Raw genomic sequence first — 56021 nt, forward strand, 5'->3', positions numbered from 1 at the left:
TGGGCCACGGCATGGGGCTGGTCGCAGGCGATGGCGTGGCGCTGCGGCATGCTGCGCAGCCAGGTGATCTGGCGCTTGGCCAGCTGGCGCGTGGCGGCAATGCCGCGCTCGCGCAGGAAGGCGGTGTTCAATGGCGTGCCTGCGGGGCGGCTGGCCTGGAAGTCGAGTTCTTCCCACACCTGCCGGTAGCCCACGCAGCGCATGGAGGGCAGGTCGGGATGCAGGTCGCCGCGTGCGCGCAGGGCCGTTACCTCGTCAATGAAGCCACCGGCCAGCATGGCGTCAAAGCGCTGGGCAATGCGCTCGTGCAACCAGGCCCGGTTGTCGGGTTCCAGGGAAAAGAGTGCGCTGGCGCCGGTGTTGTTTGTGTTGTTTGCTACCTTTTTGATAGTGTGAAAGCTCGACAGCGGCTGGCCTGAGACATGCCACACCTCCAGCGCGCGCTGGATGCGCTGGCTGTCGCCGGGGGCCAGGCGTGCGGCCGTTACCGGGTCTACACGCGCCAGCTCGGCGTGCAGGGCGGGCCAGCCTTGCTCGGCCGCCTGGGCTTCGATCTTGGCGCGCACCTCGGGGTCGGCGGCAGGCATGTCGTCGATGCCATCAAACAGCGCCTTGAAGTACAGCATGGTGCCGCCCACCAGCAGCGGCAGTGCGCCGCGCGCGCGGATCTCGGCGATGAGCCGGGTGGCGTCTTGCACAAACTCGGCGGCGCTGTAGGCCTGCAGCGGGTCGCGGATGTCGATGAGGTGGTGGGGCACGGCGGCGCGCTCGTCGGGCGTGGGTTTGGCGGTGCCGATGTCCATGCCCCGGTACACCAGGGCCGAGTCCACGCTGATGATCTCGACCGGCCGGCCCTGCTTGCCCAGCACGGCAGCCAGCGCCAGCGCACCGGCCGTCTTGCCCGATGCAGTGGGGCCCGCCAGGGCGATGGTGGGGAGGGTGTCAGGCGTGCTCACGGGGCGCTCCAAACTTCTGCACCAGGGTCCACGAGATCACGGCCAGTGCCACCGACCAGAACCAGATGCCATTGACCAGCGGCCACACCGTGCCATCGAGCCGCATCCCCAGCCAGCCGCCAATGGCAAACGCCGCCAGCATCATCATGAAACCGTTCAGTGCCGATGCCACGCCAGCCGCCTTGGGGAAGGGCCCCACCGCGCCGCTTTGCCCGCAGGGCTGGTGGATGCCATGCCCCACCATGAACAGGTAAAACGGCAGCGTCAGCGCCCAGGGCTGGTGCCAACCCATCCAGGCCACCAGCGCCATCAGCGTGCCGCCCCCGGCGCTCAACGCCCCGGCAATGGCGACCGTGCGCTGCAAGCCAAAGCGCGCCAGCAGCGCGCGGCACACAAAGGTGCCCCCAAAGTAGGCCACGCACGCAGAGGCCATGACCCAGCCGTACATGGTGCGCGTGAGGCCGAGCACATCGATGTAAACGAACGAGGACGACGCCAGAAACGTGAACAGGCCGCCGTAGGTGGCCGTGGTCTGCAGCGAAAACGCCCAGAAGGTGGGGTTGCGCAGCACATGCAGCCAGGTGCCCACCAGTGCGCGGGGCTGCAGGGCCTGCGGGTTGCGGTGGGCCAGGGTCTCGGGCAAGCGCAAGGCCACCAGCGCCAGTGTGACCACGGCGTACACCGTTAGCGCCAGCAACGCAGCGCGCCAGCCCAGCCATTCGCTCAGCAGGCCTCCCATGGGGGCGCAGATGCAGGCCACGATGCCCAGCCCCGTGAGCGCTTTTGACATGGCGCGCGCGCCCTCCAGCGGGGTGTACAGGTCGCGCACGATGGCGCGCGCGCACATCACCACGGCACCCATGGCTGCCCCCTGAGCGATGCGCCACAGAATCAGCAGACCCATGGTGGGCGCAAAGGCGCTGCCCAGCGAGGCCACGGTGTAGATGGTCAGGCCCGCCAGCAGGATAGGGCGGCGGCCGAAGCGGTCAGACAGCGGGCCCCACACCATTTGCGAGCAACCGAACGCCAGCAACAGCCCGCTGAGCGTGAGCTGCGCGGCCGCCATGGGGGCGCCCAGGCTGCGGGTGAGCGCGGGCAGGGCGGGCAGATACAGGTCGGTGGTGACGGGCTGGATGGAAAGCAGCAGGGCCAGCACCAGAATGGCCAGGCCGGGATGGATCGAGACAGGGGCGGCCGCAGACGCTGCGGTGGCGGAGGGGGCAGACATATCTGTCTGAGCGTACCAGAAGGGGTGGGCGCGCCACTGGCAGGTTGATTGTCGTGGGCCCGTGAGAACTTGCGCAGATTTGTGTATGACAAAGGTCGCACCGGTGACATCCTGGCGAGTGCGGGGCGAAGCACCATGGCGGCGCGGTGGCTGGCGGACCGACTGGCCCTGGACTCTGTTCTGAGGGGTGCCGCGCCAAGATGCCGCACAAACCAACATAACGAGGAGACAAGACATGCACAAGATCCAAAGCGCCTCCTTGGCGTACCCCCATTCCTCCATGCGTTCTGCGTCGCCCCGGCGTTCTGGCACAGCCGCTGCAACGCTGTGGCAAACCGCCTGCGCCGTGGCGGTGTTGGGTGTGGCCTTGTCGGCCCCAGCCCAGGCGCAGGCCCCGGCATTGCCTGCGCCCGAGACCGTGACGCTGGACAAGCTGGGCTACATGAGCACCTTCCCGCCTGAGGGGGCGCAGCGGGTGGACCTGAGCAACTCGTACAAATACCCGCAACTGCGCTGGGCCGTGCAGCACCTGCGCGAGCTGCAGCCCACGCGCAACATCCGCCGGGGCAGTGCTGCGCCCTCGGCCCTGCTGGCCGACCCGCGACCACTGGGCGCTGTGGCATTCGATGACGACAAGGGCCAGCCCATCACGGTGGACCAATGGTTCACCCGCACCTACACCGATGCCCTGGTGGTGATGCACAAGGGCCGCGTGGTGTACGAGCGCTACGACAACCAGATGAAGCCCTACACGCCGCATCTGCTGTTCTCGGTCACCAAGTCGTTCACCGGGCTCATGGCGGCGCAGCTGGCGCACGAGGGCAAGATCGACCCCGAGGCGCTGGTGACCAAATACGTGCCGGAACTGGCCGAATCGGCCTGGGGCGACATGAAGGTGCGCGATGTGATGGACATGACGGGCGCCGTGCGCTTCCGCGAGGTCTACACCGACCCGACGACCGAGATCTTTGGCTACAGCTGGTCCAGCGGTCTGCTGCCCCGTCCGCCGGGCTACCAGGGGCCAACCAATGTGTACGACTTCCTCAAGACGCTCAAGAAGGAAGGCGAACATGGCGCCGGTTTTGTGTACCGCACCGTGCATTCGGAGGTGCTGGGCTGGATCGTGTCGCGCGCCACGGGCAAACACTGGGCGGAGCTGATGAGCGACAACATCTGGCAAAAGCTGGGCACTGAAGAGGACGCCCATGTGATGGTGGACAGCGTGGGCACGCCGCTGCAGGGCGCAGGCCTCAACGCCACGGCGCGCGATCTGGCGCGGTTTGGCGAGATGCTGCGTCTGGGCGGCAGCTTCAACGGCCAGAAGATTTTTGACAAGGCCGTGATCGACGACACCGCCAAGGGCGGCGACCGCGAGAAGTTCAAGATGGGTGGCATGGCCTTTCGGCCCGGCTACAGCTACCGCAACCAGTGGTGGGTGCTGCACAACGCCGATGGTGCCTACGAGGCTGCGGGCATCCACGGCCAGTTCATCCATGTGAACCCTGCCGCCGAGATGGTGGTGGTCAAGCTGTCGTCCCACCCCGTGGCTGGGGCCGGCTTTACCCACCCGCTCACCCTTAAGGCCTGGGCGGCGCTGGCGCAGGCGGTGCGCCGTTGACGATACGCCTACTTCAGGTGGAACAGCGAGGCCACGGCCTCGCGGTACTGCCGTTGTCCCACAGAGTTGGTGTTGTGGTGTGAGCCGCCTTCCACCAGCACAAACTGCTTGGGCTCCCGTGCTGCCTCGTACAGCTGGCGGCCCAGTGCGGGGCGGATCAGGCTGTCGTCGCTGCCATGCACCACCAGCAGCGGCGAGCCGATGTCGGCCACCTTGCGGATGGACTCAAACCGCTGGGTGATGAGGGGCGACACGGGCAGCCAGCCCCACTTGAAGGTGCTGACCACGTCGGGGATGCTGGTGAAAGTGCCTTCGACGATGGTGCCCTTTTCATCCGGCACCTGGCGTGCCAGGTCGATGGCGATGGCGCCGCCCAGCGAGTGGCCGAAGATGTAGCGTGGCTTGTCCGGGTGCTGCTCGGCCAGCCAGTTCCAGGCGGCGCGGGCGTCCTCGGCGGCAGTGGCTTCGGACGGCAGGCCTGCGCTGCTGCGCCCAAAGCCCCGGTAGTCGATGGCCAGCACCGAAAAGCCCAGCTCCTGCATGCGCCGGATGCGGCCCGACGAACCTGCCACGTTCCAGCGCGCGCCGTGCAGATACAGCAGCACGGGTGCGCTGGCCTTCGTGTGGGGCAACCACAGCCCGTGCAGGCGCTCGGCCTTGCCGCTGGCGTCGGAGGTGAATTCGATCCACACGTCCTGCATGCCTTCGGTGGACGGCGCGCCGCCCCAGCTGCGGTCGCTGGGCTGGAAGATCCATTCGCGCTGTTTGGCGTCGAGGGTGGCGCAACCCACGCTCACGGCCACTGCCAGCGCCAGGGATGCAAGGAGAGGGATTCGTTTCATCGTCCGACAGATTCTGGTTCCGATGCAAAAGTTCGGTGAGGACGAATGGTATTGGGAAGCGCCTGTGACTCAGGAGCAGGCTCCGCGCACGCTGCGCTGGTCGGTCACGCCCTCCAGCACCTTGAGCAACCCGTACTGCAGCAGCCGCAGCATGCCCTGCGCGGTGGCGGCCTCAAACAGCTGGTCCACTGGCGCACGGGTCTGGATCAGCTTCTTGATGCCCGGCGAGGCGGCCATGAGTTCGTAGATGCCCACACGGCCTTTGTAGCCCGTGTGGTCGCAATGGCTGCACCCTTGGGCACGGTACAGCACCCAATCCGATGCCCCTGCGGGGACAAAGCGGCTGCGCCAGGGCGCCAGCAGGCTCTCGGGCGCCAGGCCGGTGCCAGCCGCGTAGTCCGTGGCGATCTGCCGCAGCTCGTCGGCGTCCGGGTTGTAGGGCTGCTTGCAGTCGGGACACAGGCGGCGCGCCAGGCGCTGGCTCAGCACCCCCACCAGCGCGTCGGCAAAGTTGAAGGGATCCAGCCCCATGTCCAGCATGCGGATCACGCTCTCGGGCGCGCTGTTGGTGTGCAGGGTGGACATCACCATGTGGCCGGTCAGCGAGGCCTCGATGCGATGTGGGCGGTTTCGCTGTCGCGCATTTCGCCCACCATGATCACGTCCGGGTCGGCCCGCAAAAAGGCGCGCATGGCGGTGGCAAACGTGAGCCCGATGCGCGGGTGCATCTGGATCTGGCGCAGGCCATGGTGCGTGATCTCGATGGGGTCTTCGGCCGTCCAGATCTTGGTGTCAGGGTGGTTCACCTCGGCCAGCAGCGAGTGCAGGGTGGTGGTCTTGCCCGACCCCGTGGGCCCACACACCAGGATCAGGCCGTAGCTGCGGTGCACCATCTGCTGCAGTTGTTCGACCAGGGCGCCATCCATGCCCAGCTTGGCCAGCGGGATGGGTTTGGACGATGCCAGGAGCCGCATCACGATGTCTTCGAGCCCGTTGGTGGTTGGCAGCACGGCCACGCGCAGCTCCAGCTTGGTGTGGCCAAAGCGCGAGAAGTCGATCTTTCCGTCCTGCGGCAGCCGGTGCTCGGAGATGTCCAGGTTGGCCATGATCTTGATGCGCGACAGCAGCGCCGCGCGCAGCACGAACGGGATGCGCATGTATTCGGTCAAATCGCCGTCCACGCGCAGCCGGATCAGCGTGGGCTGCTCCTCGGGGTAGGCCTCGATGTGGATGTCCGACGCGCCCCGTGCCTGGGCGTCCAGGATGGTCTTGTTGACCAGCCGCACCACCAGGCTGTCGTTGTCGGACACCTGCCGCTGCAGGTCTGGGTGGCCCGGCGATGTGTCGCTGGCCGTGAGCCGCTGGGACAGTTGCCGCAGCTCTTCTTCAATCGACAGATCGGTGCGGTCCATGCCCACCTTGGAGTATTCCACCGTGATGCGCGCCGCCAGTTCGTCCGGGTTGGCAATGACGGGCACCACCTGCTTCTGGGCCGAGAACCGCAGCTCGTCCAGGTAGTCGGCATCCACCGGGCTTTCCACCGCCACCACCAGGCTCTTGTCGCTGACCAGCAGGGGCAGCACCTGGTGCTCTACCGCGTATTCCTTGGGCACCAGGCGCAGCACCTCGGGCTGCACCACAAAGCCGTCCAGCGCCACCATCGGAATGCTGAACTGCTGCGCCACCACCTCGGTCAGCTGGGCCCGGCTCAGCGCGCCCATCTCCACCAGGATGTTGCCCAGCAGGTGCTTGTTGCCCCGCTGCATCAGCGTCAGGGCATCCCGCATCTGGTCGTTGCTGACCAGTCCCTGGTTGATGAGGAGGTCGCCCAGCCGCACGGGCACAAAACTGCCGATCTGGGTGATCTGGCCGGCCAGCTGCGCCGGGCTGCGGATGGGTTCGCCGTTGGCCGAGGGGCCTTGCCGCCGCCGCTCCTGCTCGGTCAGGGCCAGTTGCACCGTGTCGGCGCTGACCAGGTTCGACTGGATCAGGTGCTGGCCCAGCAGGCCGCCCACCTGGTAGCTGCGCAGTGCCGTGGTGGGGATGAATATCCGCACGCAGTGCACCGCATCGGTGGTCAGATAGAAGAACAGGCCCTGGCGGGTTTTGACAAAGCCCTTGGTCTCGCCGCGCAGGTTTTCATCGTCGATGAATTGCACGGTGAAGGGGCGCGATGTGGTGTTGACTTCGTATCCCCCGGCGGCTTGGTAACGCGCCGTCAGGTCGGTATCGGCCGCCAGCGGAATGGGTGGCATCAGCTGGATGCTCTTGATGGCCGCAAACGGCAGTGTCACCGCCGCCGTGCCCTCTGGCGGCATCAGCACGGCGCGTTGTGCCTGCGGGTCAAACTGCTCCAGCACGCCGTGGCGGGTGTCCCCGCCCGTTGTGAAGACGATGGCGTCTGCCGGTGTGACGACATCTGCCGGCCGCGCGTCGCGAAAGAACGGCGGAAACGGCCAATGCTGCATGCGCGCGCTGCCTGTCACGACAGCCGCGAGGCCGACTGCATGGGCGAGGAGGTGTCGATGGAAAGGTCCCCCGCATCCTGCGTGGTCACGCCCGCCGCCAGGCGCACGCGCAGCGCCAGGTCGGTGCGCGAGTCGGCGTTGTGTAGCGCCTCGTCCAGCGAGATGCGGCCGTCGGTGTAGAGCTGGTACAGCGCCTGGTCAAAGGTGCACATGCCGATCTCGGTGCTGTGGCCCATGGCCTCCTTGATGCCGGAGAACTCGCCCTTGGCGATCAGGTCCGCGATGTAGGGCGAGTTGAGCATCACCTCCACCGCAGGCACCAGCTTTTCGTGCAGGCCGGGGATCAGGCGCTGCGAGATCACGCCAGCCAGGTTCAGGCTCAGGTCCATCAGCAGCTGGTGGTGCGCATCCTCGGGGAAGAAGTTGATGACCCGCTCCATGGCCTGGTTGGCATTGTTGGCGTGCAGCGTGGACAGGCACAGGTGGCCCGTCTCGGCATAGGCAATGGCCTGCTTCATGGTGTTGCGGTCGCGGATCTCGCCGATCATGATCACGTCGGGTGCCTCGCGCAGCGCGTTCTTCAGGGCTTCTTCGTACGACTGCGTGTCGATGCCCACCTCGCGCTGGTCCACCACCGAGCGCTTGTGCGCGTGCAAGAACTCCAGCGGGTCTTCGATGGTGAGGATGTGGCCCGTGACGTTCTCGTTGCGGTAGTTGATCATCGACGCCAGCGTGGTCGATTTGCCCGAGCCGGTGGCGCCGGTCACCAGCACCAGGCCACGCTTGCGCAGCACCAGCTTTTCCAGCACCGGGGGCAGGCCCAGTGCGGCCAGTGGCGGGATCTTGTTCTTGATGTAGCGCACCACCATGCCGGTTTCGCCGCGCTGCACAAAAACGTTTACCCGGAAGCGCCCCAGGTTCTCGGCCGAGATCGACAGGTTCATCTCCTGCTTGGCCTCGAACTCGCCGATCTGCTTTTCGTTCATGACCGAGTAGGCCAGTTGCTTGACCTGGCCGGGCAGCAAGGCGGGCATCTTCAACGGGTGGGTGACCCCTTCGATCTTGAGATTGACCGGCGCGCCGACACTGAAAAAGAGGTCCGAGCCTCCCTTTTCGACCATGACGTTCAAGAAGCTGAAGATTTCCATGCCGGACTCCCCAAAGTGTGCGTATTTGTTTCCAGGTGCAGCATAGCCTGCACTGCGCCGCGCGCCAAAAACAAAGGGGCCGAAGCCCCAGTGATTTGCTTTGCGAACAGGCTCTAAGGCCCTGCTGGGGCCTACACCACGCCTTGCGCCAGCATGGCGTCGGCCACCTTCACAAAGCCGGCGATGTTGGCACCGTCGATGTAGCTCACGCTGCCGTCGGCACGCTTGCCATATTGCAGGCAGGCCGCGTGGATGCCCTGCATGATCTGCAGCAGGCGGGCGTCCACCTCTTCGCGCGGCCAGGATAGGCGGGCCGAGTTCTGGCTCATCTCCAGGCCCGATGTGGCTACGCCACCCGCATTGCTGGCCTTGCCGGGGGCGTAGAGCACGCCAGCGGCCTCAAACGCCTTGGCGGCTTCGATGGTCGAGGGCATGTTGGCGCCCTCGGCCACGCAGACCACACCGTTCTGGATGAGCGTTTTCGCGTCGTTCTCGTCCAGCTCGTTTTGCGTGGCGCATGGCAGGGCCACGTCCACCTTCACGTGCCAGGGGCGGACACCGGCCTCGAACTTCACGCCCGTGCGTGCGGCGTAATCGCTCACGCGGCCGTACAGGTGGTTCTTGACGTCCATGAGGATGGCGAGCTTTTCAGGCGTAAAGCCCTCTTCATCAACGATGGTGCCGCTGGAGTCCGACACCGTGATGACCTTGGCACCCAGTTGCATGGCCTTCTCAACGGCGTATTGCGCTACGTTGCCCGAGCCCGACACCGACACGCGCAGGCCGTCGAACGAGCGGCCCCGGGTCTTGAGCATCTCTTGCGCGAAGTACACGGTGCCATAGCCCGTGGCTTCAGGGCGGATCAGCGAGCCGCCGAACGACAGGCCCTTGCCGGTGAACACGCTGGCCGCGTTGTTGGCCAGCTTTTTGTACATGCCCGCCATGAAACCCACCTCACGGCCGCCCACGCCGATGTCGCCGGCGGGCACATCGGTGTCCGGACCCACGTGGCGGTACAGCTCGGTCACAAAGGCCTGGCAAAAGCGCATGACTTCGGCAGGGCTCTTGCCCTTGGGGTCGAAGTCGGAGCCGCCCTTGCCGCCGCCCATGGGCAGCGTCGTCAGTGCGTTCTTGAAAGTCTGCTCAAAAGCCAGGAACTTGAGCACCGACAGGTTGACGGACGGGTGAAAGCGCAGCCCGCCCTTGTAGGGGCCGATGGCCATGCTGTGCTGGATGCGGTAGCCGCGGTTGACCTGCACGGCGCCATGGTCGTCCACCCAGGACACGCGGAACATCACGACGCGCTCGGGCTCCACCAGCCGCTCCAGCAGGCCGTGCTCGGCATAGCGGGGGTGCTGCGCGATGAACGGCCACAGGCTTTCCATCACTTCGGTGACAGCTTGCAGGAATTCCGGCTGGCCGGGATTGCGGAGCGCCACGTGGGAAAGGAAGCTCTCGGCGGTCGCGTGTTTCATGGTTCAAAGGGCTTTCAGCAGTAAAGGGTCAACAAATCGAAGGCAGTCATGCACCGGTTTGGCGCACCGCAGCATCGAATTATGTCCAAAAGTTATACGTTCATGCCGATGTCTATGCACAATGGTGGGGAATGTGGCCGGGATATTTGCCACATATTGGTGCGTTTGGCGGGTGGTTCGGCCGTCATCCGTTGGTCAAGCCAACGTCATGGCCTTGTCACATGCCGACGCCACAGTTCGGCGGTTCTACCAACAACATAGCGAGGAGAAGAGCATGCACATCCCTGGTGTGAAATGGGGCGCGCTGGCCATGGTGGCCACGCTGGCAGCCTGCGGCGGCAGCGACAACTATCCGTACCCCACCCTGAACGGCGACAAGCCCCTGGTCATCGGCCACCGGGGCACGGCGGGCTACCGGCCCGACCACACGCTGGAAGGCTACAAGCTGGCCATCGACATGGGCGCCGACTTCATCGAGCCCGATCTGGTGGCCACCAAGGATGGTGTGCTGGTCGCCCGCCACGAGCCCAACATCACCGGCACCACCGATGTCTCCACCCGCCCCGAATTCGCCAGCCGCAAGACCAAGAAAGTGGTGGACGGCGTAGAGGAAGAAGGCTGGTTTGTCACCGACTTCACCCTGGCCGAACTCAAGACCCTGCGCGCCATCCAGCCCCTGTCCGACCGCGACCAGTCGTACAACGGCAAGTTCCAGATCCCCACCTTTGAGGAAGTGCTGGACCTGGCCAAGACCGAAGGCGCCAAGGCGGGTCGCACCGTGGGCGTGTACCCCGAGACCAAGCACCCCACCTACCACGTCAAGCAAGGCCTGCCGTTGGAAGACCGCCTGCTGGCCATCCTGGCCAAGTACGGCTACACCTCCAAGAGCTCACCCGTCATCATCCAGTCGTTCGAAGTCTCCAACCTCAAGTACCTGCGCACCAAGACCCAGGTGCGCCTGGTGCAGCTGGTGGACGCAGACGATGTGAACCCCGATGGCACCATGTCGCTGGTGGCCCCGTACGACAAGCCCTATGACTTTGCCGTGGCCGGTGACTCGCGTACCTTCGCCAGCCTGCTAACCCCCGCGGGCCTCAAGGAAGTCAAGACCTATGCCGACGGCATTGGCCCCTGGAAGCCCTACCTGATCCCCTCCAAGCAAGTGGATGCCAACAAGGACGGCAAGCCCGACGACCTGAATGGCGACGGCAAGATCGACGAACGCGACCGCGTGATGATTGCGCCCACCGACGTGGTGAAGAACGCACACGCTGAAGGCCTGTTCGTGCACGCCTACACCTTCCGCAACGAAGCCAAGCGCCTGGCCTCGGACTTCAAGGGCGACCCCAAGGCCGAATACAAGCTGTTCTACAACCTGGGTGTGGACGGCGTGTTCAGCGACTTTGCCGACACGGCCAAGGCAGCGCGGGACAACTGAAAGAGGCCACTGCACGCTACTGAGTAGCGTTCTGCGCACCCGTCAAAAAGCCCGCTTCGGCGGGCTTTTTTCATGCGGCGGTGTGGTGCGGGGTCAGAACCCCAGCGCAAACCCCACGCTGAGCACGGTGCGCCCCTGCTGGCGGCCAATGGTGGCGTCGAGCTGCCTGCCGGGCGCCCACTCCCACCGGGCGCCGGTCTGAAACGTGGGGGCGCTGTGCTGGGTGCCAAAGGCTTCCAGGTGCGGCGTGATGGCGCCCCAGGTGCGCTCCACCGAGGCGCCCCAGGTGGCGCGCCAGGACTGGCCGCGCTCGCGCTGGCTGCCCAGGTTGGCATTGACCACGCCCCAGGTCGCGGCGCAGGTGCCGATGAGATTGAGTGCGACCACGCTGCCTGCGCTCTGCCCGGCACCTTGGCGCCGGTGCACGACGCCGGCGCTGCTGCCTGCATTGCAGCCTTGTTCTTGCGCGGGGCTCCACAGCCACTTGGCCTGCACGCCTTGCAGGGTATGGCGCTCGTTGCGGTCACGTGCCAACACGGCGCCCAGCTCTAGTCCAGCAATGGGGGTGAACGCAGGGGCCATGGACACCGTGCCGGGCTGGCCGCGCTGGCCCTCCCACCACACTTCGACGTGGCCCTGGCCCACCTCGTCCACGCCCGCATCGTCCACGGACAGGGGGCGCCCGGCGTGGGCGGGCCAGGCCAGGCACAGGGCAGTGGTGGCCGCCAGCAGGTTGAGGGCGGGTGTAGGGGCGGGGCTGCAACGATAGGTCATGGAGGGCGATGGCAATGGCTGGAGGAGGGGGCTCTGGCTATGTCGCGGGCGGGGCGGTGCCCGCCGCTACCGTCCACGCAGGAACAGTGCATCCAGCTCCTTCATGCTCAGCTGCCGCCATGTGGGGCGGCCATGGTTGCACTGGTCGGAGCGGTCGGTGGTTTCCATCTGGCGCAGCAAGGCGTTCATCTCGTCGATGGTGAGTTTGCGGTTGGCCCGCACGGCACCGTGGCAGGCCATGGTGCCCAGGATTTCATTGCGGGCGCGCTGCACCACGGTGGTGGCGTCGTGTGCGGCCAGCTCGGCCAGCACGCTGCGGGCCAACTCCACCGGGTCGCCCTGCGCCAACGTGGTGGGCACGGCGCGCACGGCCAGGGTCTTGGGGGAGAAGGGCACCACCTCCAGTCCCAGCGTGGCCAGCACCTCGGCCGACTCTTCGGCCGTGGCGACTTCCTGTGGCGTGGCGGCGAAGGTGGCAGGGATCAGCAAGGGCTGGCTCGCAATGCGCGCGCCGCTGTCCACCTGGGCCTTCAGGCGCTCGTAGACGATGCGCTCGTGGGCGGCATGCATGTCCACCACCACCATGCCCTGGGCGTTTTCGGCCAGGATGTACACACCGTGCAACTGTGCCACGGCCTTGCCCAGGGGCCAGGCGGTTTCCTGGCCATCGCGGCCCACTGGCCAGGCCGTGGACGGGTTGCTGGCGAGGGGCGCGGTCGTGGATGCTGCAGAGGGTGCAGCTACCTCTGCAGGCTGCGCGCCGTCCCACCCCGTGGCAGGAGCGCCGGATTCACCGGGCATTGCGGGCGCTGTGGACGTTGCGTTCGCACCGGCCTGGGCCGAAGGTGCCCACAGCCCACCCACCGCAGCGCCAACTGCCGGGTCTGCCATAGGACCCGCGGAGGGCGCACCGCGCGGCGCCCACAGGGCCGCCAGGTCTTCCACACGGTGGCCCCGTTCTTCAAATTTGATAGCAGCCTGGGCATTCCACACTAGCGCTTGGGGCGTCTGGGGCTTGAAATGCTCCGCATCACCGGCTGGAGTGGGGCTGGGCGCCGCCGCAGCCGCTGCCAAAGCGGCGGCCCGGGGCGCAGCCAGCGCGTTTTCCACCGCGTGGCGCACGGCCTGGTGCACCTCGCGGCTGTCGCGAAAGCGCACCTCGATCTTGGTGGGGTGCACGTTCACGTCCACACGCGCCGGGTCGATCTCCACATACAGCGCGTAGATGGGCTGCTTGTGGCCGTGCAGCACGTCTTCGTAGGCGCTGCGGGCGGCGTGGGTGAGCACCTTGTCGCGCACAAAGCGGCCGTTGACGTAGCAATACTGGTGGTCAGGCCGCGAGCGGGCCGCGTCGGGCAGGCCTGCGCGGCCGGTGACGGTGACAGGCCCCACGCGGTGCTGCACAGCAACCGACTGGGTGACGAAGTCCTCGCCCAGCACATCCGACAGGCGGCGGGCCAGCGCGTCATGGGCGTCCTGTACATCGCTCTGGCCGGGCACGAAGGTGGCGCGCCACTGCTCCACCAACTTGCCCTCGTGCCAGATGGCAAAGCCCACATCGGGCCGCGCCAGCGCGTGGCGGCGCACCGATTCAATGCAGTGCGCCAGCTCGGTGGCGTCGGTCTTCAAGAACTTGCGGCGCGCGGGGGTGGAGAAGAACAGCTCCTTCACCTCCACCGTGGTGCCGGTGCTGCGCGCGGCGGGGCGCAGTTCGCCGCTGCGGGCGTCGAGCAAGAAGGCGCTGGCCTGGTGGGCGGGGCGCGAGAGCAGTGACATCTCGGACACCGAGGCAATGGCGGCCAGCGCCTCGCCCCGAAAGCCCATGGTGGCCACGGTTTCCAGATCGTTCAGGTTGGTGATCTTGCTGGTGGCGTGGCGGCGCAGGGCCACGGGCAGCTCTTCTTGCGGGATGCCGCCGCCGTCGTCTTCCACCGTGATCAGCCGCACCCCACCTGCCGACAGCCGCACAGTGATTTGCGTGGCACCCGCGTCCAGTGCGTTGTCCACCAGTTCCCGCACCACCGAGGCCGGGCGCTCCACCACCTCGCCAGCTGCAATCTGGCTGATCAGCTCATCGGGCAGGTCGCGGATGGGGCGGCGCGCGGGGGGCGTGGGGCTGGAGGCGGGCTGCGCCGCTGCAAGGGAGGAGGTGGTGTCGTTCACCCGGGGGATTTTAGGGCGGGGGCTGCGCAGGGGTATCGGCCTGGGGCGGGGCGTGATGGGGATAATGCGCCCACCTTTTTTCCGCGCCGCGCTGGGCCTGCCTCTTCATGGAACTTGTCACTTTTCTCATCGACTTCATCCTGCACGTGGACAAGTACCTGGAGGCGTTTGTGCAGGCCTATGGCATGTGGGTGTATGCGCTGCTGTTCGCCATCGTGTTCGTCGAAACGGGGCTGGTGGTAATGCCGTTCCTGCCGGGCGACTCGCTGCTGTTCATCGTGGGCGCGCTGTGCGGTGCGGGCCTGATGAACTTTCCGCTGGCGTGCGCGGTGCTGCTGGCGGCGGCCATTTTGGGCGACCAGTGCAACTATTCGATTGGCCGCTACTTTGGGCCCAAGGTGTTCCAGTGGGAGGATTCGCGCTGGTTCAACCGCCGGGCGTTCAACCAGGCGCATGAGTTTTACGAGCGCTACGGCGGCATCACCATCGTGATTGCGCGCTTCATGCCCTTCATCCGCACGTTTGCACCCTTCGTGGCGGGCGTGGCCGAAATGAACCGTGCCAAGTTCACCGCGTACAACGTGGGTGGTGCGCTGCTGTGGGTGCTGGGCATTGCCACGGCGGGGTACTTCTTCGGCAACTTTGCGTGGGTCAAGGAGAACCTGGACAAGATCATCTGGGCGATGATTTTTGTGCCGGGCCTGATCGCCATTTTTGGTGCTTGGCGCGCAGGTCGTCAGGCGCGTACGGCCTGAATATCGACCCATCTGCTACCAAAACAAGAGCGGCAGGCGCATGTGAATCATGCGCCTGCCGCTTTTTTGTGCCCAAACGGGTGCTGGGCGCTCAGCGCCCCGCAAATTTAACGGCGGTAGGGGCGACGCTGGTCGCGGTCTTCACCCACTTCATGGCCGATGAGGGCGCCCGCTGCGGCCCCGCCGATGGTGCCCACGGGGCCGCCGAAGATGGCATTACCGGCAACGCCGCCGACCACGGCTCCCACGCCAGTGCCCACTTGGGCGTTGGTGGGGTTGGATGCACAACCACCCAGTGCCAGGGCCGCGGTGCAAGTGGTCGCGAGAAGAATGTGACGGATTTTCATGGCGAGATTCCTTGATGGTTGTGGAGTCAGGCCGTGGTCCCCATCCGCAGTGGCGGCTGAAGCTCGACCTGTGCCTCTACTGTGGCTCGTGATGCTTTTTGTCGGTGTAGGCAGGCAAGGGCGGTGGCTGTAGGACAGGCTCCTAGAGCGCGTGGACGGATCCCCGGCCAAACCCTCAGTAGGCTCTAAGGGTTTCCCTGCGCCCGGCGCTGTTGCCAACCGCGTTGCGCAGGCAGATCATTTCCTGGGCGTACAAAACTTACACAAGGACACGCGATGACCCAGCACATCCAGCACGCCGGCCGGGGGGCCGTGGGCGCTCAGTTGACGGTGGCGCAGCAGATCAGCTTGATCGTGGGGGTGGCGGTGCTGGCGCTGGTGGTGGTGCTGGTGCTCAGCCTTGTGCGCGTGCAGCATCTGGGGGCCACGGTGGACCATCTCGCGTCCGAGCAGGTGGAGCGGCTGCAACTGGCGCTGCGCTGGCGCAGCAACATCGCCGTCAATTCCACGCGCGTGTTCTCCATCGCCCAGACCGAGGGCGATGACCTGCAAAACTACTTCAAGGACACGATGGCGGCCACCACGGCCGACACCAGCAAGGTGCAAAAGCGCTACACCGAGCTGGAAAACAGCCCCGAGGGCCTGCGCATCCAGGAAGAGCTGGCCACCATCCGCAAGTCGTACCTGGAGACGCGCGACAAATCGCTGGAGCTGAAAAAGGCGGGTGACATGGCCCAGGCGCGCGCCTATGCGCTGGGCACGTTTGCTCCAGTGCTGGACAAGTACAACGCCATTGCCGACAAGATGGTCGATTACCAGGTGCGCCGCTCGGCCGAGCAGGCGGCCGAGGCGGCTGAACTCATCCAGTCCTACCGCATGACGGTGCTGGTGGCCGGCGTGGCGGGGCTCGCGCTGCTGGTGGTGCTGTCCTGGGTGGTGGTGCAGCGCATTCGCCGCTCGCTGGGGGCGGTGGGCGCGGTGGCGCAGCGCATTGGCGAGGGCGACCTGTCTCAGCCCATCGAGGTGCATGGGCGGGGCGAGGTGGCCGAGATGATGCGGGCCATGCAGGGCATGCAGACCTCGCTGGTGCGCATCGTGGGCGATGTGCGGCACAGCAGCGACAGCATTGCCACGGGCTCCAGCGAGATCGCCATGGGCAATGCCGACCTGAGCCAGCGCACGGAAGAGCAGGCCAGCAACCTGGAGGAAACGGCCGCCTCCATGGAGCAGATCACCAGCACCGTGAAGAACAACGCCGACACCGCGCGCAAGGCCGCGACGCTGGCCGGCTCGGCATCGCAGGCGGCGGTCAAGGGCGGCGAGGTGGTGGGACAGGTGGTGACGACCATGCAGGACATCTCGGCCGCGTCCCGAAAGATCACCGACATCATCAGCGTGATCGACGGCATCGCATTCCAGACCAACATCCTCGCGCTGAACGCGGCGGTGGAGGCCGCACGCGCCGGTGAACAGGGCCGTGGCTTTGCCGTGGTGGCCAGCGAGGTGCGCAGTCTGGCCCAGCGTAGCGCCGAAGCCGCCAAGGAGATCAAGGCCCTGATCGGCGCGAGTGTGGAGAAGGTGGAAAACGGCACGCAGCTGGCGAGCAACGCCGGGCAGAGCATGGAAGACATCGTTGCCCAAGTGCAGCGGGTGAGCGACCTGATTGGCGAAATTTCCAGCGCCACGGGCGAGCAGACCATCGGCATCAGTCAGGTGGGCGAGGCGGTGATGCAGCTCGACCAGGTCACCCAGCAGAACGCTGCGCTGGTGGAGCAGAGCGCGGCGGCGGCCGACAGCCTCAAGCACCAGGCGGCGCGGCTGTCAGAGATCGTGAGCGTGTTCCGGCTGGGGCGCTGATTGCCCTGACCGCCTTGGCGGGCAGCGGCTCAAGCCGTTGGGGCCGGCTTGAGGCACATCGTGACCAGCAGGGACGCAGGCTCCACCGCCTTCAGCGAATGCAGCGCGCGCGGTGCCAGGTGCACAAAGTCGCCGGGGTGCAACTGCTGCACGCCCTGGTCGCTGGCAAACTCCACCACGCCCTCGATGCACTGAACGGTCGCCTCGCCGGGCGTCTGGTGCTCTTTCATGGATTTGCCCACCGGCAGGACCACCCGCATGACTTCGAGCTGGCCGGCTTTGAGGATGGCGGTGGTGACGGTGTCGGCCAGACGCGCCCCCAGAGGGCGCACGCTGACGATCTGGCCAGATTGGGCGTGGGGCAGGGCCATGGCAGTTCTCCTTGCTGGCCTGGGCGCGGTGCGCGCCCGGCCGATGCAGCCTACTGTGCCTGCAGTTGGCAGTGCGCGCAAGGTGGTCTGGCTGCCCCGCGCGCCCGGCCCTTGACCTGCCTACACCGACCGGCTGCGCGCCAGCGGCGGGTTCTTGGCGAAGTAGCGGGTAATACCGCGCATCAGCGCATCGGCCAGCTGCTCCTGGTAGGCGCTGCTGCGCAGGCGCTTTTCTTCTTCGGGGTTGCTGATGAACGCGGTTTCGACCAGCACGCTGGGGATGTCGGGCGCCTTGAGCACGGCAAAGCCTGCCTGCTCCACGCGCGGCTTGTGCAGCTTGCCCACATTGCCGATCTCGCCCAGCAGCACGGTGCCGAGCTTGAGGCTGTCGTTGATCTGCGCGGTGGTGCTCATGTCCAGCAGCGCGCGCTGTACATGCTGGTCCTTGGACTGCACGTTGATGCCGCCCACCAGGTCGGCCTGGTTTTCCTTGTTGGCCAGCCAGCGGGCGGCGGTGCTGGAGGCGCCGCCCTGGCTCAGCGCAAACACGCTGGCGCCGCGTGCGGCAGGGGTGGTGAACGCGTCGGCGTGGATGCTCACAAACAGGTCGGCCTGCACCCGCCGGGCCTTTTGCACGCGGGTGCCCAGGGGCACAAAGTAGTCGCCGTCGCGTGTGAGGTAGGCGCGCATGGGGTTGCCGCCGATGGTGGTGGCATTGATGCGGTCACGCAGCAGGTGGGCCACGCGCAGCACCACGTCTTTTTCACGCGTGCCGGAGGGGCCGATGGCGCCGGGGTCTTCGCCACCGTGACCGGGGTCGAGTGCCACGATGATGATGCGGTCGGTCTCGGTGGCTGTGGCGCGGTTGCCGGGGCGCGATGGCGCTGCGGGGGCTGCCCCGGGTGCAGGCGCCGCCGCCACTGCTGGTGGCGGGGCGGGCGGCTGTGCACCTGTGCTGCCGGTGGTGGGGCCATTTGCGCGCTGCGCGATCAGGTCGCCCAGCGGGTCGTGCTCGGCAGCCGGTGCGGGCGCGCGGGCGGTGGCAGGGGCGCTGGCAGGCGAGGGGGCAGACGCAGCAGCGGGGCCGTTGGCATCGCGCAGGCGCTCGGCAATCAGGGCCTCCAGCGGGTCCACGGGCGCTGCGGGGTACAGGTCAAACACCAGCCGGTGGCGGTAGGCGGCCACAGGCGGCAGGGTGAACACCTGCGGCATGGCGGGCTGCTTGAGGTCCACCACCAGGCGCACCACGCCGGGTGCGTTCTGGCCCACGCGGATGCCCGCGATGTTGGGATCGTCGGGCTTGACCTTGGCCACCAGTTCACGCAACTCGGGGCTCAGGTCGATGCCTTCAATGTCCACCGCCAGGCGCGGCGGCGAGGTCACGAAAAACTGCTTGGCCACCAGCGCGCCATCGGACTCGATGGTGACGCGCGAATACTCAGGGGCAGGCCACACGCGCACGGCCACGATGGTGGCGCCGCGTGCAATCTGCTGTGCGCCCAGCAGCAGTACCAGGCTGCTGGCGCGCAGCACGGCGCGGCGCGATGGCTGGGGGGCTTGGCGGGCAGGCAAGGTGGGTTCGTTCACGGCGTCTCAGAGAGCTTGCAGCAGGCTGCGCCCGGTGGCGGTGGGGGCATGCAGCGTGACCTTCCTTTCGGTGTCATCCGTTGCTTCAATGTGAATAGCAAGGTCTGCAAGCGGAGTAAGCGCTGCAGCCTTTTCCGGCCATTCTGCCACCTTGAGACCGGGGTTGGCAAAAATGTCCCTGAAACCGGCGTCTTCCCACTCGCGCGGATCGTCAAAACGGTAGAAGTCGAAGTGCCAGATTGACAGACCCGGGGCCTCGTGGGGCTCCACCACGGCATAGGTGGGGCTCTTGATACGGCCTTGCACACCCAGGGCGCGCAGCAGGTGGCGCACCAGGGTGGTCTTGCCCGCACCCAGGTCGCCGTGCAGGGTCACGAAGGCGTTGGCCAGCAGGGGTTGTGCGGCCAGGCGCTGGGCAAAGGCGGCGGTGTCTTCCTCGCCATGCCAGATGAATTGGCGCGTGGGTTCGGCAGAAGTGTCGCCGGGGGGGGCGCCAGGGGCATCGCTGCCGCTTTCTACAATCTGGCCGGTATGTGGTGCAACAGTCAACTCGTTCCTCAAATGCAGGAGTGGGCCCGCGAGCTGGGATTTTCCCAAATCGGCGTGGCGGGGGTGGACTTGTCTGCGGCCGAGCCGGGTCTAGCGGCCTGGCTGGAGCAGGGCTTCCATGGTGACATGCATTACATGGCATCCCACGGCATGAAGCGCGCGCGGCCGGCCGAACTGGTGCCCGGCACCGTGAGCGTGATCACGGCGCGCATGGATTATTTGCCGCGCGACACGGCCAGGGATGCGCCGGGAGGCTGGCAGGCGGTCGAACTCTCCCGCCTGCAGCGCCCGCACGAGGGCATCGTCTCCGTCTATGCCCGGGGGCGCGACTACCACAAGGTGCTGCGTGTGCGGTTGCAAAAGCTCAGCGACCGCATTGCCGAGGCCATCGGCCCGTTTGGCCACCGCGTGTTCACCGACTCCGCCCCGGTGCTGGAGGCCGAGCTGGCTGCGCGCAGCGGCCAGGGCTGGCGCGGCAAGCACACGCTGGTGCTCAACCGCGAGGCCGGGTCCATGTTCTTTTTGGGCGAGATTTATGTGGACATGGCGCTGCCACCGAGCGAGCCCGTCACCGCGCACTGCGGCAGCTGCAGTGCGTGCATTGACATCTGCCCCACGCAGGCGATCATCGCGCCGCACCGCATCGACGCGCGGCGCTGCATCTCGTACCTCACCATCGAACACGCCGGGGCCATCCCCGTGGAGCTGCGCCCTCTGCTGGGCAACCGCATCTATGGCTGCGATGACTGCCAGCTCATTTGCCCCTGGAACAAGTTTGCCCAGGTCAGCCGCCTGCCCGACTTTGATGAGCGCAAAGGCCTCTCAGGCCAGCAACTGGTGCACCTGTTTGCGTGGGACGAAGCTACCTTCTTGCGCATGACCGAGGGCGGCCCCATTCGCCGCATAGGCCATGAACGCTGGCTGCGCAACGTGGCGGTGGCGTTGGGCAATGCGCTGCGCGCCACCGGCGACGAGGCCTTGCGCACGGCGCTGCAGTCACGCGCTGACGACGCCAGTGCGCTGGTGCGCGAGCATGTGGCCTGGGCGCTGGAGGCGTGTTGAGGGCGTTTTTGAAAGAAATCGCCTGGTAGCGCCAGTGCAACATGCCTGAGCGGCTATCGAAATAGGAGTGATAGCCGTTGTGCCGGGGCCTTACTGCGCCAGCAACCCCGTCTGCCGCAAGGTGCCCACCAGCCCCTGGGCAAACTCCGCATACCCCGCAGCATTGGCGTGGATCTGGTCCGACCGCAGTCGCTCTTGCGCCAGCACGCTCGACCAGCCCTTTGCGTGCAGCGGGATCTTCAGCTCCTCGGCAATCTCTTCGTACATCGGGTGGTCGCTCAGACGGCCGGCGGCGGCCATCAGCGACAGCTCGGGCACAGCCACCAGCAACACCTGCGCGCCGCTGCCCTTGGCCTCGCTGCAAATGCGCAGGATGTTGGCGCGTGTGGTGGCCGCGCTCTGGCGCCGCAAAAAGTCGTTGCCGCCGATGCCCACGATGACCAGCGCGGGCTGGTGCTGTTGCAGCAGGCCCGGCAGGCGCGCCAGCGCCTGGGCCGAGGTGTCGCCCGACACGCCCCCGTTCACCACCTTCCAGCCCGTCAGGCGCGCCAGCTCGGCCGGGTAGGCGGTGTCGGCCGAGGCCCCCACGCCCGATGTGAGCGAGTCGCCCAGCGCCAGCACCGTGGCGCCCGGCGGCACCGCCTGGGCACGCGGCGGTTTGCGGCCACACGCGACCATGCTCAAGGTAGCGACCAGACTGGCGCCCAGCAGCCGCCTGCGGTTCAGGCCCCCATTCATCGCAGCACCCCCAGCGCAAACGGCAGGCTCACGATGCCCAGCAAGGTGGACAGCGTGACCAGCCCCGCCACATACGGCCCGTTGTAGCCCATGCGCGCTGCCAGCACATAGCAGGTGGATGCCGTAGGCAAGGCTGCAAAAGCCAGGAGCACCGTCGTCTGCACGGCGTCGAGACCAAATATGCGGGCCATGCCAAACGCCACCAGCGGTTGCACTAGGTGGCGGATGGCCAGCACCGACACGCTCAGCGTCTTGCCCCGCGTGAGCAGGCCAAACTGCAGCCCCGCCCCGGCCGCCATCAAGCCCAGCGCGAGCGACGCAGCGCTGATGCGGCTGACCGTGGGCACTGCCCATTCGGGGATCTGAAAGCCCAGCAGATTGGCCACCAGCCCCGAGGCGGTGGCAATGATCAGCGGGTTGCGCAACAGCTCGCGCGCAAAGCTGTGCTGCCCGTGCCGGGCCATGGGCCACACCGCAGCCACATTGAACAGCGGCACACACACGCCGATCAGCACCGCAATCATCAGCAGGCCCTGGGTGCCTGCCAGCCGCTCGGCAATCGCCAGGCCAATGAAGGAGTTGAAGCGGAACGCCACCTGCGCGCTGGCCGCATGGTCGCGCACATCAATGTGCTTGCCCACCCAGGGCCAGTGCGGCAGGCTGTAGGCCAGAGCGATGCCGATCACGCCCGACAGCATGCCCGCGCCGATCAGCCCCGACGCTGCGCCAATATCCATCGGGCTTTTGACGATGGACTGGAACAGCAGCACCGGGAACAGCAGGTAATACACCAGGCTCTCGACCGGCTGCCAGACCGAGCGGTTCAGGGCGGTGTATCGGCAGATCAGGTAGCCCAGGAAGATGAGTGAAAAATCGGGGAGCAGGAGTTGGGCGTAGTTCACGCACCGAGAATACTTGATGCATGGCAAGCCGGTCGGGGGTTCCCTGCAGGTTGAATGGGGCTGAGAGGTTGCCCACCCGCGCCCATTTTTAGGGTTAGCCCTTATGTGGAATCCGCAGGGCGGTTTGGCGGGTGTTGCGCATACCATCGGCGCTGTTTGTTGTTACCCCGCACGAAGGAGATTTCCATGCATCGTCGTCAATGGCTTGCGCTGACCGTACTGGCTGCCGCAGCTGGATCGGCTGCCGCACAAGGCTACCCCAACAAGGTGATCCGACTGGTTGTGCCCTTTGCACCCGGTGGCACCACCGACATCATTGCGCGCGTGATCGCCGAGCCCCTGGGCCGCGTGCTCGGCCAGAGCGTGATTGTGGACAACAAGGCCGGTGGTGGCGGCATCGTGGGTGCGGCCGAACTCGCCCGCGCCACGGCCGACGGCTACACGCTGGGCGTGGCCACGGTGTCCACCACCGCAGCCAACCCTGCCATCAACCCCAAGACGCCGTACAACCCGCTGACGGACTTCTCGCCCATCATCAACATTGCGGCCACACCCAACATCATTGCGGTGAACCCGAGCTTCCCGGCCAAGGACTACAAGTCGTTCGTGGCGGAACTGAAGAAGTCGCCCGGCAAGTATTCGTACTCGTCGTCCGGCACGGGCGGCATCGGCCACCTGCAGATGGAGCTGTACAAGAACCTCTCGGGCACCTTTGTGACCCACATCCCCTACCGCGGTGCGGGCCCGGCCCTGAACGACACCGTGGCGGGCCAGGTGCCCATGATTTTTGACAACCTGCCCTCGGCGCTGCCCTTCATCAAGGAAAACCGCCTGGTGCCCATCGTGGTCGCGGCGCCCCAGCGCGTGGCGGCCCTGCCCAATGTGCCCACTTTCAAGGAACTGGGCCTGGAGCCGGTGAACCGCATGGCCTACTACGGCATCGTGGGGCCCAAGGGCCTGCCCAAGGATGTGGTGGACAAGATCAACGCCGGTGTGCGCAAGGCCCTGGAAGACCCGGCTGTGAAGAAGCGCATCGAAGACACGGGCTCGCTCGTGATCGGCAACACGCCCGAGCAGTTTGCCGAGCAGATCAAGGCCGAGTTCGCGGTCTACAAGGATGTGGTCGTCAAGCAGAAGCTGACGCTGGAATAAAAGCCACCGCTTCTGTCCCCAGCCGCCTTCGGGCGGCTTTTTTGTGCCTGTGTAGCTGAATGCACGCGATGCATGCTATGGTTTTTGGATGCTTGCTCCCAGTCTGAATGCCATCGACACCTTTGTGGACGCCCTGTGGCTGGAGGACGGCCTGTCGCGCAACACGCTGGCCGCCTACCGGCGCGACCTGACGCTGTACGCGCAATGGCTGGCCGACCAGCAGCCCGCGCTGGCGCTGGACGACACAGCCGAACACCACCTGCAGGCCTACTTTGCCGCCCGCCACGCGCAGACGCGCGCCACCTCGGCCAACCGGCGCCTTACGGTGTTGCGCCGTTACTTTCACTGGGCGCTGCGCGAGCGGCGCATCACCACCGACCCCACCGTGCGGCTGCAGGCCGCACGCCAGCCGCTGCGCGTGCCCAAGACCTTGTCGCAGGCGCAGGTGGAGGCGCTGCTCAACGCGCCCGATCTGGGCAACCCCCTGGGCCTGCGCGACCGCACCATGCTGGAGCTGATGTACGCCAGCGGCCTGCGCGTGACGGAGCTGGTCACGCTCAAGACCTTTCAGGTCGGCCTGAACGAAGGCGTGCTACGCGTGATGGGCAAGGGCAGCAAGGAGCGCCTGGTGCCGTTTGGCGAAGAGGCGCGGGCGTGGCTGCTGCGTTACCTGAACGAGGCCCGTGGTGCCATCCTGGGCGGGCAGCAGACGGACGACCTGTTCGTCACCCAGCGTGGCAGCGGCATGACGCGGGTGATGTTCTGGGTCATCGTCAAAAAGTGGGCGCAGGTGGCGGGCATCACGGTGCCGCTGTCGCCCCACACGCTGCGCCATGCGTTTGCCACGCACCTGCTCAACCACGGTGCCGACCTGCGCGTGGTGCAGCTGCTGCTGGGCCATGCGGATATCTCCACCACCACCATCTACACCCACGTGGCGCGCGAGCGGCTCAAGTCCTTGCACGCGCAGCACCATCCGAGGGGGTAGCGCGGGCGACGGTCTCTTTTTCGTTTTCTTTTGATCTCCATTGACAAGAAAGTCCTGCATGAAGCAACTGATCATCGGCGCCTGCCTGGCGGGCGCCACCGCGCTGGCTCTGGCGCAGACCTGGCCCACGGCCAAACCCATCCGCATCATCGTGGCCTACCCGGCAGGGGGCGTGAGCGACAACATCGCCCGCGCGCTGGCCGACAAGCTGGCGGTGCAGCTGGGCACCCCCGTGGTCATTGAAAACAAGGCCGGCGCCAGTGGCAGCCTGGGCGTGGATGCGGTGGCCAAGGCGGCGCCCGACGGCTACACGCTGGGTTTTGCAGCGGTCAGCCCCCTCGCGCTCAACCCGCACCTGGGCAAGTCTCCGTTCGATCCGCATAAGGACATCGCGTCCGTGGTCAGCGTGATGTATTCGCCGGTGCTGCTGCTGGGCACGCCGGCGAGCCGCGCGACCGACTTCAAGGACTTGATCGCCCGTGCGCGGGCCCAGCCCGGCACGGTGCGCTGGGCCACCTCGGGCCAGGCGTCGCTGGGGCACATCATGCTGGAGCAGATCCAGTCGGTGGCGCAGGTGCAGATCACGCACATCCCCTACAAGGGCGGCGGCCAGCAGATGAACGACGCGCTGGGCGGGCAGTTTGAGGTGTTATCGACCAACGCCGGACCGGCGGTGCTGCAGCACATTCAGGCGGGCAAACTCAAGCCGCTGGCGGTGGGGGCTCCGGCGCGGCTGGATTCGCTGCCCCAGGTGCCCACGCTGGCCGAGCTGGGTCAGCCAGCGGCCAATCTCTCGTCCCTGTTCGGCCTCTATGCCCCGGCGCAGACGCCCAAGACGGTCATCACGCGCATCAACACCGAGGTGAACAAGGCGCTGGCGCTGCCTGACATCCGCGCCAAGCTCGATGCCACCGACAACGTGCCCACAGGCGGCACCACGGCCGAGTTCGCGCGCCAGATCGCGCTGGAGTCCGAGAACAACGCGCGCATCATCCGCGCGGCGGGAATCCAGGGCAACTGACCGTGTGTAGGGGTTGAAGCCCCAGAAACGCCACAGGCCCTGTCGAAGCAGGGCCTGTGGCTTTTTGGAGGGGGAAGAACGGGACTATTCTTCGTTCAGGCTCTCGGCCCAGGTCAGCGCCTGCAGGTGGGCCCAGTTCACCTGGCGGTTGGACAGGTGGAGCGCATCGGCGTTTTTGGCAAAAGCCACCTCGTCGCCGCTTTCGCAGGCCTTGGTCAGCTCCAGGAACGGGGCAAACACACCGGTGCCGCGCAGCAGGGCGTCCATCACCGGTTCGGGCAGGGCCACGGACTCCAGCGCCTTTTCGAGCGGCACGCCCAGCATGGTGTCCAGCAGCGAGAAAACGCCCACCACGAAGGCGTTGTCGCATTCTTCGGGCGGCAGCAACTCGGCGGCCAGCAGCTCCATCAGGCGGCCGCGCACCACGGCAGTCTGGCCCACGGCCGGTGGCGCACCACCCGCCCGCGAGGTGGTCATCAAGAGGGCTGCCCAGCGGAACAGCTTCTTCAGCCCCAGGATCATCACCGCATGGCGGAACGACGTGATCTCGCACGACAGGCCAAAACCCGACGAGTTGATGAAACGGAGCAGGTTGAAAGACAGGGTGGGGTCTTTCTTGAGCAGGTCTTCGATCTCGGCCGTGCTGGCCTGTTTGCGCACCAGGTTGATGAGCTGGATGATGGTCGCCTGCGAGGGGCGGATGGTGGTGGCCTTGACCAGCGAGGGGTGGGCGAACCAGTAGCCCTGGAACAGCTTGACGCCCAGGTCGCGCATCAGCTCGTATTGCGCCGCCGTTTCGACCTTCTCGGCCACCAGCGTGGCCTTGCTGTGGGCGGTGGCAAATTTGACCAGGGGGGCTGCCAGCTCGGGCTTGAAGGCTTGCATGTCCAGCTTGATAAAGGCGGCCATGGGCAGCCAGCTGGTGTAGGCGCGCTTGAGAGCCTGTTGGTCAAACGCCAGGCGAAAGCCCCGTGTGCGCAGTGCTTCCAGGGTGGGCAGACGGCCTTCGATTTCTTCCTGGGTGGCGCCCTCGGGCAGGGGCGGGACTTCCAGCACCACCTTTTCGGGGTGGATCAGCTCCAGGTGGCCGCCCGAGAGGCTGTCGTGCGTGCAGTTGATGAACACCGTCTTCTTGCCGACCAGGGCCTCGGTGCCCGCATAGGACAGGGCATTGAACAGCAGGGCTGCGTCGCTGGCGGCGGTGTGCGAGTCGGATGCGGTGGATCGGTCGAACAGCTCGTAGCCATAGACCGCGCGGCTTTCGTCCACGATGGCCTGGCGCGCAATGATGGCAAGGTTCTCGTCCACGGGTTCGACCGCAGGCGCTGCGGCGTCCGGGGTGTCTTGTTCGGATGTGCTCGACATGGGATCCACTGAAATGAAAGGCTGGCGATCATTCTAGACCGCCAAGCGTTGGCAGAGAACCAAAGTCTTGCCAGGGGCCGCCAGCGTGGCGGCGACACCCGTCAGTCGCCGATATGGTCGGCCCAGGCCAGTGCCTGCAGGTGGGCAAAGTTGATCTGCTGACTGGTCAGGTGCAGCAGGCCGGCCGTTCGGTCGAACACGGCATCGTCGCTGGATTCGCAGGCCTCGGCCAAGGTCAGCAGATCGCCCAGGAAGCCCTCGCGCCGCAGCAGCGCAGCGGCCACGGGTTCGGGCACATTGAGCAGGCCAATGGCGGATTCCATGGGCATGGAGAGCATCACGTCCAGCAGCGAGAAGATGCCCACCACAAACGCTTGGTCAGCCTCCTCGGGCGGCAGGGTCTCCAGCGCCAGCAGCTCCATCAGGCGCCCGCGCACCACGGCGGTGTGGCCCACCGAAGAGGGCGTGCCGTTGTTGCGTGATGCAGTCAGCAGCAGCGCGGCCCAGCGGAACAGCTTTTTCAGGCCCATGAGCATCACGGCCTGGCGGAACGAGGTGATCTCGCGCGAGAGGCCAAACCCGGCCGAATTGATGAGGCGCATCAGGTTGAAGGCCAGGCCCGCATCCTTCTTGAGCACTTCCTCAATCTCGTCCGTGCTGGCCTGTTTGCGCACCTGGTTGATCAGCTCAATGATGCTGGCCTGCGAAGGCGTGAGCAGCTTGGTCTCGACCAGGGCCGGGCGGGCGAACCAGTAGCCCTGGAACAACTGCACGCCCTGGCTGGACACCATGTCGTATTGCTGGGCGGTTTCGACCTTCTCGGCGATCAGCTCGGCCTTGCTGTGGCGGCCTGCGTAGCTGATCAACACGGCCAGCTGGTCGGGCGCCAGCACCGACAGGTCCAGCTTGATGTAGTCCGCCAGGGGCAGCCAGGGGGCGTACGCCGACTGCAGCACCGTGTGGTTGAAGGCCAGGTGAAAGCCCCGGTCGCGCAGCTCGGTCAGGATGGGCAGGCGCGTGGCGACCTCTTCGGCGGCCGCATGGCCCAGGGGCGGAATCTCCAGCACCACCTTGTCCGGGTCCACCAGCTCCAGGTGGCCGCCCGACAGGCTTTCGTGGGTGCAGTTGACGAAGATCAGCTTCTTGCCCACCAGCTCTTCGGTGCCGGCGTGCGATAGGGCGGTGAACACCAGGATCACGTCGGTCGCGGCCGTGTGGGCGGCGCCGCTGCGCGAGCGGTTGAACAGCTCGTAGCCCACCACCACCTGCTGCGCGTTCACGATGGCTTGGCGCGCAATCATGGCGACCGACGACTGGTTGCCGGGTGGGGGCGCGGGCGGTGTGCCGGGGGTGAAAGCTTGGGTCATGGGTGTGGGCTGGGTGTTCTTGAAATAGGAAGCGCGGGCCCGCAGAGGGCATCGCCGGGAATTGTAGGAGTCATCGTATTCCCCTCAGGTTGTCCGCAGGCTCTATGGCAGGGTGTGCTGGTCAGGCTTGCTGCAGCCAGCTCAGCTCGGCGTCGCTGAACCCGGCGCTGCGTCGCGCGGACTCATTGAACGGAGGCTTCAGGCGGGGCGCTTCGTACTTCTGTACCAGCGCGCCGTACAGGGTTTCCGGGTCCTGGCCCGCGCGTTCGCACAGCCAGCGGTACCAGTGGTTGCCGATGGCCACATGGCCCACCTCGTCGTGCAGGATCACATCCAGGATGGCAACGGCGGTCAGGGCATCGGGTGTGCCCACCTGGCGCAGCTTGGCCTGGATCTGCGGCGTGGCATCCAGCCCCCGGGCTTCGAGCGTGCGGGGCACCAGGGCCATGCGCGCCAGCACGTCGTGCCGGGTCTTCTCGCACATGGTCCACAGGCCTTGGTGCGCAGGGAAGTCGCCATAGTCGTGGCCCTGGCTGCGCAGGTGGTCGCGCAGCAGGCGGAAGTGTTTGGCCTCTTCGGCCGCCACGCGCATCCAGTCCAGGTAGTAGTCGCGCGGCATGCCATCAAAGCGCCACACAGCGTCCAGCGCCAGGTTGATGGCGTTGAACTCGATGTGGGCGATGGCATGGATGAGAATGGCGCGGCCCTCGGGGGTGGCGGGCGATCGGCGGGCCACCTGGGTGTGGCGCAGCAGCTCGGGGCGCTCGGGGCGGCCGGGCAGGGCGTCTGGATCGGTGGGGGCCGCAGGGGCGGTGTCTGCTATTGAAAGCGTAGCTGCTTGGGCAAACAGTTCTAGCGCTGCAGCCGCTTTTTGTTCGGGGTCTGCCAGGCACAAGACCTGCAGTGCACGGTGGCGAAGCTCCATCCTTACAATTCTAGGCCTTGCCATCGGCACCAAGGCTTGCGCTTTGTAACGATTGGCGACCTCTCAGGGCGCGCCATGGCGTGCCGCTTCTTTGGTTTCTGCGGAGTGGGTGCATGGCAATTTACGAACTCGACGGTGTGGCTCCCCAAGTGGCAGCGTCGGCCTGGGTGGCCGACAGCGCACAGGTGATGGGCAATGTGGTGCTGGGCGAAGACGCCAGCGTGTGGTTTGGCACCGTGGTGCGCGGCGACACCGAGAGCATCACCATCGGCGCGGGCTCCAACATCCAGGACGCGAGCGTGCTGCATGCTGACTTCGGCAAGCCCCTGGTGGTGGGCGAGCGGGTGACGGTGGGCCACCAGGTCATGCTGCACGGCTGCACCATCGGCGACGAATCGCTGATCGGCATTGGCGCCGTGGTGCTCAACGGCGCCAAGATTGGCAAGAACTGCCTGGTGGGCGCGGGTGCGCTGGTCACCGAGGGCAAGGAGTTTCCCGATGGCTCCATGATCATCGGCAGCCCCGCCAAGGCGGTGCGTGAACTCACCTCTGAGCAGATCGAAGGCCTGCGCCAGAGCGCCCAACACTACATTGACAATGCGCGCCGCTTCCAACGCGGCCTGCGCAAGATTGGCTGAGCGCGGCATCGTCGCCGCCCGCCACCTCATTTTTCCTGGAACCCCTGCGTGTCTGAACTCCACAAGTTTCTTTTCGATGGTCTGCCCGTGCGCGGCATGATCGTGCGCCTGACTGATGCCTGGACCGAAATCCTGAAGCGCCGGGCGGGCAACACCGCCACCGGCGCCTACCCCGCGCCCGTGAGCGAGCTGCTGGGCGAGATGGCCGCCGCCGGTGTGCTGATGCAGTCCAACATCAAGTTCAACGGTGCGCTGGTGCTGCAGGTGTTTGGGGACGGCCCCGTCAAGCTGGCCGTGGCCGAGGTGCAGTCGGACCTGAGCCTGCGCGCCACCGCTACGGTGAACGGCGAGGTGCTGCCGGACGCAAAGCTGAGCCAGATGGTCAATGTGGGCGGCGGTGGCCGCTGCGCCATCACGCTGGACCCCAAGGACCGCCACCCGGGCCAGCAGCCGTACCAGGGTGTGGTGCCGCTGCATGGCGACCACCACGAAAAGCTGGAGCGCCTGTCGGATGTGCTGCAGCACTACATGCTGCAGTCCGAGCAGCTCGACACCATTCTGGTGCTGGGCGCCAACGACCAGGTGGCGGCAGGCCTCCTGATCCAACGCATGCCCATCAAGGGCGAGGGCAACCTGGCCGCGGGCCTCTCGCACCGCGAGAACGAAGACCAGATCGGTCACAACGAGGACTACAACCGCATTGCGCACCTGGCCTCCAGCCTGACCCGTGAGGAACTGCTGACGCTGGACGTGGACACCATCCTGCGCCGCCTGTTCTGGGAAGAAAAGCTGCTGCGCTTTGAACCCCAGCAGGGCGCCAGCGGCCCGCGTTTTGCCTGCACCTGCAGCCGCGAGCGCGTGAGCAACATGCTGCGCAACCTGGGCGCTGAAGAGGCCGAGAGCATCCTGGCCGAGCGCGACGACATCGAGGTGGGTTGCGAGTTTTGCGGCCAGCAGTACCGCTTCGACGCGGTCGACGCGGCGCAGATTTTTGTCTCGCCAGGCGCTGCGCAGCCCCCGGGGCCTACCGGCATCCAGTAACGTTCAGCTGTTGCTTGCGGGCGCGGCGGTTGGCTGACCATCGTTGACAATCGCCCCCGCCATCCACGCCTAAGATTCCTGGGTCCCATTCAACAGTGCTGCAGCAGTGCATGCCGTCGCGGGGACCGATGCATACGGCCCGACCGCCGGGCCGGTATGCGTTCAAGCGATCAGTTCCGGTCGCGCAGGAAATGAACGAGGGGTGTCATGCAGTTTCTTCGCCGTGTTCTGGGGAGCCACCGGGCCAGCTCGGCTGCGCCTCCGCTGGCGCTGTACGACAGTGCAGCGGCACCAGACTCGCGGCGTGCGGACACCCTTCTCGCCGCGCTGGACATCGACGCCGCCATCAACGCCCACGAGCGCTGGAAAGACCGGCTGATGGACTACCTGGAGGGCCGCACCTCTGTGGGGCTGGACCCGGCCCAGGTGCGCCGCGCTGACCAGAGCGCGCTGGGCCGCTGGCTGCATGGCGTGGGCGGCGATTTGCTGGGCGACCAGCCTGCCTATCCGTTGCTGGTGGCGCGCTACCAATACTTTCATGAGCAGGCTGCCACCCTGGTGGAACTGGCCCAGCAGGGCGAATGGGACCGGGCCGTGCAGGTGCTCAATGGCGGTTACCGCTACGGCTCCAGCCAGGTGGTGTTGCTTCTGAAGGAGCTCAAACGCGGTCTGGCGTAACGGCTGGTGGCGGTGTCGTATCCCGCTGCTCGACCAGTGCGGTGAACAGCCGATGCTCACAAATGGGGTCGCTGCACTTCTCGCAGTTCCAGGCGCGCAACCGGGCCGTTCTGGGCGCGTTTTCAATGTCTAATGCGGCTCTTGCGCTAGTAGAATATGCCTGAGGCGCTACTTTTTGTATAGCAATGAGGGCGTTGCGAGTGCGTTGCTCGCCGGTGCCGTACACCACGCGGTAGGGTATGGGTGCAGCCGCCAGGGCGGTGCGCAGCTGGGCATCGCGAGCCTCCTGCGCGTCCCGTTCCTCGGCAGGGCAGGGCTGGTCGAGACCCATCAGCAGGGTCAGTGCCACCGCCTCAGATGCCGCCTGCGGAGTGATCGGGGTGTGGGTCAGGTGCGGGTGGTGCAAGGCAATATGCACCGTACCGGGAATGATGTGCTGCTGCAGCGCCTGTGCCAATGCCTCTACGCCCGTGTGGGGGGCGCCCAGCAAGGCAATCCAGGGAGTGGTGGGAGAGGGCTGCCGCACGGCAATGAGTGAAGCGCAGGCCTTGGTCAATGTCTGCGTGGTGAGAGGGGCCAGCGCAGGGCAGTAGTCAATGCAGCAGCAGGGCCCCGCAACGCAGGTCAGCGGGGCGTGAACTGCACGTACACCTCGTTGGGCTTGACCATGCCCAGCTCGCTGCGCGCTTTTTCTTCCACCATGTCCAGGCCTTCCTTGAGGTCGTGGACCTCCGAGGTCAGCCGCGCATTCACCTGGCGGGCCTGCTCATTGGCCGCCTTTTGCACATCAATCTGCCGCTGCATCGCATTGACGCGCGGCACGCTGCCCCGCCCCAGCCAGAGCTGGGCGTGCAGCGCTGCCAGCAAGGCCAGCAGGATGACGGGGACGATGCGGGAGACCAACGGTCAACCTTTATTGTTGCAACTATGTTTCGCCGCCGGGCCGCCCCAAGGCGAAACGCGGCCCCCTCGGGGGGCAGGGAGCCACACGCAGTGGACGACCGTGGGGGCCATTACTTCAGGTTGTAGAACGCAGCGCGACCAGGGTACTGTGCGATGTCGCCCAGGTCTTCTTCAATGCGCAGCAGCTGGTTGTACTTGGCGATGCGGTCCGAGCGGCTCAGCGAACCGGTCTTGATCTGGCCGGCGTTGGTGCCCACCGAGATGTCGGCAATGGTGCTGTCTTCGGTTTCGCCCGACCGGTGCGAGATCACGGCGGTGTAGCCAGCGCGCTTGGCCATCTCGATGGCAGCAAACGTTTCGGTCAGAGTGCCGATCTGGTTGATCTTGATAAGGATCGAGTTGGCGATGCGCTTGTCGATGCCTTCCTTCAGGATCTTGGTGTTGGTCACGAACAGGTCGTCGCCCACCAACTGCACCTTGTCGCCCAGGCGTTCGGTCAGGTGCTTCCAGCCATCCCAGTCGCCTTCGTGCATGCCGTCTTCAATGCTGATGATCGGGTACTTGTCCACCCAGGCCGCCAGCATGTCGGTCCATTGCTGGGCGGTGAGCTTGAGGCCGCCTTCGCCTTCCAGCACATAGTGGCCGTCCTTGTAGAACTCGCTCGCGGCGCAGTCCAGGCCCAGGGCGATCTGATCGCCCGCCGTATAGCCAGCGGCTTCGATGGCTTGCAGGATCAGGCGGATGGCGGCTTCGTGGTTTTCCACGCTAGGGGCAAAGCCGCCTTCGTCGCCCACGGCGGTGCTGATGCCCTTGTCGTGCAGGATCTTCTTCAGTGCATGAAACACTTCGGCGCCCCAGCGCACGGCTTCGCGGAACGTGGGCGCGCCCACGGGGATGATCATGAACTCTTGCAGGTCCAGGCTGTTGTTGGCGTGTGCGCCGCCGTTGATCACGTTCATCATGGGCACGGGCAGCTGCACGCTGCCCATGCCGCCCAGGTAGCGGTACAGAGGCAGGCCGGATTCTTCGGCGGCCGCGCGGGCCACGGCCATCGATACGGCCAGCATGGCGTTAGCGCCCAGGCGGCTCTTGTTCTCGGTGCCGTCCAGGTCGATCAGGGTCTTGTCCAGGAACGCCTGCTCGGAGGCATCCAGGCCCAGCACGGCTTCGCTGATCTCGGTGTTGATGTATTCCACGGCCTTGAGCACGCCCTTGCCCAGGTAGCGGCCCTTGTCGCCATCACGCATTTCAATGGCTTCGCGGCTGCCGGTGGAGGCGCCCGACGGCACAGCGGCCCGGCCCATCACGCCCGATTCGAGCAACACGTCGCATTCGACGGTGGGGTTGCCGCGGCTGTCCAGAATCTCGCGACCGACGATGTCAACGATGGCACTCATGGTTTTCCTTTTGCAGAAGTTTTAAATCAAATCAGTCTCTAGCGCACGATGTATAAGCGCTAGCAGCTATTAATTAGTGAGCAAGGCTGGTGTGTGGACTCAGACGCCTTCGACGCACACCATGCGCATGATGGCTGCGCCTTCGCGGGCGGCCTTGGCTTTCTGGTACTCGGGCGTGTCGTAGAAAGCACGGGCGGCCTCGAAGCTCGGGAACTTCAGCAGCACGGTGCGGCCGGGGTTCCAGTCGCCTTCCAGCACTTCCACCTTGCCGCCGCGAATGCACACCTCGGCGCCATGCGCCTGCATGGCCAGCGTGCTCCACTTTTTGTACTCTTCGTACTGCTCAGGGTTGGTGACGGTGACGGATGCGATGACGTAACCACTGCTCATGTCTCAAGCTCCAAAGTTGTTTTCGAGGAATCCGTTTTTCTTGGTGACGTCGTCGATCGCCACCAAGGTCTCCAGCAGCGCCTTCATGTGCTTGAGCGGCACGGCGTTGGGGCCGTCCGACCAGGCCTCGGCGGGGCGGGGGTGGGTTTCCATGAACAGGCCCGCCACGCCCACGGCCACACCGGCGCGGGCCAGCACGGGCACCATGTCGCGCGCACCACCGCTCACGGCGCCCAGGCCGCCGGGTTTTTGCACCGAGTGGGTCACGTCGAACACCACCGGGGCGCCAGAGTTGCGCATCTCGGCCAGGCTGGTCATGTCGGCCACGAGGTTGTTGTAGCCAAAGCTCACACCGCGCTCGCAGGCCAGAAACCGGTCTTCCGACAGGCCGGCTTCGGCCGCTGCAGACCGGGCCTTGTCGATGACGTTCTTCATGTCCCAGGGCGCCAGGAACTGGCCCTTCTTGATGTTCACCGGCTTACCGCTTTGCGCCACGGCACGGATGAAGTCCGTCTGGCGGCACAGGAAGGCGGGCGTCTGCAGCACATCGACCACGCTGGCCACTTCGGCCACATGCGAGGTGTCATGCACATCGGTCAGGATGGGCAGCTGCAGCTGACGGCGTACTTCGTCCAATATCTTCAGGCCGGCTTCCAGCCCCACACCACGCTTGCTGGTGCCGGACGAGCGGTTGGCCTTGTCGAACGAGCCTTTGTAGATCAGCGGAATGCCCAGCGGCGCGCAGGCTTCCTTGAGCTGGCCTGCGACGTCGAGCGACATCTCCAGGCCTTCAATGGAGCAGGTGCCCGCGATCAGAAAAAAGCGATGTTGAAGGCCAACGTCGAATCCGCACAGCTGCATGGTGAGGTCCCCTTAGGCTTTTTTCGCGGCTTGCTGGTGCTCCACGGCCGCCTTGATGAAGGCGTTGAACAGCGGGTGGCCGTTCCATGGCGTGGACTTGAACTCGGGGTGGAACTGCACGCCGATGAACCAGGGGTGGACGTTTTGCGGCAGCTCCACGATCTCGGTGAGCTGCTCGCGCTGCGTGAGCGCCGAGATCACCAGGCCCGCCTTGCGTAGCTGGTCCAGGTAGTTCACGTTGGCTTCGTAGCGGTGGCGGTGGCGCTCGGTGACCACGTCGCCGTAGATGCTGTGCGCCAGCGTATCTTTGGCCACGTCCGAGCTTTGCGCGCCCAGGCGCATGGTGCCGCCCAGGTCGGAGTTCTCGTCGCGGGTCTTGATGGTGCCGTCGGCGTCCTTCCACTCGGTGATCAGTGCGATCACGGGGTGGGGCGTGGTGGGGTCGAACTCGGTGCTGTTGGCGTTGGCCAGGCCGGCCACATGGCGGGCGTATTCGATGGTGGCCACCTGCATGCCCAGGCAGATGCCCAGGTAGGGCACCTTGCGCTCGCGCGCAAACTGGGCCGTGGCGATCTTGCCTTCCACACCGCGCTGGCCGAAGCCGCCGGGCACCAGGATGGCGTCGTACTTGGCGAGCTTGGCAGCTGCGTCGGCGCTGTCGATGGTTTCGGAATCGACATGGTCGATCTTCACGCGCACATGATTGCGCATGCCGGCGTGGCGCAGGGCTTCGTTCACGGACTTGTAGCTGTCCGACAGGTCCACGTATTTGCCGACCATGGCGATGGTGACTTCGCCTTGGGGGTGCTCGGTCTCATGCACCAGATCGTCCCAGCGCTTGAGGCTGGTGGGCGGGGTGTTCAGGCGCAACTTGTCGCAGATCAGGCCGTCGAGGCCCTGTTCGTGCAGCATGCGGGGCACCTTGTAGATGGTGTCCACGTCCCACATGCTGATCACGCCCCATTCGGGCACGTTGGTGAACAGCGAAATTTTGGCGCGCTCTTCCTCGGGAATGCGGCGGTCGGCGCGGCACAGCAGCGCATCGGCCTGAATGCCGATCTCGCGCAGTTTCTGCACCGTGTGCTGGGTGGGCTTGGTCTTGAGCTCGCCCGCTGCCGCAATCCAGGGCAGGTAGGTCAGGTGCACAAAGGCCGCGTTGTTCGGGCCCATGCGCAGGCTCATCTGGCGCACGGCTTCAAGGAACGGCAGCGATTCGATGTCGCCCACGGTGCCGCCGATTTCGACGATGGCCACGTCCACGGCATCGGGCGTGCCGATGCCAGCGCCGCGCTTGATGAATTCCTGGATCTCGTTGGTGACGTGGGGGATGACCTGCACGGTCTTGCCCAGGTAGTCGCCGCGGCGTTCCTTCTCCAGCACGGACTGGTAGATCTTGCCCGTGGTGAAGTTGTTGGTTTTCTTCATGCGCGTTTCGATGAAACGCTCGTAGTGGCCCAGATCCAAGTCGGTTTCTGCGCCGTCATCGGTCACGAACACCTCGCCGTGCTGGAACGGCGACATGGTGCCCGGGTCTACGTTGATGTAGGGGTCAAGCTTGATGAGGGTGACTTTAAGTCCCCGCGATTCGAGGATCGCGGCAAGGGAGGCTGAGGCGATTCCCTTACCGAGGGAAGACACCACACCGCCGGTGACGAAGACAAATTTGGTCATGTCTTTTTTGGTGGTGGGAAATTGGGATTATAGATGGCACCCCGGCGACACCCCCGGGGGCAGGGTCACCCCCGTCTGCTAAATTCGCCCCATGAATGAGCTTGCTGGCAAACACATTGTTCTGGGTCTGAGTGGGGGCGTGGCTTGCTACAAGGCAGCCGATCTGTGCCGCCAGCTCATCAAGGAGGGCGCCACCGTGCAGGTGGTGATGACCGAGGCGGCCGAGCAGTTCATTACCCCGGTCACCATGCAGGCCCTGTCAGGCCGCACGGTGTATGGCTCGCAATGGGATGCCCGCGAGCCCAACAACATGCCCCACATCAATCTGAGCCGCGAGGCGGATGCGATCCTGATCGCGCCTTGCAGTGCGGACTTCATTGCGCGCCTGGTGCAGGGCAGGGCGGACGAGTTGCTCAGCCTGCTGTGCCTGGCGCGCCCCGCCCAGCGCGTGCCCCTGTTGCTGGCCCCTGCGATGAACCGCGAAATGTGGGCGCACCCGGCCACGCAGCGCAATCTGGCCCAGGTGGCGCAGGACGGTGCAGTGGTGCTGGGTGTGGGTAATGGTGACCAGGCCTGTGGCGAGACGGGTGACGGCCGCATGCTGGAGCCGCTGGAGCTGCTGGACGAGCTGATCGCTTTTTTTACGCCCAAGACCCTTGTGGGCCGGTCGGTACTCGTCACGGCGGGGCCCACGTTTGAAGCCATCGATCCGGTGCGTGGCATCACCAACCTGTCGAGCGGAAAGATGGGCTTCGCCGTCGCCCGTGCGGCGCGCGAGGCGGGTGCCGATGTCACCCTGGTCGCGGGGCCTGTGCATGTGCCCACGCCACGCGGTGTGCGGCGCGTCAATGTGCAATCTGCTCAGGAAATGCTGGCGGCCGTGCAGCGGCATGTGCAGGCTGCCTCGGTGTTTGTTGCCACGGCTGCGGTGGCCGACTGGCGCCCGGCCCACGCGTCTGACCAGAAGATCAAAAAAGACGGCTCAGGCCAGTCCCCATCGCTGGAGTTTGTCGAGAACCCCGACATTCTGGCCACCATCGCCAGGTCGCCCCATGCGCTGGAAGGCGACCTTTTCTGCGTGGGTTTTGCCGCCGAAAGCCATGACCTGCTGGCCCATGCCACAGCCAAAAGGGCGCGCAAGGGTGTCCCTCTCTTGGTTGGCAATATCGGCCCCGCCACCTTTGGGCAGGACGATAACGCACTGTTGCTGGTGGACGCGCAGGGCCACCGCGAGCTGCCCCGCGCGTCCAAACGGGTGCTGGCGCAGCAGCTTATTGCCGAGATCGCCGCGCGTTTGCCACCCCTGCCTTCTTGACGACCACCACCCTGCGGAGGCGTGATGACAACTGGTGCTACCAAGCCTGATTGGGACACGCCGCCCGATGGCGATTTTGCGGCCTACGTGGAGCGCCTGACTGTCCAGAAACCTCTGCAGAAAGCCCCGGTGACGCAGGCTCCTGCTGCCGCTGCCGCTGTTGCTGCTGTCGGCAGAGCGGCCCAGGCGCCCAACACCGGTGCACAAGCTCAGGCTCTGCCGCCCGATCTGCTGCAGGTGATGCGTCCGCTGGCCGGTGTATTGCGCACGGTGCGTGCGGTGTTGCTCGTGATGGTGGTGTTGCACGGCATTGCCCTTTTCCTGCTCGGTCATGGCTCGTTGCCCGGCCTGGTGGTCATGGGCGTGGTGTGGTGGGTGCTGGGCTGGCTGATGCAATCGGCAGCGCAGCTCGGAGGGGCTCAAGCCTCGGGGATGAATACAGCGACGCAAGCCTTGCAGGATCGCTTGCGACAAGTGGCGCAGCAGCGCAGTGGTACAGGATTAGGAACAGGAAAGAAAAAACCGTGAAGATTGACGTGAAGATTCTCGACCCGCGCATGGCGGACCAATTGCCGACCTATGCCACGCCCGGTAGCGCGGGGCTGGACTTGCGTGCCTGCCTGGATGCGCCGCTGACCCTGCAGCCCAACGCCTGGCAACTGGTACCCACCGGCATTGCGATCTACCTGCAAGACCCAGGCTATGCCGCGCTGATCTTGCCGCGCTCGGGCCTGGGCCATAAACATGGCATCGTGCTCGGCAACCTGGTGGGGTTGATCGACAGCGACTACCAGGGGCAGCTCATGGTAAGCGCCTGGAACCGCAGCAACGTGGCTTTCACTCTGGAGCCCATGGAGCGGTTGGCTCAGCTGGTGATTGTTCCGGTGGTGCAGGCCCAGTTCAACGTCGTCACCGAGTTCGCAGCCACACAGCGGGGTGAGGGCGGGTACGGCTCCACGGGCAAGTCCTGACGCAGACCGACTGATGACGTGGTGCCCGGGGGCGCGTAGCTGGTTTGTAAGAATCCGCTTACGTTTCGATGGGTCTGTTACCGACCTATCGATGGCCCCTGTGTCTACGCTACGGCATCCTCGGGCGTTGTTCCAATCTGCACATGGGCATTGAGCTGGAATCCTTCTGGATTCTTTTGCCAATGCGTAGCCCGACAACTTCAGGAGATTGAACATGCAATTCCACCGTCCTCTCGCCCTCGTGGGCACCGTGGTTCTGGCTGCTTCGCTGGCCGCTTGCGGCCACAGCCGCCCCGCCCCCGCGCCGCAGTATTCCGGCGGCTATTCCAGTGGTTACCAGACGGCTCCTGCCTATCCGCAGCAACAAGCGGGCACAGAATATGGCCGCGTTTCCAACATTGAGGTCCTGCAAGGACGCAGCCAAGGCCAGACCACTGGCACGGGTGCCGTTCTGGGCGCCGTGGTGGGTGGCGTGCTGGGCAACCAGGTGGGCAAGGGCACGGGTCGCGCCGCAGCCACTGCGGTGGGCGTGCTGGGTGGTGCAGTGGCTGGCAACGCCATCGAAGGCCGCAACAACCAGGAATACGTGCAGGGATACCGGCTGTCTGTGCAGCTGGACCAAGGTGGCTACCGCGTGTACGACGTGAGCAGCCCGGGTGACCTTCGCATCGGCGACCGCGTGCGTCTGTACAACGGCCAGATCTCGCGCATGTGATCTGATCGACACCACAAAAAACGGGCGCCCCGATTTGATTCGGGGCGCCCGTTGTGCTTTTTGAACCGGTTCCTAGGGGGCTCAGTGCAGCAACGAGCTGCCTGGAGCCTGGGGCTGAATGCGGAAGAAGCCGGTTCCTGCCGTGCCGCGTCCAATCTCCTCTTCGGTGGCCTCGCGCACGGCCTCCACGGTCAGTTGCAGGCGCAGCGCGATGCCCGCCAGCGGGTGGTTGCCGTCGAGCACGATGTGGTCGGGGTAGATCTCGGCCACGGTGTACAGGGCGGTGCGGGGAGCATCGGGGTTGCAGCCTTCGGGCAGCGCCATGCCGTCAAAGGTCATGCCTTCTTCGATTTCGGCGGGGAAGAGGGCGCGGGGTTCTAGAAACAGCAACTGGTCGTTGAAGTCTCCGAAAGCGTCCTCGGGTTCAAGGTGCAGGGCCAGTTTGGCGCCCGGGCTATGGCCTTGCAGGGCCTCTTCGATGCGGGGCAGGAGATCATCACCGCCCACCAAAAACTCCACGGGCTCGTCGAGCACGTCCAGCTCTTCGCCCAGGGTGTCTTTCAGGGTCCAGGTCAGTGCGACCACACATTGTTGGGTAATTTCCATAGGAGAATTGTCGCAGTTTGACCAACGGCCCCGCAAAAGGGCGAGACTTTCCCCATGGACATTCAGCAACCCCTGGCGCTGTTCGGCGGCCTCACTCCCGCGCAATTCATGCGCCGCCACTGGCAGAAGAAGCCCTTGCTGGTGCGCCAGGCGATCCCCCAGTTTGCGCCGCCGGTGCTGCGGCCTGAGCTGTTTGCGCTGGCCGCCCAGGAGGGGGTGGAGTCGCGTCTGGTGCAGTTGGTCAAAGGTGCCTGGAAGCTGCGCCACGGGCCCTTCAGCCGCCGAGCCCTGCCTGCGTTGCAGCAGCCCGACTGGACGCTGCTGGTGCAGGGCGTCGATCTGCACAACGACGCGGTGCATGCGCTGATGCAGCAGTTCCGTTTTGTGCCCGAGGCGCGGCTGGACGACCTCATGATCAGCTACGCCAGCGACGGCGGTGGCGTAGGGCCCCATTTCGACAGTTACGACGTCTTTTTGCTGCAGGCGCACGGCAAGCGGCGCTGGCGCATCGGGCGCCAGAAGGATCTGTCGCTGCGCGACGGCATTCCCTTGAAGATATTGGCCGAGTTTGAGCCCGAAGAAGAGTTTGTGCTGGAGCCGGGTGACATGCTGTATCTGCCACCGCGCTATGCCCACGACGGGATCGCCGAAGGCGAGTGCATGACGTATTCCATCGGTTTTCGCGCGCCAGCCCGCGCCGAGCTGGCGCAGGAGCTGCTGGTGCGTCTGGCGGAAGATGCCGGGGAGGACGACCACCCGTTGCTCTATCGCGATGCAGGGCAGGACGCGGTGGCGCAGCCAGCGCATATTCCCGCCGGGCTGCAGGACTTTGCGCGCGAGGCCCTGTCGCGTGCGCTGGCCCAGCCCCTGGTGCTGGAGCGCGCGCTGGGCGAGTACCTCACCGAGCCTAAACCCAGCGTGTGGTTTGAGCCAGGCGACACCCGGGTGATGCTGGAAGGGGTACGGCTGGACCGCAAGAGCCGCATGATGTACGACGCACACCACATCTTCATCAACGGCGAAAGTTACCGCGCAGCGGGGCGTGACGCCACGCTGATGCGGCGCCTGGCGGATGAGCGCCGGCTATCGGCGCGGGATCTGGCACGGGCCAGCGACGATGCGCTGGAACTGCTTTCGTCGTGGTGCGATGCGGGCTGGGCCCATGTCTGGGCCGGTGGAGAATGACCAGGAGCCAGTGATGACCGATACAGCCACCCCCTCTGCCGAGCCTTTGCGCGACTTGCCCAGCGGGCGATTCAGCGGGCGCGAGACGTTTCAGCAACTGGTGCGCGACGCCATTGCGACGGCGGCGCGGGATGGCTGGCAGGAAATTTTCATCAGCGATGCCAACTTCCATGACTGGCCCCTGGGCGAGCGTGCGGTGGTCGAGGCCTTGCAGGACTGGGCCCGCAGCGGCCGGCGCTTCACCATGCTGGCTTGCAGTTATGACGACGTGATCCGCCGCCATGCCCGCTTTGTGCGCTGGCGCGGCACCTGGGACCACATCATCACCTGTCGCCGCAGCCCGGCGGCCGACCCGCTGGACCTGCCCAGTGCGTTGTGGTCGCCGCAATGGGTGCTGCACCGGCTTGATCCCGAGCGCTGCGTGGGGGTGACTGGCAGCGAGGCCGATCGCCGGGTGCTGCTGCATGAGACGCTCAACGAGTGGGTGCGCAGCAAGAGCGCGCCTGGATTTCCCTCCACCACACTGGGGCTGTAGCTTTTCCCCATTTTGGGTAGCGCCCGTTGACAGGGCGCTACGCGGCGGTCGCGCCCGCCGGGATACTGCGCAAAGTCAAGCGGGCGTAAAGCTTTCGTCAGTGTTAGTCAGTATTGACTAAATACCAATATAATCTGCGGCTGTGCCCAAAAAGGTGCAACCAAGTGCATTGTGCCAATGCGTGCATGGGCTCAGGAAGCCTGACGCCGTGGCTTTTCAAGATTCTGTCTGTCCAAATAGGAAAATCGAAATGAAGAACTCTCTCGTTCTGGCCGCCCTGATCGCTGCTGCTGCACTCGCCGCTTGTGGCAAGAAGGAAGAACCCGCTCCAGCACCCGCTCCCGCTCCTGCGGAAGCTCCCGCCGCAGCACCTGCTCCCGCCGCCGAGCCAGCAGCTCCTGCCGCTTCCGACGCTGCTGCTCCTGCCGCCGCTGCACCTGCTGCTGACGCTGCTGCTCCTGCCGCTGACGCTGCCAAGGCTGCTGCTGACGCTGCTGCCACCGCCGCTACCGGCGCTTCCGCAGCCAAGTAAATCGCTGCAGGCTCTGGGCTGACCCCAAGGTCAGCCTGTGCCAGGGCCCCGCACCGCAAGGTCCGGGGCTTTTTTTATGCCCTTCGCCAGGGTGAGGCAGTCAAGGGCGCACGGTTCGGGCCATCAGGGGTTCACGTCGAACCATTGCGTCCCCTCGGTGGGGCTGGCGACCTGGATCTCCTCATCCGCCCAACCCAGCGCGGCAGCGAGCGATTGGCGAGCGAGGGCGGGGAGGTTGTTCTGCGCACTCAGGTGCGCCGCCACCACACGCTGCAGGCGGTCATGCTGCACCGCGCTCAGGATCTCTGCGGTTGCTGTGTTGGCCAGGTGGCCGTACAGCCCGCCAACGCGGCGTTTCAGGAACGGCGGGTAGCGAGAGGCCGCCAGCATGTCGGGATCGTGATTGGCCTCGATCATCAGGGCGTGGCATCCCTGCAGTTGCTGCAGCACATGGGGACTGGCATGGCCCAGATCGGTCAGGATGCCCAGGTGTGCGGCGCCGTCGGAGCAGCGCAGCTGCAGAGGCTCTCGGGCATCGTGCGGCACGGTGAACGGGCGGGCTTCGAAGGCGTCCATGTCGATTGCCTCCATGTCGTGCGCTACCCGCAGCAAGCCGTCCAGGTCTGGCGCGCCCAGGGCCGCGTACGTGCCTTCACTCATCCACACGGGAATGCGAAAACGCAGCGCCAGGGTCTGGGCACAGCCGATGTGATCGGAGTGTTCGTGGGTAATGAAGAGGGCGTCCAGGTCTTCCACCTGCAACTGCGCCTGTGCCAGACGGGCCTGCAATTGCCGGATGCCGAGCCCGCAATCGATCAAGAGGCGGCGCACCTGGCTGCCGCTGCGGCCTTCGACCACCGTGGCATTGCCGGTGCTGCCGCTGCCCAGGTTCTTGAATCGAAGCATAGCGGGGCGAAAGAATGGGTTTGTGGCAGCCCAAAAAACCAGAGCCACCGTCCACCCGAAGGCGGAGGGGGCTCCAGAGGTGTGGGTGGCGGCCTTTCGGCCTGCGCCGCTTATTTCAGATCGTCAGCAATCACGCGCACGATGCGCTCGGCATTGGCCGAGGTCTCGGGGGCGCCGGCTTCGTTGAGCACCGACACGGTGGTTGCTTCACCCTGGCTGCGCACTACGATGCGGTACTTGAGCGGAGGGGTTGCGGAAGTGGAGCTGAACAGCTTGCTGAAGAAGCCTGGCTCTTTCTTCTCGGTGTCCGGCGCCACGTAGCGCACGAAGTACGTGCCTTCATTGCGGTTGCGGTCTTCCACCGTGAAGCCGGTACGGTCCAGGGCCAAGCCCACACGGCGCCATGCGCGGTCAAAACCTTCGTCCAGTTGCACTACCGGCACATTGTTCACCGTGGCCATGCGGGCGGCCTGGGCGCGGGGTGCAGGGGCTGCGGCGACAGCCTTGGACTGCTCCTGGCTCACACCCAGCTTGACCATCAGGCGGCGCAGGAATTCGGTTTCGAGTTCCGGGTCGGAGGGGCGAGGCTGCCAGACGGTGCTGTCCTTGGTGACGTTGCCATAGACCTCGACCATCCCGCGGTGGGTGATGTAGATCTCGGTGGCTCCATTGGCATTGCGTTCCAGACGGGTGCGGAACTTGTCCCGTTCGCCGGTGGAGTACAGGGACTCCATCAGCTTGCCGATGGTGGAACGGATGAAATCCTGCGGCAGCTTGGCTCGGTTCTCGGCCCAGTCGGTTTCCATGATGCCGACATTGGCCTCTGACTGGGCCAGCGTGAAGCCACTTTCCAGCCAGAAGTCGCGCACAGGCTCCCACAGCTTGTCGGCAGGGCGGTTGACCACCAGCCAGCGCTGGTTGCCATCGCGCTCGATGCGCACGTCGCCCAGCTGCAGCGCCGCCGCGTTGGCGTTGCCCGACGGCTGCGCCGCCTGGCCGGCCTGCATGGCGGCGGCAGAGACCGAACCACCCGGCATGGCGTAGCGCGAGTCGCGCGACAGCTGGGTGAGGTCCGGCGGGACTTCCAGCGACGAGCCCTTGGCGGCGCTCTTGTAGTCGATCTTGTCGCCTTCCAGAATGCTGGTGGAGCAGGCGGACAGGGCCATGGCGAGGGCCAGCAGGCTGAGGCGGGTGGTAGCAGCTTTCACGCGGAAATCCTTGGGAAGTGTCTCTGAGAGCGGGCGCAAAAGCCCGGATTAGATCAGGCCGCTGGTGCGCAGTGCCGACTCGACCACAGCCTCGTTGCTGCTGGCCAGGGGCGTCATGGGCAGGCGCATGGTGCCACCACACAGACCCATGCGGGCCATGGCCCACTTGACCGGGATGGGGTTGGCTTCGACGAACAGGTTCTTGTGCACGGGCATCAGCTGGAACTGGATTTCCATGGCCCGGCGCGCGTCGCCCGCCAGGGCGGCCACACACAGCTCGTGCATCAGGCGCGGGGCCACGTTGGCCGTGACGCTGATGTTGCCGTGGCCACCGCACAGCATCAGGGCCACGGCGGTCGGGTCGTCGCCCGAGTACACGCCAAAGTCCTTGGGCACGTCGCGGATGAGCCACTGGGCGCGCTCAATGTTGCCGGTGGCTTCCTTGATGCCAATGATGCCGGGCACCTGGGCCAGGCGCAGCACGGTGTCGTGCTGCATATCGGCCACCGAGCGGCCGGGCACGTTGTACAGCACGATGGGCAGGTCGCCCGTGGCTTCGGCAATGGCCTTGAAGTGCTGGTACTGGCCTTCTTGGGTGGGCTTGTTGTAGTAGGGCACCACCTGCAGCTGGCTGTCGGCCCCCACGCCGCGCGCGAACTTGGCCAGTTCGATGGCCTCGGCGGTGGAGTTGGCGCCGCAGCCGGCCATGATGGGCACGCGCTTGGCGGCCTGTTCCACGGCCACGCGGATGATTTCGCAGTGTTCTTCCACGTTCACCGTGGGGGACTCGCCTGTGGTGCCCACCACGCCGATGCAATCGGTGCCTTCGGCGATGTGCCAGTCGATCAGTTTGCGCAAGGTGGGGTAGTCCACGCTACCGTCCTCATGCATGGGGGTGACGAGGGCGACGATGCTGCCGGTGAGTGGCACGGAAGAAGAAGTCATGTCCGCAGTGGTAAACGGTAAAAGGGCATTCTAACTAGCCCCAACGTGCAAAAGATGTCGTGAGGGTCCGCCCGCCTGCGGGAGTTCCCGTACGGCCGTGATGCGTTGCACGAAACGCGCAGGTTCGTCGATGAAGCCGTCTTCATAACCTACCACGCGCAATTCCTTGCACACGTGCAGCAGCTCGCCGGGCGCCAGCAAAAACTCAGCCCGGGCCGGGCGCCCCACGGTTTCGTTGCCCTGGGCAAAGGTTTCATAGACCAGCACCCCGCCCGGTGCCACGCTGGCCACGATGGTGGGCAGCAAGGGGCGCCACAGGTAGTTGGTGACGACCACGCCACCAAACTGGCGGCCTGCAAAAGGCCAGGGGCCGTTTTCGATGTCGGCCTGCACTAGCTCGCCCAGCCCTTCGCAGGCGGCCAGCGCCTCGGCCGACCGGTCTACGCCGACCACGGTATGCCCCAGTTCGCGCAGATGCCGCAGGTGGCGCCCTGCGCCGCAGGCAACGTCCAGCACAGAGCTGTGGGGAGCGATCAGGTGGCTCCAGCGCCGCACCCATTCCGAGGGGGCCTCTGTACCGTGCATACCGTGCATGAGACTATAAAAATGATAGCTGCCAGCGCATGATTCACTAGCGCTTGCGGCCAAAAACGCTTGAAAACCCAGCGAAAGAGGTCAAAAACACGCCCACATCTGGTCGGCCAGCATCACCATGAATTCGGGTACGGTGTAGAAGCCAAACACCACCAGGCACAGCAGCACGGCCACAGCGCCGCCCAGCCAGCGCAGGGCGCGCGGCGTGGTTTTGCGGGGCGGGGTGGGGTGGCTCATGCAGGGAGGGGGCCAAAAGGTCAGGCGGGTTGTGGGCTGCTGCGCGAGATCGGGCTTTCCTTGACCGGCAAGTTCACCAGCCCGGCAAAAATCCCCAGACCAATCGCGATGTACCAGACGATATCGTAGCTGCCGGTAGCGTCATACAGATAGCCCCCCAGCCAGACGCCCAGGAAGCTGCCGATCTGGTGGCTGAAGAACACAAAGCCGCCCAGCATCGACAAATGCTGCACCCCGAAGATCTGCGCGATGGTGGCATTGGTGGGGGGCACGGTGGACAGCCACAGCGCGCCCATCACCGCCGAGAACACGTACACCGACAGCGGCGACAGCGGCACCAGCAGGAAGATGCTGATCGCCACCGCGCGGGCAAAGTAGATGAAGGCAAGGATGTGGCGCTTGGGCATGCGCTGGCCCAGCGTGCCCGCGATGTAGGTGCCAAATACGTTGAACAGCCCGATCAGCGCCAGCGCATAGCTGGCCACCTGGGGCGACAGGCCGTGGTCCTTGAGGTAGCTGGGCATGTGCACACCAATGAACACCACCTGAAAGCCGCACACAAAGTAGCCCGCCATCAGCAGGTTGAAGCTGGGGTAGCGGAAGGCCTCGCCCAGGGCCTGCGCAATGGTCTGGTCGCGCTTGACCGGGGCCGTGCCCTTGAAGCCCGGCTCCCGCAAGCCAAAGGCCAGCGGCACGATCAGCAGCACCGCCATCGACAACGCCAGCAGCGCTTGCTGCCAGCCCAGGCCAGCGATGAGCCAGCCTTCCACCGGCACCATCAGAAACTGCCCGAACGAGCCCGCTGCCGCCGCCACGCCCATGGCCCACGAGCGCTTTTCGGGAGCAATCTGCCGCCCCAGCACTCCGTAAATCACTGCATAGGTGGTGCCCGCCTGGGCCGCGCCAATCAGCACGCCCGCCGTCAGTGCAAATAACGTGGGCGTGGGCGACAGGGCCATGCCTGCCAGGCCCACGGCATACAACACCGCTCCACCGAGCAGGACGCGGAAGGCCCCAAACCGGTCGGCCGCCATGCCCGCAAAGATCCCGATCAGGCCCCAGGACAGGTTCTGGATGGCGATGGCCAGGGCGAACGACTGGCGCGTCCAGCCCATCTCCTGGGTGATGGGAAGCAGCCACAGCCCGAACCCGTGGCGGGTGCCCATGGACAAGGTCACGATGGCCGCGCCGCAGGCCAGCACCTGGAACATGGATAGTTTGGGAGGATTCATATGCATGCGCAGGAATGTAGCCAGATTGTGTGAAACGCGCTGATACACCCGCGACCAATACAGTTGCCGTCAGGGTCGCGCGAAGACTGTCTTTTTATCCAGCCCCAGGGCGGTGGCCGCACTACAATCCGCCGCTATGTCTGCCAAACCGTCTTCTGCTTCCGCCAGCGAATATTCCGAAGGTTCGATCCGCGTGCTCAAGGGCCTGGAGCCCGTCAAGCAGCGCCCGGGCATGTACACCCGCACCGACAACCCCTTGCACATCATCCAGGAGGTGCTGGACAACGCCGCCGACGAGGCCCTGGCCGGCCACGGCAAGAAAATCCGCGTCACCTTGCACGTCGACGGCTCGGTCAGTGTGGAAGACGACGGCCGGGGCATCCCCTTCGGCCTGCACCCGGAGGAAAACGCGCCGGTGATCGAGCTGGTCTTCACCCGCCTGCACGCGGGCGGCAAGTTCGACAAGGGCAAGGGCGGCGCCTACAGCTTCTCGGGCGGCCTGCATGGCGTGGGCGTGTCGGTCACCAACGCGCTGGCCACCCGGCTCGAAGCCACTAGCTACCGCGAGGGCAAGGTGGCGCGCCTGGTGTTTGCGGCCGGTGATGTGATCGAGCCCTTGGTGGCCCGGCCGCTGGAGGCGGGCGAGCGCAAGCAGGGCACTTCGGTGCGCGTTTGGCCCGACGCCAAGTATTTTGAATCCAGCGCCCTGCCCATGGGCGAACTCACCCACCTGCTGCGCAGCAAGGCCGTGCTGATGCCCGGCGTAACGGTGCAGCTGGTCAACGAGAAAACCCGCGACACGCAAACGTGGCAGTACAAGGGCGGCCTGCGTGACTACCTGATGCAGACGCTGAACGGCGATCCGGTGATCCCGCTGTTTGAGGGCGAGGGTTTTGCCGACCGCAACAACGAAAGTTTTGCCGAAGGCGAGGGCGCCGCCTGGGCCGTGGCCTTCACCGAAGACGGCCAGCCCATGCGCGAGAGCTACGTCAACCTGATCCCTACCAGTGCGGGCGGCACGCACGAAAGCGGCCTGCGCGACGGACTGTTCAACGCGGTCAAGAGCTTCATCGAACTGCACAGTCTGTTGCCCAAGGGCGTGAAGCTGCTGCCCGAGGACGTGTTTGCGCGCGCCAGCTATGTGCTCTCGGCCAAAGTGCTGGACCCACAGTTCCAGGGCCAGATCAAGGAACGCCTGAATTCGCGCGACGCTGTGCGCCTGGTCAGCGGTTTTGTGCGCCCGGCGCTGGAGCTGTGGCTGAACCAGCATGTGGAATACGGCAAGAAGCTGGCTGAGCTGGCCATCAAAGCCGCGCAGACTCGCCAGAAGGCGGGCCAGAAGGTGGAAAAGCGCAAGGGCTCGGGCGTGGCTGTGCTGCCCGGCAAGCTCACCGACTGCGAAAGCCGCGACACGGCGCACAACGAAGTGTTTCTGGTCGAGGGCGACTCAGCGGGCGGCAGCGCCAAGATGGGCCGCGACAAGGAAAGCCAAGCCATCCTGCCGCTGCGCGGCAAGGTGCTCAACACCTGGGAGGTGGAGCGCGACCGCCTGTTTGCCAACAACGAAATCCACGACATCTCGGTAGCCATTGGCGTGGACCCGCACGGCCCCAACGACACCCCCGACCTGAGCGGCCTGCGCTATGGCAAGGTCTGCATCCTGTCCGACGCCGACGTGGACGGCTCGCACATCCAGGTGCTGCTGCTCACGCTGTTCTTCCGCCATTTCCCCAAGCTCATCGAGGCCGGCCACATCTACGTGGCGCGCCCGCCGCTGTTCCGCGTGGACGTGCCCGCCCGTGGCAAGAAGCCCGCCGCCAAGATGTATGCGCTGGACGACGGCGAGTTGGCCGCCATCCTGGACAAGGCCGAAAAGGACGGCGTGCCGCGCGAGAAGTGCCAGATCAGCCGCTTCAAGGGCCTGGGCGAGATGAACGCCGAACAGCTGTGGGAAACCACGCTCAACCCCGACACCCGCCGCCTGCTGCCCGTGCAACTGGGCGACATGGACTTTGCCGCCACCGAAGGCCTCATCACCAAGCTCATGGGCAAGGGCGAAGCCGCCGCGCGCCGCGAACTGATGGAGCTGCATGGCGATGCGGTCGAGGTCGATATCTGAAGAGCAGCGTCATACGCGCCCGAGCCGCCTGCCATGACCTCATTTCGCCAAATCGGTCGCTTGCGCTGGTATGTGTTGGGTTGTTTGCTCTGCTTTTTGCAGCAAACAGCCCGTGCAGACCTGTGGGCGCATGTGGACGAGCGTGGCGTGACGCACTTTGCGGCGGAGCAGGTCGATGCGCGCTACCAGCTGTTTTTTCGTGGCAACGACTTTGACTCGACCCGGGATACGCCCGTCAATGCCTCGCCCATGCCCTACGCGCTGCCTGCAGCGGGCGCGCGCCTGCTGGCGTTTTTCGACATTGCGCCCGACTACAAGCGCGTCAAGCACCACCTGCGCGCTGCGTCCAGCCAGCATGGCGTGGACTATGAGCTGCTGCAGGCCGTGATCGCCACCGAGTCCGGCTTTGACGCCGCCGCCGTATCGCCCAAGGGCGCCGTGGGCCTGATGCAGGTGATGCCCGCCACTGCCAGCCGCTTTGGCGTGAGTGCGGACAAGAAGCGCACGGTGGAGCAAAAACTGGCCGACCCCGCTGTGAACGTGCCCACCGGCACCCGTTACCTGCGCTACCTGCTGGACCTGTTCCCCGGCCGCATCGACCTGGCCGTGGCCGCCTACAACGCGGGCGAAGGCGCCGTGCAAAAGGCGGGCAACCAAGTCCCGGCCTTTAAGGAAACCCAAAACTACGTGCGCACTGTGCTGGGCCTGTACGCCCAGCTCAAGCCGCCAGCGCCCGTGCTGACACAGCGCGCCCTGCCGGGCCGTGTGCGCATGGAGCTGTCGGGCGGCGCACAGAACCGGGGCAACCTGCCGCCCACCCAGGTGGCACAGACCCGCAACGCGCCGCAGACCGCGTTTGAACCCTTACCGACGATTCCGAACGAATGAGCGACCAACCCACTCTTGATTTCACCACCGCAGGCGATGACGGAGGCGACTCCCTGGGCCTGGCGGGCTACGCCCAGCGCGCCTACCTGGAATACGCGCTGTCGGTCGTCAAGGGCCGTGCGCTGCCCGATGTGTGCGACGGCCTCAAGCCCGTGCAGCGACGCATCTTGTATTCGATGGACCGCATGGGGCTGGGCTACAGCGGCCCCACGCGCAATACGGCCGCCAAGCCCGTCAAGAGCGCCCGCGTGGTGGGCGATGTGCTGGGCCGCTTCCACCCGCACGGTGACCAGTCGGCCTACGACGCACTGGTCCGCATGGCGCAGGACTTTGCCCAGCGCTACCCGCTCATCGACGGCCAGGGCAACTTCGGCAGCCGCGACGGCGACGGCGCTGCCGCCATGCGCTACACCGAAGCGCGCCTGTCGCGCATCACCAGCCTGCTGCTCGATGAAATCGACGAAGGCACCGTGGATTTCATGCCCAACTACGACGGCAGCACCGAAGAACCCCGCCAGCTGCCCGCCCGCCTGCCGTTTGCGCTGCTCAATGGAGCCAGCGGCATTGCCGTGGGCCTGGCCACCGAGATCCCCAGCCACAACCTGCGCGAGATTGCCGATGCGTGCGTGGCGCTCATCAAGACGCCATCGCTGAGCCAGGACGAGCTGCTGGCCATCGTGCCCGGCCCGGACTACCCCGGCGGCGGCCAGATCATCAGCAGCCCCGGCGACATTGCCGACGCCTACCGCACCGGCCGGGGCAGCCTGAAGGTGCGTGCGCGCTGGAAGATCGAAGATATGGCGCGCGGCCAGTGGCAACTGGTGGTCAACGAACTGCCGCCCGGCGTGAGCACGCAGAAGGTGCTGGAAGAGATCGAGGAAATCACCAACCCCAAGGTCAAGGCGGGCAAGAAGGCGCTGACGCAGGAGCAGACGCAACTGAAGGCCAGCATGCTGGCCGTGCTGGACGTGGTGCGGGATGAATCGAGCAAGGACGCGCCCGTGCGCCTGGTGTTCGAGCCCAAAACAGGCAAGACCCCGCAGCAAGAGCTGATCACCGCGCTGCTGGCCCACACCAGCCTGGAGACCTCGGCCCCCATCAACCTCACCATGGTGGGGCTCGATGGCAAGCCCGTGCAGAAGTCGCTGCGCCAGATGCTGGAAGAGTGGATCGCCTTCCGCCAGACCACCATCATCCGCCGCAGCCAGCACCGGCTGAACAAGGTGCTGGACCGCATTCACATTCTCGAAGGGCGGCAGCTGGTGCTGCTCAACATCGACGAGGTGATCGCCATCATCCGCCAGGCCGAAGACCCCAAGGCCGCGCTGATTGCACGCTTCAAACTCAGCGACCGCCAGGCCGAGGACATTCTCGAAATCCGCCTGCGCCAGCTCGCGCGGCTCGAAGCCATCAAGATCGAGCAAGAGCTGAAAGAGCTGCGCGACAGCCAGGGCAAGCTCGAAGACATCCTGAACAACCCCGGCTCGCTGCGCCGCACCATGGTGAAAGAGATCGAGGCCGACGCCAAGACCTTTGCCGACGCACGCCGCACGCTCATCCAGGCCGAGAAAAAGGCGGTGGCCGAAGTGAAGGTGGTGGACGAGCCTGTCACGGTGGTCGTCTCGCAAAAGGGCTGGGTGCGCGCCCGCACTGGCCATGGGCATGAGGCCGCCAGCTTTGCCTTCAAGGCGGGCGACGGGCTGTATGGCACGTTTGAATGCCGCACGGTCGATACCCTGCTGGCCTTTGGCAGCAATGGCCGCGTGTACTCGGTGGCCGTGTCACTGCTGCCCGGGGCACGTGGCGACGGCCAGCCGGTCACCACGCTGATTGAGCTGGAAGCAGGCACGCAGCTGCTGCACTACTTTGCGGGGCCCGCCAACGCCACGCTGCTGCTGTCCAACTCGGGCGGCTACGGCTTCCTGGCGGCAGTGGAGAACATGGTGTCGCGCCAGAAGGGCGGCAAGGCCTTCATCACCCTGGGCGAGGGCGAAACCGTGTGCGTACCTTCCCACGCCGCAGGCACCACAGGCAGCAAACCGGTGGTGCCCGCCACGCATGTGGCCTGCGCCTCCACCGGCGGGCGCATCCTCACGTTCGAGATCACCGAGCTGAAAACCATGGCCAACGGCGGCCGGGGGCTGATGCTGATCGACCTGGAAGACAAGGACCAGCTCGCAGGCGCTGCCGCCTATACGCGCAGCATCCGCCTCGATGGCATGGGCCGGGGTGGCAAGGTGCGCGATGAGACCCTGGAGATCCGCAGTCTGAACAACGCCCGCGCCGCACGCGGCCGCAAGGGCAAGGCGGCGGACCTGGGCTTCAAGCCCCAGGCGGTGACGCGGGTCGAGTAACAGCGGCTCGCACAAGGCTTCTGGCGCTTTTTGCCGCATCCTGCGGCCATGCCCCTGCTGCAGCGTTGCCTCTGGCGCAGCGCTCGGCCGGGGCCATCTCGCTGCGTTTTTTCGCCGCTCCAAGCGTCGTCACTGCCGCTGGCGCAGGGTGCGCGAGACGCGTTTGACGCACCCTGCGCCTTTGGCTGCGCGCCCAGTGGCGCTTGGGGATGACCCTCATACGGTCGCTCCTGGTTTGTGCAATTGTCGGAAAGCGAGCAACATCTCGTGACAAACACACTCCAGGAGACCTCCATGCCCAAACAACTGAGGATGGCCCACAAGCTGTGGCTGGCTGTGATTCTGATCGTGGTCATGCTGGTCGCCGTGGTGGGGTTTGCGGCCTACCGCTCGGCCAAAGTGCAAGCTCAGGCCGATGCCGTGAGCAAGGAGATGGAAGCGCGGGTGCAGGCCGCCCTGCGCTGGTCGGGGTTGACCGAAACCAATGCCGCGCGCACGCAGGCGCTGATCGTGAGCAACGACCCTGCGGTGGAGGCCGAGTTCAAGGACGTCATTGCGGCCACCTCGGCCCAGATCAGCGAGGTGCAAAAATCACTCGAATCCATGGCCCTGTCCGACGCTGACAAGGCCCAGATGAACAAGATCGCGGCCGCCCGCAAGACCATGATCGACCTGCGTGGTGAGGCCCGCAAGCTCAAGGGCGACGGCCAGCAAGACCAGGCCGTGACGCTGATCAATCAGAAGTACAACCCGTCCGTGGTGGCCTACCTCACGGCACTGCGTGAGTTCGTGGCCCAGCAGCAGAAGAACGCCGCAGACACGCAGGCAGCCATGGCGGCCGAGCGCATGCTCACCGTCAAGATCGCGGCGGTGGCCGTGGCCCTCCTTCTGCTCGCCATCATCGTGGGGGCGTATTACCTGATCGGCAGCATCCAGCGGCCGCTAGCGCAGGCCCATGGCCTGGCCGAGCGCATTGCAGGCGGCGACCTGAGCCAGCAAGAGTCCGTCACGCGCGGCGACGAGTTTGGCGACCTGTTGCGCTCGCTCTATGCCATGAGCAACGCCCTGGGGCGCATGGTGCATCAGGTGCGCCAGAGCACAGACAGCATTGCCATTGCCAGCGCCGAGATCGCGACCGGCAACCAGGACCTGTCGGCCCGCACCGAACAAACCTCCAGCAACCTGCAGGAGACGGCGGCCGCGATGGAGGAGTTCACCAGCACCATCCAGCAGAGCGCGGGCAGCGCCCAGCAGGCCAGCAGCCTGGCTGCGGGGGCCACTGGCGTGGCGCGCCGGGGCGGCGAGGTGGTGACACAGGTGGTGGCCACCATGGAGGACATCAACCACAGCAGCAAGAAGATCGCGGACATCATCGGTGTGATCGATGGCATTGCGTTCCAGACCAACATCCTGGCGCTGAACGCGGCCGTGGAGGCCGCGCGGGCTGGCGAGCAGGGCCGTGGCTTTGCCGTGGTGGCCAGCGAGGTGCGCAGCTTGGCTCAGCGCAGCGCCGAGGCGGCCAAGGAGATCAAGCAGCTCATCAGCGCGTCGGTCGAGAAGGTGGAGACCGGCTCGCGCCTGGTGTCTGACGCGGGCACCACCATGACCGACATCGTGCAGTCTGTGCAGCGCGTGACCGACATGATTGGCGAGATCACTGCCGCATCGTCCGAGCAGAGCGCGGGGGTTTCGCAGGTGAACAAGGCGATCAGCAACCTGGACCAGATGACCCAGCAGAACGCCGCGCTGGTGGAGGAAAGCGCCGCAGCGGCGCAGAGCCTGCGCGAGCAGGCCGACCATCTGGCGCGCGAGGTGTCCATGTTCAAGGTCAATGCTGCCAGCTATGGCCCGGCCCAGGCCGCCATCGGTGCGGCGCGCGGCGCGGCCAAGGTCACCGCCAGCCTGTCCCCAGCCCGCGCAGCACCAGCGCCCGCCGCTGGCGGTGCTACCGCTTCAGCGGCCCGTATCGGCACCACCAACACTTCTGCTGCGCTGGCCAAGGCACCTACTCCCTCATCGGTCGCCAAGACGGGCAGCCAGAAAAACGCGAAGCAGGGCGCTGCGGCGGGAGCCGAGGAGGATTGGGAGTCCTTCTGACGGGTGCTGGGATCGCACCGGTCTCGAGTCAGCGCGCACGTCGCCTTTTTGCACACCCCGGTGGCGGGGCTGGCGGACCGCAGGCAACGAAAAAAGCCCTTGGCAGCGATGCCAAGGGCTTTTTGCTGGAGGTCTGAAGGTCAGGCCAGTTCAGCGATCAGTTCGATCTCCACGCACGCGCCCATGGGGATCTGGGCCACGCCGAAGGCGCTGCGGGCATGCACGCCCTTTTCGCCAAACACCTGGCCCAGCAGTTCGCTGGCGCCGTTGGTCACCAGGTGCTGCTCGGTGAAATCGCCGGTGGAGTTCACCAGGCTCATCACCTTGACGATGCGCTTGACCCGGTTCAGGTCGCCACCACACGCGGCTTGCAGCGTGCCCATCAGGTCGATGGCGACGGCGCGCGCGGCCTGCTTGCCTTCTTCGGTACCGATGTCGCGGCCGAACTGTGCGGCCCAGGGCTTGCCGTCCTTGCGGGCGATGTGGCCGCTCAGAAACACCAGGTTGCCGGTCTGCACATAGGGCACGTAGGCGGCGGCGGGCACCGACACGGGGGGCAGGGTGATGTTGAGTTCTTTCAGCTTGTCGTAAACGCTCATGGTGGTCCTCGTTAGGAAGTGCGGGTGGATAGACTAGGGCAGCCTGGTGCGCAGGCCGCCGAGCGCGGTAAGTGTTACACAGCACCTCGCCCCCGCGCCGATGGGGCAGCCCCTGGCGGCGCATTAGCATCAGTGCATGTCCACCATAAGCGCCCCTAATGCCGCGCCACTGTCCGCCACAGGCCAGGGGGTGGAGGGGCCGTTGCCCCCGCGTCCGTGGCTGCTGCCCGCTGTGTTGCTGGGCGTGGTGGCCGGGGCTGCGCTGCAACTGCAGCAGCCCGCGCTGTGGTCTGCGGCGGCCTACGGGT

53 protein-coding genes and 1 pseudogene (2 of these 54 cut by a window edge) are annotated in these 56021 nt (G+C 65.8%); 23 read left to right on the plus strand and 31 right to left on the minus strand.

Annotation, left to right across the window (positions count from 1 at the left end; genetic code table 11):
• Positions 1 to 956, minus strand: the 5' portion of a protein-coding gene (gene miaA / locus ACT531_RS09405; protein WP_476017240.1) for a tRNA (adenosine(37)-N6)-dimethylallyltransferase MiaA. 46 nt of this gene lie to the left of the window's left edge; 956 of the gene's 1002 nt are visible here — the first part of the coding sequence; the start codon lies at positions 954 to 956; the stop codon falls past the left edge of the window.
• Entirely contained in the window at positions 943 to 2184 is a 1242-nt protein-coding gene (locus ACT531_RS09410) for a multidrug effflux MFS transporter (protein ID WP_476017241.1), read from the minus strand. The genes miaA and ACT531_RS09410 overlap by 14 nt, the downstream gene beginning before the upstream one ends.
• A gap of 235 nt (positions 2185 to 2419) precedes the next feature.
• Here ACT531_RS09410 and ACT531_RS09415 point away from each other — a divergent pair, with 235 nt between their 5' ends.
• Positions 2420 to 3802, plus strand: coding sequence for a serine hydrolase domain-containing protein (locus tag ACT531_RS09415; protein WP_476017242.1), 1383 nt, complete (start codon positions 2420 to 2422; stop codon positions 3800 to 3802).
• Between the two features lie 8 nt (positions 3803 to 3810).
• On the opposite strand, the gene ACT531_RS09420 is transcribed toward ACT531_RS09415, so the two are convergent.
• The 4 genes and pseudogenes from ACT531_RS09420 to gdhA form a co-directional block, all read right to left on the minus strand.
• Positions 3811 to 4644: an alpha/beta hydrolase gene (locus tag ACT531_RS09420; protein ID WP_110959311.1), complete on the minus strand. Its 834-nt coding sequence runs from the start codon at positions 4642 to 4644 to the stop codon at positions 3811 to 3813.
• A 69-nt stretch (positions 4645 to 4713) separates the two neighbouring features.
• Positions 4714 to 7112: pseudogene (locus ACT531_RS09425) on the minus strand (GspE/PulE family protein).
• A 14-nt stretch (positions 7113 to 7126) separates the two neighbouring features.
• Positions 7127 to 8260: a PilT/PilU family type 4a pilus ATPase gene (locus ACT531_RS09430; protein WP_015013302.1), complete on the minus strand. Its 1134-nt coding sequence runs from the start codon at positions 8258 to 8260 to the stop codon at positions 7127 to 7129.
• 131 nt (positions 8261 to 8391) lie between these two features.
• Positions 8392 to 9735: an NADP-specific glutamate dehydrogenase gene (gdhA, locus tag ACT531_RS09435; protein ID WP_476017243.1), complete on the minus strand. Its 1344-nt coding sequence runs from the start codon at positions 9733 to 9735 to the stop codon at positions 8392 to 8394.
• A gap of 274 nt (positions 9736 to 10009) precedes the next feature.
• Between gdhA and ACT531_RS09440 the strand changes: the two genes are divergently transcribed.
• Positions 10010 to 11173: a glycerophosphodiester phosphodiesterase gene (locus ACT531_RS09440; protein ID WP_422849133.1), complete on the plus strand. Its 1164-nt coding sequence runs from the start codon at positions 10010 to 10012 to the stop codon at positions 11171 to 11173.
• Positions 11174 to 11266: 93 nt separating this feature from the next.
• Here ACT531_RS09440 and ACT531_RS09445 read toward each other — a convergent pair whose 3' ends face one another.
• Together ACT531_RS09445 and mutL are read right to left on the minus strand one after the other, a co-directional pair.
• The gene (locus tag ACT531_RS09445) at positions 11267 to 11947 is read right to left on the minus strand and encodes a hypothetical protein (protein WP_476017244.1); all 681 of its coding nucleotides are present in this window, start codon (positions 11945 to 11947) and stop codon (positions 11267 to 11269) included.
• 66 nt (positions 11948 to 12013) lie between these two features.
• A complete protein-coding gene (gene mutL / locus ACT531_RS09450) occupies positions 12014 to 14110 on the minus strand; it encodes a DNA mismatch repair endonuclease MutL (protein WP_476017245.1) in 2097 nt (698 codons plus the stop codon).
• A 107-nt stretch (positions 14111 to 14217) separates the two neighbouring features.
• On the opposite strand from mutL, the gene ACT531_RS09455 reads away from it, so the two are divergent.
• Entirely contained in the window at positions 14218 to 14865 is a 648-nt protein-coding gene (locus ACT531_RS09455; RefSeq protein ID WP_476017246.1) for a DedA family protein, read from the plus strand.
• A gap of 107 nt (positions 14866 to 14972) precedes the next feature.
• Here ACT531_RS09455 and ACT531_RS09460 read toward each other — a convergent pair whose 3' ends face one another.
• Complete coding sequence (locus ACT531_RS09460; RefSeq protein ID WP_015013308.1) at positions 14973 to 15212, minus strand: glycine zipper 2TM domain-containing protein; 240 nt, start codon at positions 15210 to 15212, stop codon at positions 14973 to 14975.
• Between the two features lie 276 nt (positions 15213 to 15488).
• On the opposite strand from ACT531_RS09460, the gene ACT531_RS09465 reads away from it, so the two are divergent.
• Positions 15489 to 17069 (plus strand): methyl-accepting chemotaxis protein, encoded by a 1581-nt coding sequence (locus tag ACT531_RS09465; protein WP_476017247.1) that lies wholly within the window; start codon positions 15489 to 15491, stop codon positions 17067 to 17069.
• 29 nt (positions 17070 to 17098) lie between these two features.
• Here the strand turns inward: ACT531_RS09465 and ACT531_RS09470 are convergent, their stop codons facing one another.
• The 3 genes from ACT531_RS09470 to tsaE form a co-directional block, all read right to left on the minus strand.
• Positions 17099 to 17440 carry a cupin domain-containing protein gene (locus ACT531_RS09470; RefSeq protein ID WP_060986422.1) on the minus strand — a complete coding sequence of 114 codons (342 nt, stop codon included), beginning with the start codon at positions 17438 to 17440 and terminating at the stop codon, positions 17099 to 17101.
• A gap of 120 nt (positions 17441 to 17560) precedes the next feature.
• Positions 17561 to 19027 (minus strand): N-acetylmuramoyl-L-alanine amidase, encoded by a 1467-nt coding sequence (locus ACT531_RS09475; protein ID WP_476017248.1) that lies wholly within the window; start codon positions 19025 to 19027, stop codon positions 17561 to 17563.
• A 6-nt stretch (positions 19028 to 19033) separates the two neighbouring features.
• Complete coding sequence (gene tsaE, locus ACT531_RS09480) at positions 19034 to 19576, minus strand: tRNA (adenosine(37)-N6)-threonylcarbamoyltransferase complex ATPase subunit type 1 TsaE (RefSeq protein WP_110959301.1); 543 nt, start codon at positions 19574 to 19576, stop codon at positions 19034 to 19036.
• Between the two features lie 12 nt (positions 19577 to 19588).
• Between tsaE and queG the strand changes: the two genes are divergently transcribed.
• Entirely contained in the window at positions 19589 to 20638 is a 1050-nt protein-coding gene (gene queG, locus ACT531_RS09485; RefSeq protein WP_476017249.1) for a tRNA epoxyqueuosine(34) reductase QueG, read from the plus strand.
• 90 nt (positions 20639 to 20728) lie between these two features.
• Here the strand turns inward: queG and ACT531_RS09490 are convergent, their stop codons facing one another.
• Both ACT531_RS09490 and ACT531_RS09495 read right to left on the minus strand, forming a co-directional pair.
• Positions 20729 to 21376, minus strand: a complete 648-nt coding sequence (locus ACT531_RS09490) for a GDSL-type esterase/lipase family protein (RefSeq protein WP_060986426.1) — start codon at positions 21374 to 21376, stop codon at positions 20729 to 20731.
• A complete protein-coding gene (locus ACT531_RS09495) occupies positions 21373 to 22278 on the minus strand; it encodes an AEC family transporter (protein ID WP_476017250.1) in 906 nt (301 codons plus the stop codon). The genes ACT531_RS09490 and ACT531_RS09495 overlap by 4 nt, the downstream gene beginning before the upstream one ends.
• 186 nt (positions 22279 to 22464) lie before the next feature.
• On the opposite strand from ACT531_RS09495, the gene ACT531_RS09500 reads away from it, so the two are divergent.
• The 3 genes from ACT531_RS09500 (at position 22465) to ACT531_RS09510 (ending at position 25439) form a co-directional block, all read left to right on the plus strand.
• Positions 22465 to 23430: a tripartite tricarboxylate transporter substrate binding protein BugE gene (locus ACT531_RS09500; protein ID WP_056640033.1), complete on the plus strand. Its 966-nt coding sequence runs from the start codon at positions 22465 to 22467 to the stop codon at positions 23428 to 23430.
• Between the two features lie 88 nt (positions 23431 to 23518).
• A complete protein-coding gene (xerD, locus tag ACT531_RS09505; protein WP_476017251.1) occupies positions 23519 to 24418 on the plus strand; it encodes a site-specific tyrosine recombinase XerD in 900 nt (299 codons plus the stop codon).
• A 58-nt stretch (positions 24419 to 24476) separates the two neighbouring features.
• On the plus strand, positions 24477 to 25439 hold the full coding sequence (locus ACT531_RS09510) for a Bug family tripartite tricarboxylate transporter substrate binding protein (RefSeq protein ID WP_476017252.1): 963 nt from the start codon (positions 24477 to 24479) through the stop codon (positions 25437 to 25439).
• 84 nt (positions 25440 to 25523) lie between these two features.
• Here the strand turns inward: ACT531_RS09510 and ACT531_RS09515 are convergent, their stop codons facing one another.
• The 3 genes from ACT531_RS09515 to ACT531_RS09525 form a co-directional block, all read right to left on the minus strand.
• Complete coding sequence (locus ACT531_RS09515) at positions 25524 to 26804, minus strand: EAL and HDOD domain-containing protein (protein ID WP_422849142.1); 1281 nt, start codon at positions 26802 to 26804, stop codon at positions 25524 to 25526.
• A gap of 101 nt (positions 26805 to 26905) precedes the next feature.
• A complete protein-coding gene (locus ACT531_RS09520; RefSeq protein ID WP_015013321.1) occupies positions 26906 to 28171 on the minus strand; it encodes an EAL and HDOD domain-containing protein in 1266 nt (421 codons plus the stop codon).
• Positions 28172 to 28292: 121 nt separating this feature from the next.
• Entirely contained in the window at positions 28293 to 29096 is an 804-nt protein-coding gene (locus tag ACT531_RS09525) for a ferritin-like domain-containing protein (protein ID WP_476017253.1), read from the minus strand.
• Between the two features lie 113 nt (positions 29097 to 29209).
• On the opposite strand from ACT531_RS09525, the gene ACT531_RS09530 reads away from it, so the two are divergent.
• From ACT531_RS09530 to ACT531_RS09540, 3 genes are all read left to right on the plus strand, one after another.
• Positions 29210 to 29734: a gamma carbonic anhydrase family protein gene (locus ACT531_RS09530; protein WP_291441637.1), complete on the plus strand. Its 525-nt coding sequence runs from the start codon at positions 29210 to 29212 to the stop codon at positions 29732 to 29734.
• 48 nt (positions 29735 to 29782) lie between these two features.
• Positions 29783 to 30775 (plus strand): Hsp33 family molecular chaperone HslO, encoded by a 993-nt coding sequence (gene hslO, locus ACT531_RS09535; protein WP_015013324.1) that lies wholly within the window; start codon positions 29783 to 29785, stop codon positions 30773 to 30775.
• A gap of 207 nt (positions 30776 to 30982) precedes the next feature.
• Complete coding sequence (locus tag ACT531_RS09540; RefSeq protein WP_060987209.1) at positions 30983 to 31453, plus strand: CZB domain-containing protein; 471 nt, start codon at positions 30983 to 30985, stop codon at positions 31451 to 31453.
• Here the strand turns inward: ACT531_RS09540 and ACT531_RS09545 are convergent.
• The 6 genes from ACT531_RS09545 to ACT531_RS09570 form a co-directional block, all read right to left on the minus strand.
• The gene (locus ACT531_RS09545) at positions 31434 to 31979 is read right to left on the minus strand and encodes a hypothetical protein (RefSeq protein ID WP_476017254.1); all 546 of its coding nucleotides are present in this window, start codon (positions 31977 to 31979) and stop codon (positions 31434 to 31436) included. The two genes, ACT531_RS09540 and ACT531_RS09545, sit on opposite strands and share 20 nt — an antisense overlap.
• A 98-nt stretch (positions 31980 to 32077) precedes the next feature.
• Positions 32078 to 32356 carry a septum formation initiator family protein gene (locus ACT531_RS09550; RefSeq protein ID WP_015013327.1) on the minus strand — a complete coding sequence of 93 codons (279 nt, stop codon included), beginning with the start codon at positions 32354 to 32356 and terminating at the stop codon, positions 32078 to 32080.
• A gap of 110 nt (positions 32357 to 32466) precedes the next feature.
• A complete protein-coding gene (eno, locus tag ACT531_RS09555; protein WP_291441639.1) occupies positions 32467 to 33753 on the minus strand; it encodes a phosphopyruvate hydratase in 1287 nt (428 codons plus the stop codon).
• Positions 33754 to 33852: 99 nt separating this feature from the next.
• Positions 33853 to 34143, minus strand: coding sequence for a DUF1330 domain-containing protein (locus ACT531_RS09560; protein ID WP_056640013.1), 291 nt, complete (start codon positions 34141 to 34143; stop codon positions 33853 to 33855).
• 3 nt (positions 34144 to 34146) lie between these two features.
• A complete protein-coding gene (gene kdsA, locus ACT531_RS09565; RefSeq protein WP_476017255.1) occupies positions 34147 to 35004 on the minus strand; it encodes a 3-deoxy-8-phosphooctulonate synthase in 858 nt (285 codons plus the stop codon).
• 12 nt (positions 35005 to 35016) lie between these two features.
• Positions 35017 to 36675, minus strand: a complete 1659-nt coding sequence (locus ACT531_RS09570) for a CTP synthase (protein ID WP_476017256.1) — start codon at positions 36673 to 36675, stop codon at positions 35017 to 35019.
• Positions 36676 to 36766: 91 nt separating this feature from the next.
• On the opposite strand from ACT531_RS09570, the gene coaBC reads away from it, so the two are divergent.
• The 4 genes from coaBC to ACT531_RS09590 all read left to right on the plus strand — a co-directional run bounded on the left by coaBC (position 36767) and on the right by ACT531_RS09590 (position 39676).
• Positions 36767 to 37990, plus strand: a complete 1224-nt coding sequence (coaBC, locus tag ACT531_RS09575) for a bifunctional phosphopantothenoylcysteine decarboxylase/phosphopantothenate--cysteine ligase CoaBC (protein WP_476017257.1) — start codon at positions 36767 to 36769, stop codon at positions 37988 to 37990.
• Between the two features lie 87 nt (positions 37991 to 38077).
• Positions 38078 to 38518: a hypothetical protein gene (locus ACT531_RS09580; RefSeq protein WP_476017258.1), complete on the plus strand. Its 441-nt coding sequence runs from the start codon at positions 38078 to 38080 to the stop codon at positions 38516 to 38518.
• Positions 38515 to 38961: a dUTP diphosphatase gene (gene dut / locus ACT531_RS09585; RefSeq protein ID WP_015013334.1), complete on the plus strand. Its 447-nt coding sequence runs from the start codon at positions 38515 to 38517 to the stop codon at positions 38959 to 38961. The genes ACT531_RS09580 and dut overlap by 4 nt, the downstream gene beginning before the upstream one ends.
• A gap of 214 nt (positions 38962 to 39175) precedes the next feature.
• On the plus strand, positions 39176 to 39676 hold the full coding sequence (locus ACT531_RS09590) for an outer membrane lipoprotein (protein WP_015013335.1): 501 nt from the start codon (positions 39176 to 39178) through the stop codon (positions 39674 to 39676).
• 81 nt (positions 39677 to 39757) lie between these two features.
• Here ACT531_RS09590 and ACT531_RS09595 read toward each other — a convergent pair whose 3' ends face one another.
• A complete protein-coding gene (locus ACT531_RS09595) occupies positions 39758 to 40282 on the minus strand; it encodes an FKBP-type peptidyl-prolyl cis-trans isomerase (protein WP_060987216.1) in 525 nt (174 codons plus the stop codon).
• A gap of 54 nt (positions 40283 to 40336) precedes the next feature.
• Between ACT531_RS09595 and ACT531_RS09600 the strand changes: the two genes are divergently transcribed.
• The 3 genes from ACT531_RS09600 (at position 40337) to ACT531_RS09610 (ending at position 42534) form a co-directional block, all read left to right on the plus strand.
• Positions 40337 to 41467 (plus strand): JmjC domain-containing protein, encoded by a 1131-nt coding sequence (locus ACT531_RS09600; RefSeq protein WP_476017259.1) that lies wholly within the window; start codon positions 40337 to 40339, stop codon positions 41465 to 41467.
• A gap of 13 nt (positions 41468 to 41480) precedes the next feature.
• A complete protein-coding gene (locus ACT531_RS09605; RefSeq protein ID WP_110959283.1) occupies positions 41481 to 42002 on the plus strand; it encodes a hypothetical protein in 522 nt (173 codons plus the stop codon).
• 250 nt (positions 42003 to 42252) lie between these two features.
• Positions 42253 to 42534: a hypothetical protein gene (locus ACT531_RS09610; RefSeq protein WP_476017260.1), complete on the plus strand. Its 282-nt coding sequence runs from the start codon at positions 42253 to 42255 to the stop codon at positions 42532 to 42534.
• A 123-nt stretch (positions 42535 to 42657) separates the two neighbouring features.
• Here ACT531_RS09610 and ACT531_RS09615 read toward each other — a convergent pair whose 3' ends face one another.
• The 6 genes from ACT531_RS09615 to ACT531_RS09640 all read right to left on the minus strand — a co-directional run bounded on the left by ACT531_RS09615 (position 42658) and on the right by ACT531_RS09640 (position 47662).
• On the minus strand, positions 42658 to 43440 hold the full coding sequence (locus ACT531_RS09615) for an MBL fold metallo-hydrolase (RefSeq protein ID WP_476017261.1): 783 nt from the start codon (positions 43438 to 43440) through the stop codon (positions 42658 to 42660).
• Positions 43441 to 43550: 110 nt separating this feature from the next.
• A complete protein-coding gene (bamC, locus tag ACT531_RS09620; RefSeq protein WP_476017262.1) occupies positions 43551 to 44648 on the minus strand; it encodes an outer membrane protein assembly factor BamC in 1098 nt (365 codons plus the stop codon).
• A 48-nt stretch (positions 44649 to 44696) separates the two neighbouring features.
• A complete protein-coding gene (gene dapA / locus ACT531_RS09625; RefSeq protein ID WP_476017263.1) occupies positions 44697 to 45593 on the minus strand; it encodes a 4-hydroxy-tetrahydrodipicolinate synthase in 897 nt (298 codons plus the stop codon).
• Positions 45594 to 45623: 30 nt separating this feature from the next.
• Positions 45624 to 46178: a class I SAM-dependent methyltransferase gene (locus tag ACT531_RS09630; RefSeq protein WP_476017333.1), complete on the minus strand. Its 555-nt coding sequence runs from the start codon at positions 46176 to 46178 to the stop codon at positions 45624 to 45626.
• A gap of 90 nt (positions 46179 to 46268) precedes the next feature.
• A complete protein-coding gene (locus ACT531_RS09635) occupies positions 46269 to 46424 on the minus strand; it encodes a hypothetical protein (RefSeq protein ID WP_309823142.1) in 156 nt (51 codons plus the stop codon).
• A 20-nt stretch (positions 46425 to 46444) separates the two neighbouring features.
• On the minus strand, positions 46445 to 47662 hold the full coding sequence (locus ACT531_RS09640) for an MFS transporter (RefSeq protein WP_476017264.1): 1218 nt from the start codon (positions 47660 to 47662) through the stop codon (positions 46445 to 46447).
• A 130-nt stretch (positions 47663 to 47792) separates the two neighbouring features.
• Between ACT531_RS09640 and ACT531_RS09645 the strand changes: the two genes are divergently transcribed.
• The 4 genes from ACT531_RS09645 (at position 47793) to ACT531_RS09660 (ending at position 55114) form a co-directional block, all read left to right on the plus strand.
• The gene (locus ACT531_RS09645; RefSeq protein WP_476017265.1) at positions 47793 to 49775 is read left to right on the plus strand and encodes a DNA topoisomerase IV subunit B; all 1983 of its coding nucleotides are present in this window, start codon (positions 47793 to 47795) and stop codon (positions 49773 to 49775) included.
• A gap of 33 nt (positions 49776 to 49808) precedes the next feature.
• Positions 49809 to 50663 (plus strand): lytic transglycosylase domain-containing protein, encoded by an 855-nt coding sequence (locus ACT531_RS09650; RefSeq protein WP_476017266.1) that lies wholly within the window; start codon positions 49809 to 49811, stop codon positions 50661 to 50663.
• Positions 50660 to 53017, plus strand: a complete 2358-nt coding sequence (gene parC / locus ACT531_RS09655; protein ID WP_476017267.1) for a DNA topoisomerase IV subunit A — start codon at positions 50660 to 50662, stop codon at positions 53015 to 53017. Before ACT531_RS09650 ends, parC begins: the two co-directional genes overlap by 4 nt.
• Before the next feature lie 294 nt (positions 53018 to 53311).
• Complete coding sequence (locus ACT531_RS09660; RefSeq protein WP_476017268.1) at positions 53312 to 55114, plus strand: methyl-accepting chemotaxis protein; 1803 nt, start codon at positions 53312 to 53314, stop codon at positions 55112 to 55114.
• 140 nt (positions 55115 to 55254) lie between these two features.
• Here the strand turns inward: ACT531_RS09660 and ACT531_RS09665 are convergent, their stop codons facing one another.
• Complete coding sequence (locus ACT531_RS09665) at positions 55255 to 55713, minus strand: RidA family protein (RefSeq protein ID WP_008906002.1); 459 nt, start codon at positions 55711 to 55713, stop codon at positions 55255 to 55257.
• A 136-nt stretch (positions 55714 to 55849) separates the two neighbouring features.
• Here ACT531_RS09665 and ACT531_RS09670 point away from each other — a divergent pair, with 136 nt between their 5' ends.
• Positions 55850 to 56021, plus strand: the 5' end (the start) of a protein-coding gene (locus ACT531_RS09670) for a DNA internalization-related competence protein ComEC/Rec2 (RefSeq protein WP_476017269.1). 2396 nt of this gene lie beyond the right edge of the window; only the first 172 of its 2568 coding nucleotides appear in the window; its start codon is at positions 55850 to 55852; the stop codon falls past the right edge of the window.

Source organism: Acidovorax sp. DMC1 (assembly GCF_056314325.1).

Bases quoted from the DNA above. Each gene is read 5' to 3' on its own strand.
- ACT531_RS09445 (WP_476017244.1), bottom strand. From the start codon at position 11,947: ATGACCTATCGTTGCAGCCCCGCCCCTACACCCGCCCTCAACCTGCTG.
- ACT531_RS09615 (WP_476017261.1), bottom strand. From the start codon at position 43,440: ATGCTTCGATTCAAGAACCTGGGCAGCGGCAGCACCGGCAATGCCACG.
- ACT531_RS09415 (WP_476017242.1), top strand. From the start codon at position 2,420: ATGCACAAGATCCAAAGCGCCTCCTTGGCGTACCCCCATTCCTCCATG.
- ACT531_RS09420 (WP_110959311.1), bottom strand. From the start codon at position 4,644: ATGAAACGAATCCCTCTCCTTGCATCCCTGGCGCTGGCAGTGGCCGTG.
- dapA (WP_476017263.1), bottom strand. From the start codon at position 45,593: ATGACTTCTTCTTCCGTGCCACTCACCGGCAGCATCGTCGCCCTCGTC.
- ACT531_RS09410 (WP_476017241.1), bottom strand. From the start codon at position 2,184: ATGTCTGCCCCCTCCGCCACCGCAGCGTCTGCGGCCGCCCCTGTCTCG.
- ACT531_RS09560 (WP_056640013.1), bottom strand. From the start codon at position 34,143: ATGAGCAGTGGTTACGTCATCGCATCCGTCACCGTCACCAACCCTGAG.
- ACT531_RS09605 (WP_110959283.1), top strand. From the start codon at position 41,481: ATGACCGATACAGCCACCCCCTCTGCCGAGCCTTTGCGCGACTTGCCC.
- queG (WP_476017249.1), top strand. From the start codon at position 19,589: ATGCAGGAGTGGGCCCGCGAGCTGGGATTTTCCCAAATCGGCGTGGCG.
- kdsA (WP_476017255.1), bottom strand. From the start codon at position 35,004: ATGCAGCTGTGCGGATTCGACGTTGGCCTTCAACATCGCTTTTTTCTG.
- ACT531_RS09525 (WP_476017253.1), bottom strand. From the start codon at position 29,096: ATGGAGCTTCGCCACCGTGCACTGCAGGTCTTGTGCCTGGCAGACCCC.
- ACT531_RS09630 (WP_476017333.1), bottom strand. From the start codon at position 46,178: ATGCACGGTACAGAGGCCCCCTCGGAATGGGTGCGGCGCTGGAGCCAC.
- ACT531_RS09665 (WP_008906002.1), bottom strand. From the start codon at position 55,713: ATGAGCGTTTACGACAAGCTGAAAGAACTCAACATCACCCTGCCCCCC.
- ACT531_RS09430 (WP_015013302.1), bottom strand. From the start codon at position 8,260: ATGGAAATCTTCAGCTTCTTGAACGTCATGGTCGAAAAGGGAGGCTCG.
- ACT531_RS09660 (WP_476017268.1), top strand. From the start codon at position 53,312: ATGCCCAAACAACTGAGGATGGCCCACAAGCTGTGGCTGGCTGTGATT.
- ACT531_RS09590 (WP_015013335.1), top strand. From the start codon at position 39,176: ATGCAATTCCACCGTCCTCTCGCCCTCGTGGGCACCGTGGTTCTGGCT.
- gdhA (WP_476017243.1), bottom strand. From the start codon at position 9,735: ATGAAACACGCGACCGCCGAGAGCTTCCTTTCCCACGTGGCGCTCCGC.
- ACT531_RS09640 (WP_476017264.1), bottom strand. From the start codon at position 47,662: ATGCATATGAATCCTCCCAAACTATCCATGTTCCAGGTGCTGGCCTGC.
- ACT531_RS09570 (WP_476017256.1), bottom strand. From the start codon at position 36,675: ATGACCAAATTTGTCTTCGTCACCGGCGGTGTGGTGTCTTCCCTCGGT.
- ACT531_RS09515 (WP_422849142.1), bottom strand. From the start codon at position 26,804: ATGTCGAGCACATCCGAACAAGACACCCCGGACGCCGCAGCGCCTGCG.
- ACT531_RS09610 (WP_476017260.1), top strand. From the start codon at position 42,253: ATGAAGAACTCTCTCGTTCTGGCCGCCCTGATCGCTGCTGCTGCACTC.
- ACT531_RS09470 (WP_060986422.1), bottom strand. From the start codon at position 17,440: ATGGCCCTGCCCCACGCCCAATCTGGCCAGATCGTCAGCGTGCGCCCT.
- eno (WP_291441639.1), bottom strand. From the start codon at position 33,753: ATGAGTGCCATCGTTGACATCGTCGGTCGCGAGATTCTGGACAGCCGC.
- ACT531_RS09490 (WP_060986426.1), bottom strand. From the start codon at position 21,376: ATGAATGGGGGCCTGAACCGCAGGCGGCTGCTGGGCGCCAGTCTGGTC.
- coaBC (WP_476017257.1), top strand. From the start codon at position 36,767: ATGAATGAGCTTGCTGGCAAACACATTGTTCTGGGTCTGAGTGGGGGC.
- ACT531_RS09440 (WP_422849133.1), top strand. From the start codon at position 10,010: ATGCACATCCCTGGTGTGAAATGGGGCGCGCTGGCCATGGTGGCCACG.
- ACT531_RS09465 (WP_476017247.1), top strand. From the start codon at position 15,489: ATGACCCAGCACATCCAGCACGCCGGCCGGGGGGCCGTGGGCGCTCAG.
- ACT531_RS09455 (WP_476017246.1), top strand. From the start codon at position 14,218: ATGGAACTTGTCACTTTTCTCATCGACTTCATCCTGCACGTGGACAAG.
- ACT531_RS09510 (WP_476017252.1), top strand. From the start codon at position 24,477: ATGAAGCAACTGATCATCGGCGCCTGCCTGGCGGGCGCCACCGCGCTG.
- ACT531_RS09500 (WP_056640033.1), top strand. From the start codon at position 22,465: ATGCATCGTCGTCAATGGCTTGCGCTGACCGTACTGGCTGCCGCAGCT.
- ACT531_RS09595 (WP_060987216.1), bottom strand. From the start codon at position 40,282: ATGGAAATTACCCAACAATGTGTGGTCGCACTGACCTGGACCCTGAAA.
- ACT531_RS09650 (WP_476017266.1), top strand. From the start codon at position 49,809: ATGACCTCATTTCGCCAAATCGGTCGCTTGCGCTGGTATGTGTTGGGT.
- ACT531_RS09645 (WP_476017265.1), top strand. From the start codon at position 47,793: ATGTCTGCCAAACCGTCTTCTGCTTCCGCCAGCGAATATTCCGAAGGT.
- ACT531_RS09540 (WP_060987209.1), top strand. From the start codon at position 30,983: ATGCAGTTTCTTCGCCGTGTTCTGGGGAGCCACCGGGCCAGCTCGGCT.
- ACT531_RS09520 (WP_015013321.1), bottom strand. From the start codon at position 28,171: ATGACCCAAGCTTTCACCCCCGGCACACCGCCCGCGCCCCCACCCGGC.
- parC (WP_476017267.1), top strand. From the start codon at position 50,660: ATGAGCGACCAACCCACTCTTGATTTCACCACCGCAGGCGATGACGGA.
- ACT531_RS09460 (WP_015013308.1), bottom strand. From the start codon at position 15,212: ATGAAAATCCGTCACATTCTTCTCGCGACCACTTGCACCGCGGCCCTG.
- xerD (WP_476017251.1), top strand. From the start codon at position 23,519: ATGCTTGCTCCCAGTCTGAATGCCATCGACACCTTTGTGGACGCCCTG.
- ACT531_RS09530 (WP_291441637.1), top strand. From the start codon at position 29,210: ATGGCAATTTACGAACTCGACGGTGTGGCTCCCCAAGTGGCAGCGTCG.
- ACT531_RS09635 (WP_309823142.1), bottom strand. From the start codon at position 46,424: ATGAGCCACCCCACCCCGCCCCGCAAAACCACGCCGCGCGCCCTGCGC.
- ACT531_RS09600 (WP_476017259.1), top strand. From the start codon at position 40,337: ATGGACATTCAGCAACCCCTGGCGCTGTTCGGCGGCCTCACTCCCGCG.